Below are 52187 nucleotides of genomic sequence, written 5' to 3'. Positions count from 1 at the left end.
CAGCAGGCAGCTTGAATCAGATCCAACCCCTCAAGGGAATCCCATTTCCGATTCAAAAACCAAATGACACGCTCTAGCCGGACTTAGACGGCCATCTTGGAGCCGACCCCGCGGGCGCTGCAGATCTTGTGCGCCAGCGTTGCGATGGCCGTGTCCTGGGCGCCGGTGCCGGTCAGATCGCAGATAGTGACGGCCTCGTCATTCTGGCGGCCGGGATGGGTGCCGGTGACGACCGCGCCGAGTTCCGGCGGGGTGCCCTTGTTCCACATGCCGGCCGCAAGCGCGCTGCGCAGCTCGCCCAGCGTTTCGCACTGGGTGGCCCGGTCGCAGACGTAGAGGTCGGCGGCGGCCAGCGCGCCGGGCTCGATCTCGTTCTTCTCGCCCTGGTCGGAGCCCATGGCGGTGACGTGCAGGCCAGGATGGAGCCATTCCTCCTTGAGGATAGGCGCGCGCGCCGACGTGGTGGTGACGACGAGCTCGGAGCCGGCGACGACCTTTTCCGGGTCGGCCTCCGCGCGCGCCTCGATGCCCAGCCGGGCAGCGATGTCGGCGGCGCAATCGGCGGCCTTGGCAGTGTCGCGGCCCCAGACCAGCACCCGCTCGAAGGGCCGGACCAGATGCGCGGCTTCGATCTGCAGTCGGGCCTGAGCGCCGGTGCCGAAAACGCCGGCGGTGCGCACGCTTGCCGGCGCCAGATGTTTCGCCGCAACCGCGCCGGCTGCGGCGGTGCGGATGTCGGTCAGATAGCCATTGTCGAGGAAGAGGGCGTCTACCAGCCCGGTCTTGGCGGAAAACAGGATCATCAGCCCGTTCAGGCTCGGCAGGCCAAGCTTGGGATTGTCGAAGAAGCCGGGGCTAACCTTGATCGCGAAGCCATCGAAGCCGGGAATATAGGCGGTCTTCACGTCGACCTCGCCGTTCGCCGCCTCGATCGCCATGGAGAGGATCGGTGGCATCACCACCGTGCCGGAAGCGAGCACCTTGAAGGCGTCCTCCACCGTCGTCACCGTCTCCAGATCGAGGCTGACGGCCTGACGCAGGTCACTTTCCGTGGCGATCAGGATCTCATGGGGCATAGGGGTGTCCTTTGATCGTCATGTCGCCGAGAGGGACGTCTTGGCCCGTCACGATCCGGGTGAAGGCGTCCATGTCGACGCTGCGTCCGGAAAGGACGGTCGCGATCGGCCCGCTTGGGGCGGGAAGCTTGCCGGCCTGGAGCGCGGCGATGGCCACAACGCTCGCGCCTTCCGCAATCAGCCGATCCTCGAAATAGAGCGTCTGCATGGCCCGGTAGATCTCCTCCTCGGAGACCAGGATCGTGTCGTCCAGGTGGCGTTGGCAGAGCGCAAAGCTGAGCGCGTTCTCAAGTCCGATCCCGCCGCCGAGGGAATCGGCAAGGCTCGCCACTTCCTCCACCTCGACCGGGTGGCCGGCCTTGAGCGATTCGTGCATCGCCGCACCCCGATCCATGCTGATGCCGATCACCCGAGCGCTGGGCTTGATGGTCTTGACCGCCAGCGCGATGCCGCCGGCGAGCCCGCCGCCGGATAGCGGTACCAGCACCATGTCGAGATCAGGCCGGTCCTCCATCATCTCTAGGCCGATCGTGCCCTGGCCGGCGATCACGGAGGCGGCGTCGAAGGGGGAGATCTCGACGAGGCCTTCTTCCTCGCAAAGCCGGTGCGCCTCGAGCTGCGCCTCGTCCTGGCTGCGGCCGACGATACGCACCTCGGCGCCGAGCGCCTTGATGCCGTCGATCTTGGCCTGGGGGACCAGCGACGACATGCACACGACAGCGCGCAAACCACGGGCGCGGGCGGCATAGGCGACGCCGCGCCCGTGATTGCCGGTGGAGCAGCAGGTGACGCCGGCCGTCCCTTCCGGCAGCGAGAACACGGCGTTGGTTGCGCCGCGCAGCTTGAAGGCACCTGTCGGCTGGCCAATTTCGAGCTTTAGGAGAAAGTCTTGGCCGGCGCGGTCGGAAAGGTGCGGCGAGGGGACCAACGGCGTGCGAATGGCCGTGCCAGCGATCGCGCGGCGAGCGGCGAGGATATCGGCAAGCGACAGGCTCACTGGGCCTCCGGGCGAGCAAGGAAAACGGAGCGGTGGTGCCGCGGCGCTCGACCGTCGGCCGCGAAATCTGTGCCGCTTTGCAGCGAAAGCCAGCATCGCGGCTTGTGGGGGCGAGGTCAACGCAACGTGGGAGTGCCGCGCACGGTGCGCCGGGCCGCTGACGTCGGCGAAATGACCCGATCGGAGTTGCGCGAAATGCACTGGCGATACTCGCGCGTCCGGCCCGACTCCGATTAAGGTGCGCCAACTTCGAACGGATCATGGAGAGTACGGGTGACCACGAATCTGGCGGCGGAGGCTGATCTCCCGCTCGAGACGATAAACGAGGACTACAACGCGCGGGCGACCGTCTCCGTCGACGTGTTCGAAGAAACGATCGGGCGCTATCGGGAGGGCTCGGTCGCGGCCCGCTCGATCGCCACCGCGCTCGACGTGGTCTATGACGACGACAGTGGCCAGACGATCGACATCTTCGGCGGCGGTGAGGAACCGCGGCCCGTGTTCGTGTTCATTCACGGCGGCTACTGGCGGGCCCTTTCCAAGCATGAATCGGCATTCATGGCGCCGACACTCGCCAGGCACGGGATCGCGACCGTCGCCGTCGACTATCGGCTCGCGCCCGAGGTCGATCTGGCCGAGATCGTTCGGGAGGTTCGTGCCGCGATCGCCTACCTGCATCGGGAGGGGCGGCGCTTCGGCCTTGATCCCAAGCGCATCTATGTGGGCGGCAGCTCTGCCGGCGGCCATTTGACCGGAAGCGTGATCTCCGGCGGCTGGCATGAGGCGTTCGGCGTGCCGGAGGACGTGGTCAAGGGCGCGCTGCCGGTGAGCGGTCTCTTTCATCTCGGCCCGATCGCCAAATCGTTCGTCTCGGAATGGCTGACTCTGACGGACGCCGATGTCGCCGCGCTCAGCCCGGCCCTCAACCTCCCGAAGGCCGGCTGCCCGATCGTCGCCGCCTACGCCAGCGGCGAACCGGCGGGCTTCGGCCGCCAGTCGCAAGGCTATCACGAACTCTGGCAGCAGGCCGGTTTCGGCTCCACGCTGATGGAGATCCCGGACCGGCACCATTTCGACGTGGTCCTGGACCTTGCCGACGAGCGTTCGGAACTGGCCCAGGCATTGCTGCATCTGATGCGCTGACGTTCAGGGTTTCAGCGCCTGCACCGTGCGCCGCAGCACGGGCGTGAAGGCGGCAATGGCGGGCGAGATCGATCGCCCGCTTTGATGAATCAGGTGGATCTCGCGTCCGATCGTGGGTGAGGTGAGAGGGCGGCCGACCACCTTCTCCGGCCGGGCGGCAGCCAGCGCATAGGTCGGCAGAACCGCGACCCCCAATCCGGCCTCCACCAGCGCGAGCGCGGTGGTGACCTGGGCCACCTCGTAGCTGGGCGCAAGCTCCACGCCGGCGGCCTCGAACCCGACTTCCGCCAGAAGCCGGATGCCGCTGCCGCGGGTGAGCGTCACCAGCGTTTCGCCGGCAAGCGCGTTCCAGGAAACCGAGCGGTGTTCTGCAAAGCCACTGCCGGAGGGACAGAACAGCATCAACTCGTCGCGGGCGAGCGGCAGCCGTTCGATCTCGTCGCCGCCGGGTGGAAAGGTGCCGAGGCCGCATTCGGCCCGTCCGGTGCGCACGCTCTCCACGATTTCGTCGGTACCCACATCGATCAGGTCGACGCTGACGCCGGGATGGTCGCGCCGGAATGCGGCGATTGCCTGGGGAAGCACGACGGCGGCCAGCAGCGGCGGGGCGGCAATCCGGATCCGGCCGCGCCGGCGTTCGGCAAGCGCGTGGACGTTCTGAACGGCGTGATCGAGATCGTCGAAAATCTTCTCCGCCGAGGCGCGGAATTCCCGGCCCGCATCGGTCAGCTCGACCCGGCGTGTGGTCCGGTCGAACAGACGCACGCCGAGCTCGCCTTCCAGCTCCTTCACGGCCTGGGACAGCGCCGGCTGGGCATAGACCGACACAGCCGCCGCTCGCGAAAAGCTGCCGCTTTCCGCCACGGCGAGAAAGGCTTCGATCTGCTTGAGAGTGATACGCATGGCTGGATGATTTATTCCATTTCCAGATTAATTTATCTCATAATCTGGAGTTCTCAGATAGATTGAACGGTGCTTCCCTTGCTCATGAATTGACCAGTGTGTGCGAATGCACGAAGGGGAGGCAGGTTTGGGCGTCAGTCGCGCCGGCACGATGGAGGTTCCCTGGCTCGGCCAGAGCGTGCTGCGTCGTGAGGATTTGCGGCTGACCACCGGGCGCGGCCGCTATGTCGACGACGTCACGCCGGAAGGCTGCCTGCATCTCGCGTTTGCGCGAAGCCCGCTCGCCCATGGCCGGCTCGTCGCGATCGATGCCGAGGCCGCCAAGGCCGAAGAGGGCGTCGTTGCCGTCTTCACCGCTGCCGATCTGGGCGCGCTTGGTAAGAACGCCATCAATCCGATCGTGCCGGGGATCGCGGAGGCGCCGTTCGAGGCGCTGGCGCGCGAAAGCGTGACCGCGCTCGGCCAGCCGGTTGCCGCCGTCGTTGCGACCTCGGCGGCGACGGCCCGCGATGCGGCGTTGCTGGTGGAGATCGATGTCGAGCCGCTGGCGATGGAGGCTCCGGGCGAGGGCGCCGTCTCCACCTCTCAGGAGGTCACGTCCGGCGATGTCGCCTCCGCCTTTGAAGCGGCCGACAAGGTAGTCTCCGTGACCGTTGCGCACTCTTTGCTGGCGCCGACCCCGCTGGAGCCGCGCGCGACGCTCGCCACGGTCGCAGATGGGGAGCTCACGGTCTGGTGCTCGACCCAGACGCCCTATCGGATCCGTGAAGATCTGGCGCGCATTCTGGGGCTTCCCCCAGAGAGGATCCGGGTGATCGCGCCCGATGTGGGCGGCGCCTTCGGCGGCAAGGCCTCGATCTACCCCGAAGACGTCATGGTAGCGTTCGCCGCCCGCCATTTGAATGCGCCGGTCAAATGGGTCTCGCCGCGCAGCGACGATTTCCTGGCCGCCAGCCATGGTCGCGGCGCCACCTCGACCGCGGAAATGGCGTTCTCCGCCGATGGCCGTGCGCGCGCGTTGAAGGCGGAGCTGGTGTTTCAGCAGGGAAGCTGGATGACCTACAGCGCCGCCGTTCCACCGAACAACGCGCTCCGCATTCTGCCGGGTCCCTATGCGATCGACGCCCTCGACCTCTCGGCGCGGGCCCACATGACCCATCGTGCAGCCGTTGGGATTTATCGCGGCGCAGGCCGGCCGGAAGCCGCGATCCTGCTCGATCGGCTGATGGAGGAAGGCGCCCGTGCCCTCGACATCGATCCGGTCGAGATCCGCCGCCGCAACCTGATCTCCGCCGCCGCTCTGCCGCTCGACACCGCCACCGGCGCGCGGATCGATTCCGGCGATTTCGCTCAATTGCTGGACGCGGTGGAGGCGGAGGCCGGCTATGGCAGGCTGCGCGCGGCACAGGCGCGGCGGCGCGCGGCCGGCGAGGTCGTGGGCATTGGGCTTTGTCTCTATATCGAACCTTGCGGTCAGGGATGGGAAAGCGCCGAGGCTGCGCTCTGCTGCAATGGCCGCTTTCGCGCGACCACCGGAGCAAGTGCCCAGGGCCAGGGGCGCGAGACCACCTTCGCTCAGATCGCTGCGGATGCGTTGGGGACCAATCCGGATCTGATCGATATCCGTCACGGCGATACGTCCGAGGCGGAGCGTGGGCTTGGCGCGCTCGCCAGCCGGTCGACGGCGATCGGCGGCAGCGCCATGCGGCTCGCCTGTGACGCGTTGCGCGGCAAGATCGTGGAACGGGCTGCGGCCTTGCTGCAATGCGCGCCCGAGCGGGTCGTGTTCCGCGCGGGGCGCGTCTACGCCGATGATGAGACCGGCGCGTCGGTCACGCTTGCCGATCTCGCGGGTAACGTGCTCGGGCCCGAGGGCGCGCCGGAGGATGTCGCAATCTCCACCACCGAGATCTATCACGCGAAAGGCGAGGCTTGGGCGAGCGGATGCTGCCTTGCCATGGTCGCCGTTGATCCGGATACAGGCGTGCTCGATGTGGAAAAGCTGGTCTGGATCGACGATGCCGGGGTAGTGGTCAATCCACTGCTCGCCCAAGGTCAGATGATGGGAGGGCTTGCCCAGGGGCTGGGCGAGGCGTTGTTGGAGCGGCTCGTCTACGATGACGATGGCCAACTGCTCACCGGCTCCCTCATGGACTATGCCCTGCCGCGCGCGGGGGACATGCCCCCGGTTCAGATCGGCAAGATCGAGACCCGCTCGCCGTCCAACGCGCTTGGAGCAAAAGGGGTGGGAGAGGCCGGCTGTATCGGGATTCCAGCAGCAGTCTTCAACGCCGTGGCGGACGCCGTTTCCCCGTTCGGGGCAAACGATCTTCAAATGCCATTGACGAGCGAGAAGCTGTGGCGTGCCATCAGGCAGACGCCGCACGTCGCAACAAGTGGGAACGGACGATGAAATACGCCAAGAAGGACGCGAAGGCTCATGCCTTCGCCACCATGAAGGGGATCTGGGCGGCGGCTCTGACGCCATTCGCGGAGGATCTGTCGATCGACGAGGATGGCTTTCGCCAAAATATCGATCATTGGATCGAGGATCTGAAGATCGATGGCTTCTTCATCGCGGGCAAGCAGGGCGAGTTCTTCTCCATGTCCGTCGATGAGCGCAAGCGCACCTTCGACCTGGCCGTGGAGGCTTGCGCCGGCCGGGCCCAGACGATCATGTCGTGCTCCGACCAGAACATGGACGTGGTGATCGATCTCGCCCGGCACGCCCAGGCCTGCGGTGCCGACTACATCGTCGTACACGCGCCGATGCTGCACTTCTTCGAAAAGCAGGATGAGACACTGCTTTCCTACTACAAGACGATCGCTGACAAAGTCGATATCGGCATCGCGCTGTGGAGCCATCCGGACAGCGGCTATCTGATGAGCCCCGAGCTCTGCAACAAGCTTGCCGACATCGAGAATGTCGTGGCGATCAAATATTCCGTGCCGCGGGAGATGTATATCGAGCTGACACGTCTTGCGAGCGATCGCATCCTGGTGTCGACGGCCTCCGAGAAGGAGTGGCTCGACAATATCCTGGAGCTCGGCTGGCAGCTATATCTGTGCTCGTCTCCGCCGTATCTGATCCAGACGAAATATGATCGCCGCATGCGCGAATATACCGATCTCGCCTTCGCCGGAAAGGCGGACGAGGCACGCGCGGTGAGCGCGAGTCTGGACCCGGTGCGCCACGCGCTGAAGGCCTCGCGGCCGGCGGAGAAGCCGCACGCCCAGCAGAAATATTGGCAGGATCTCCTCGGCCAGGTCGGCGGCGCGGTGCGCCCGCCCTGCCTGCCGCTGACGGAGGACGAGAAGGCGACCATCCGCGCCGCCTTCGAAGGATGCGGCCTCAAGACCGGTCCGGCCGATACCGGATCCGCGGCCAATGCAGCGAAGAGGATGACGGGATGAAAACGGGACGGCTTTCCGCCTTCAATTTCCAGAAATGGATCGATGAACATCAACACCTCCTGAAACCGCCGGTCGGCAATCAGAAGGTGTTCGAAGACACCGACATGACGGTGATGGTCGTCGGTGGCCCGAATAAGCGCACCGACTATCACGACGACCCGGTGGAGGAGTTTTTCTACCAGCTCAAGGGCGACATGGTCCTGAAGGTGGTGGACGACGGCAATTTCTACGACGTGCCGATCCGGGAGGGAGAAGTCTTTCTGCTCCCGCCCCATGTGCGCCATTCACCCCAGCGGCCCCAGGAAGGGTCGGTCGGCCTCGTGGTCGAGCCCAAGCGGGGGGCAGGCGAACTCGACGCGTTCGAATGGTATTGCTTCGAGTGCGGCACCTTGGTGAAGCGGGTCGAAGTGTCGGTGAAAAGCCTCGTGACCGACCTGCCGCCGATTTACGATGCGTTCTATGCCGATGAGGAGGCGCGCAAGTGCCCCAATTGCGGCGCGGTGCATCCGGGCAAGGCGCCGCCGGAGGGCTGGGTCGAACTCTGACAGTGGCATCCTGGCCGCCATGCCGGTTTTGCGAATGGCGGCCAACGATCTGATAAGGTCCAATCAATAGAGGGGTAAAAGACAGATGAAGCTTAAGACCTTTTGCGCCGCAGTGGCGCTTTCGGCGGTGGCTGCCGCTCCCGCCTTCGCCCAGGATTCGGTGAAGATCGGGTTCATCACCACGCTTTCCGGCCCGGCCGGCTATCTCGGCCAGGACATCCTGGATGGCTTCAAGCTCGCCATGAAGGACGGCAGCCTCGGTGGCGTGCCGGTCGAGCTGATGGTGGAAGACGACGGGCTGAAGCCCGCCAACGGCCGTCAGACCGCCGACAGGTTGCTTTACGATGAGGACGTAAAGCTCTTCACCGGTATCGTGTTCTCCAACGTTGCCGGCGCAACCGTGCCCGACATCCTGGACGCCGACGCGATCTACATCAGCCCCAATGCCGCCCCGTCGAACTTCGCGGGCGAGGGCTGCAACGAGAACTATTTCGTGGTCGCCTGGCAGAATGACAGCCTGCACGAAAGCGCCGGCCAGAACGCCAGCAATCTCGGCTACAAGACCGCCTTCGTGCTGGCGCCGAACTACCAGGCCGGCAAGGACGCCATCACCGGCTTCAAACGCTTCTTCGACGGCGAGATCGTGGGTGAGGTGTACACCCAGCTCGGCCAGACGGACTTTGCCGCCGAGATGGCCCAGATCCGCGACGCCAACCCGGACGTTGTGTTCCAGTTCGAGCCGGGTGGCATGGGCATCGCTTTCATGCGCCAGTACCAGCAGGCCGGTCTTCTGGGCAATATCCCGATGGTCGTTGCCGAGCCGTCCATGGACGGCGTGATCCTGAATGCGCTGGGCGATGCCGCGCTCGGCATCAACGTCTCCAGCCATTGGAATTCCGACTTCGACAACGACGCCAACAAGGCGTTCGTGGAAGCCTGGAAGGAGACCTACGACCGGCCGATCACCTACTACGCCAGTCAGGGCTACGACACCGCCAACCTGATCGCCTCCGCGCTGGAAGCGACGGATGGCGACGTGGAGGATGTGTCGGCGCTGCGCGAAGCGCTTGCCAAGGCCGACTTCGCCTCCGTGCGCGGTGACTTCAAGTTCGGGCCGAACCAGCATCCGATCCAGAACTGGTACGCGCTGAAGGTCGTCGAGGGGGATGATGGCAAGCCGGCTCTGAAGACCGTGGGCACCGTGTTCGAAGATCACGGCGACGCCTACTCCGATCAGTGCCAGATGTAGTCTGCTGATCGACGCTCGCGCGGGGTCATCGGCGGCGGCTTCGGCTGCCGCCGGTCCGTGCTTGACCTTCCTCCGATAGTCGATGCTTCGCTCATGACGTTGTTTGTCGAACAGCTTCTGAACGGCCTGCAGCTTGGCGTTATGCTGTTTCTGATGGCTGCCGGGTTGACGCTGATCTTCGGCATCATGGGCGTCATCAACTTGGCCCATGGCTCCATCTACATGGTTGGCGCCTATGTGGGCTGCTACGTCTTCCTGCAGACCGGCTCGTTTTTAACCGGCTTCGCAGCGGCGATCGCGGGCGCCGCCGTCACCGGCATTCTGATCGAGTTCGTGGTGATCCGACGGCTCTACCAGCGCGATCACCTCGATCAGGTGCTGGCCACCTTCGCGCTGATCCTGCTGTTCAATCAGGGCGTCACCATGGTGTTCGGCCTGCAGCCTTTGTTCGTGGCCATGCCGTCCTTCCTGTCCGGCTCGGTGGAGCTGTTCGGTGGGCTGATCTATCCGGTCTATCGGCTCGCGATCATTGCCGTCGGCCTTCTTGTGGCCCTTGGCCTCTATCTTCTGATCAACCACACGCGGATCGGCATGCTGGTGCGCGCGGGCTCCACCAATCGCGAGATGGTGCGCGCCCTCGGTGTGCGCGTCGGGCTGCTCTACACGCTCGTGTTCGGGCTCGGCGCGCTGCTCGCCGGCTTGGCGGGGTTCATGGCCGGGCCGATCCTGGCCGTCCAGGTGGGCATGGGCGAGCAGATCCTGATCACCACCTTCGTCGTCGTCGTGATCGGCGGGGTGGGGTCGATCCGCGGCGCCTTCGTCGCAAGCCTGCTCGTTGGCGTGGTCGATACGCTGTTGCGCTCCTATCTGCCTGGCCTTCTGCGCCAGGTCATGGTCGGGCCGGAGGCGGACGCGCTCGGTGCCGGCATTTCCTCCATGGGGATCTATCTCATCATGGCGATCGTGCTTCTCATCCGGCCCAAGGGCCTGTTTCCCGCCCATGGCTGAGCCCTGCAGGCCCTGATGCGCACCTCCGTCAAGATTGCCCTTCTCATCGTTGCGGCCGCCGCCCTGATCGCGCTGCCGATCGTGGCCGACGCGATGGGGGAGAAGGCCTTCATCTCGCTCGCGACACGCGCGCTGATCTACGGGATCGCGGCGGCGAGCCTCAATCTGGCGCTCGGCTATGGCGGCATGATCTCGTTCGGCCACGCCGCCTTCTATGGGATCGGCGGCTATGTGGTGGGCATCCTGTCTTTCCACTACGCCGCCGGCGAGCCGCTTTTCGGCGTCATCCCCGGGACCAACCAGCTGCTCGTCACATTGCCGATGGCGATGTTGATCGCCGGCCTGTTCGCCGCCCTGATCGGCGCGCTGTCGCTTCGGACTACGGGCGTGCAGTTCATCATGATCACGCTCGCCTTCGCCCAGATGGTGTTCTTCCTGTTCGTCTCGCTGGAGAAATATGGCGGCGACGACGGGCTCATCATTCGGCGCACCAACGCCTTCTTCGATTTCAACCTGCGCGACCGGGAGACCATGTACTATCTCTGCCTGGCGCTTGCCGCGCTGGTGCTGGTCGCGCTCTGGCGCATCACGCGTTCGCGCTTCGGTTTCGCTCTGGTCGGCATCCGCCAGAGCGAGCGGCGGATGGCCGCGATCGGCCTTTCGACCTATCGTTACAAGTTGGTCGGCTTCATCCTATCGGGCATGGGTGCCGGACTGGCAGGCGCGCTGACGGCGAACCTGTTGCGGTTTGCCAGCCCCGACATGCTGCATTGGACCAAGTCGGGCGAGCTGATGATCATGGTGATCCTGGGCGGCGTCGGCACGCTGTTCGGCCCGTTCGTCGGCGCGGCGGTGTTCGTGATCCTGGAATCGGTGCTCGCCTCCTGGACCGCGAACTGGCAGTTCCCGCTCGGCCTGATCCTGCTGGTCGTGGTGCTTTTTACCCATGGCGGCGTGCAGGGATTTGTCGAACGGATCGTGGGGAGGCGCACGTGAGCGAGCCGATCCTTTCCGTGCGCGACCTGGTTAAGAATTTCGGCGGCCTGAAGGCGACCGATCACGTCGATCTCGATGTCTATCCCGGCGAGATCCACGCGCTGATCGGCCCGAACGGAGCCGGCAAGACCACGCTGATTTCCCAGCTTTGCGGCGAACTTTCCCACGACGCAGGAGAGATCCGGATCGACGGCCGTTCGATCGACGATCTCTCGGTCGCCGAACGCGTTCATCTCGGGCTCGCCCGTTCGTTCCAGATCACGTGTCTGCTGCCGGACTATACCGTTCTGGAGAATGTCGCGCTCGCTGTGCAGGTGCGCTCGGGGTCGTCGTTCCGCTTCTGGAAAGGCGCCCGCGGCGACCGGGCGTTGGTGGCGCCGGCGCGTTCCATCCTGGAGCAGGTCGGCTTGGCCGACCGCGCCGATCGGATCGTGGCGAACCTCTCCCATGGCGAGCGCAAGCAGCTCGAACTTGCGGTGGCGCTTGCGACCGAGCCGCGGCTCCTGCTTCTCGACGAGCCGATGGCCGGGCTTGGATCGGTGGAGAGCGGCGAAATGATTGAGACGCTCTCCGGGCTGAAAAGCCGGGTCGGGATCTTGCTGGTCGAGCACGACATGGATGCCGTGTTCGCGCTCGCCGACCGGATCTCCGTGCTGGTCTACGGGCGTGTGATTGCCTCTGGAGCGCCGGAGGAAATCCGCGCCAGCGATGCGGTGCGCGAGGCCTATCTCGGGGCCGGCGAGGAATTCGACGAAGGAGATCTCGCGTGCTGAGCGTTGCCGATCTCCAGGCCGCCTACGGTCAGACCCAGGTCCTGTTCGATGTCTCGCTCCAAATCGGGGAAGGGGAGGTGGCGACCCTGCTCGGCCGCAACGGCATGGGCAAGACCACCACGGTGCGCGCCGTCATGGGGGCATGCCGCGTGCTGGGTGGCACGCTTCGCTTCGCCGGCACGGACATCAAGGGGGCCGCGCCGGAAATGGTCGCACGGTTGGGCGTCGGTCTGGTACCGGAGGGCCGTCAGGTGTTTCCCACATTGACGGTGCGGGAGAACCTGGTGGCCACCGCCGCCAACCGGCTGAAGCGCGCCGATCCTTGGACGCTGGAGCGCGTGTTTGCGCTGTTTCCGAGGCTGCAGGAACGTGCAGGCCAGGCCGCCGGCACGCTGTCGGGCGGCGAGCAGCAGATGCTCGTGATCGGGCGCGCGCTGATGACCAACCCGAAGCTTCTGATTCTCGACGAGGCGACGGAGGGGCTTGCTCCGGTGATCCGCACGGAGATCTGGCGCTGCGTTGCCCGGCTTAAGCGCGAAGGTCAGTCGATTCTGCTGATCGATAAGAATATCGGCGTGCTCAAGCGCCTTGCCGATCGTCACCACATCCTGGAAAAGGGGCGCACCGTGTGGGCCGGCACCAGCGCGGAACTCTCGCGTGACGGCGCGGTTGTGGACCGCTATGTCGGGCTATAAGCCCGCAATTCGGCGGATCGCTGCCCGCTGTTCATGACCTCCGAATTTATGGGGCCTGACCTCAACCCCCTAAAAAACCGGATTTGCAGAGTCCGGTTTCGCCGGTATAGTTTCCATATCAAATAAGATGTTCAAAATATTCTAGATTGGAGTCTTCGGGAAGTCTCATTCCTGCAAGCTGATCGCCAATCGGAAACTTGAACTCTCATAAATCTGCCTGCGGGGAGGGCCGAGTAAGCCGGCCCGGCAGGTGGGGGCTCGAACGCAATGCTTTGACGCGTGTCCGTACTGCGAAGCGGATTTCGCTTCGCCTGGACGCGCTTGATATGGGGCAGGTCTGGATGACGGGATTTTCGAGGCGCCGGCGGGCACGCCGGCATGGAGCGGCACGTCTGTGGTCGGTGAGCGGAGCGGCGATCGCGCTGGTCGGCTTTGGGGCGGGGCAGGCGCAGGCTGCGGATCTGCCGCCGGAACCGGTGGCGATCGACTATGTGCGGGCCTGCGGTGCGGCAGGCGTCGGCTACTACGCCATTCCCGGTACCAACACCTGCCTGAGCGTCTCCGGCGAAATCGACATCGACTACATTTTCAATTGGGCGAAGGGCGAGCAGGAGCCGCGCTGGCGCGAGGCGGACAACAGCGACTTTTATGTCGAAGCCAAGCTCTATCTCTATTCCACGACGCAGACGGAGTTCGGCGCGCTCGATACCACGACGGAAATCGAGATCGTTCACGATATCAATGGCGCCGCCCAGCTCTCGTTGGAACAGGCGTTCGTGCAGTTTCGCGGCTTTTCTTTCGGTCGCGGCGAATCGTTCTACGATGCGGCGAACTATGTGACTTGGGCGGAGGTCTACGATCCGGCTCAGTCCGATCTGAAGACGACATTCGCCGCCTATACCGCCGAATTCGGCAAGGGCTTCTCCGCGACGATCTCCGCCGAAAGCAGTGCGGAGCGTCAGCTCGGCGTCGCGCTCTACCCGTACTCGGGACCGCTGGGCGCTGGGACGATCTATCCCGACGAGCTTGGCTACGGACCGCAGGGCAACGGCTATGGTGGCACCAAATGGCCCGATGCGGTCGGGCGGCTGATGACCACCGGCGACTGGGGCAGCGCTCAGGTCACCGGCGCGCTGCATCAGGTCTACGCGGCCTATGACGGGTCCGGTGTCACGCCGAAGGGTGGACTTGGCTGGGCTGTCGGTGCGGCGGCGACCGCCAATCTGCCCAACAACGTCACGCTGGTGGCGAACGGGACCTACAGCCAGGGGGCGGCTGCCTACGCCAACGGAAGCTGGTTCGGCCTGCCGAACCAGGGCACGCTCGCCTACGACGCGAGCTACGATCCGGCTTCGGGAGACCTGGCGCTCGCCACGGCGTTTTCCATGTCGTTCGGTGCGGCATTCGATGTTGCCGCCGCTCAGCTCGCGGTCCAGGCGGGCTGGTCGCGCTTTGAGGATAGCACCCTGCAGGACGTGAGCGGCGGAGCGAACAGCGCCGACTTCAACCAGTATGATCTCCAGGCCCAGATCGGGTTCGAGCCGGTCAACGGCCTGACGCTCGGCGTCGGCGCCGAATATCAGTATCTCGATCACGACGATCCGCTGATCGGGGAGGAGCAGCAGCTATCGACCTATTTCCACGTCGATCGCGTCTTTTGAGCGGTCTTACCGTCAACTGACGCGCGGGCCGCAACGCCTCAATATTGCCCGCTTTTCGGCCATCTCGTCTGCATCCCATCAAAAAAGACGGATCCGCTTAAGCCTTCGTCAACGTTACCTGTGGCTTCTTCTGCCTGGAGTCTCACACGTGTTGACGCAGGGTGGCCATCGATGTTCTCGGACCTGTCGAACGGCAGAGGAATGGAAACGGCCGGTCGAGCGGCGGCAGCGATACTGATCGCCGCGATCGCAGCCGGTTGCAGTGCCGACGTTTCGCGCTTTGCCGGTGGTCCGATCTATGCCGGATCGACGCCGAATCAGCGCCAGCTCCTGACCGGAGACGGAACGGGCGACGACCAGATCGTGACGGGTTCGCTGCCCGGCACGCCGTCGCCGACCGCCTCGGTGCAACGCTCGTCCGTCATGGCCACCGGCCAGTCGGCCGGTCCCGCCGTGACCTACAAGGGGTGGTCGTCTGCCGGCGGCACCCCGATCTACGTGCAATATGGCGACACGCCTGAGAGCATTGCGCGCAGATATGGCGTTCCTGTGGAAGCGCTTGTGGCGACCAACAACCTGTCTCCCGGCACTGCCTTGCAACCGGGACATCAGCTTGTGATCCCGACCTATTCGTCCGGGGCGCCGACGACCCAGCAGGCAAGCCTGACGCCTTCGGCCAACACGGCTGCGAGCAAGCCGGTGCCGGCGCGTTCGGCGTCCGGGACCTATACCGTGAAGCCCGGCGACACGGCCTGGTCCATCGCGACTTCCCACAACGTGAAGCCGTCGGAGCTGATGGCAGCCAACGATCTGCCGCCGAACGGGACCATCAAGATCGGGCAGACCTTGAAGATCCCGGGCGCGAGCGGTGCCGGCACGACGACCGTCGCCGGGACCCCGTCGGGGGCCCAGCCGACCACGCTCAATCAGCAGAAGGCGGAGCTGGACGCCAACAGCTCAACCACATCCGCATCCTCCAAGCCCCAGCCGACCAAGGACGTTCAGGTTGCGTCTCTGCCATCGGAAGCAGGCAAGGCAGGGGCGGCGGTGTCTCAGAGCGACGCCAGCGACCCGGCGCCGTCGGCCTCCAAGACCCCGCCGACCTCCGGCGGGGCCGACGGCTTCCGCTGGCCGGTCCGTGGACGGATCGTCGAGGGCTTCGGCAAGCAGTCCGACGGCTCCAACAATGACGGTATCAATCTCGCCGTGCCCGAAGGCACGCCGGTGAAGGCGTCGGAGAGCGGCACCGTGATCTATGCCGGCAACGAGCTTCAGGGCTACGGCAACCTTATCCTGATCCAGCACAAGGACGGTTGGGTCTCCGCCTACGCACACAACTCCGAGCTTATGGTCAAGCGCGGCGAGAGCGTGCAGCGTGGTCAGGTGATCGCCAAGGCTGGCGCCACCGGTTCGGTCTCTCAGCCCCAGCTCCACTTTGAGCTGCGCAAAGGCTCGCAACCGGTCGATCCGTTGCCGCACCTGGCTGGCGCCTAGCTCGCGCTCGCGACGCCGACTTTTCCTTTATTTTCGGCTCCAAAACGCCCGCGGCAAACCCGCGGGCGTTTTTGCGTATGGGGCGAAAGAGGGGCGCGGCTCTTTGGCCTTGGTAACTTTCGGTTGATTTTTTCCACCGGACGCGGCCAACTCAAGGGGAGGAGCGTGTCTGCGTTGCCCGGATTTGGTTCAGATTGTGGCTGAAATCTAACCGAAATGCGCAAAGATCCGAGCGAGGGGTTGACGGCAGCCCAGGGTCCGTGCGTGATTGTGTCAAAGCCGTTTCAGAGCGCGTGGGAACAGTGGCGACATCAAATCATGACGTCGCGGCCGATGAGGCCGGGGCCACGGTGAAGTTCGAGAATGTCCAGAAGAGCTACGACGGCGAAACACTCGTCGTCAAAGATCTAAATCTTGACATTGCTCGTGGCGAATTCATCACGATGCTGGGCCCGTCGGGCTCTGGCAAGACAACGTCGCTAATGATGCTTGCCGGCTTCGAGCCGGCAACGCACGGTGAAATTTACCTCGACGGAGCACCCATCAACAACGTGCCGCCGCATAAGCGGGGCATCGGTATGGTGTTCCAGAACTACGCCCTGTTTCCACACATGACTGTGGCGGAGAATCTGGCGTATCCGCTGAAAGTTCGGGGTAAGAGCCGCAGCGAGATCGACGAGCGCGTGCGACGCGCGCTTGCGATGGTGGAACTTCCGGAATTCGGTGCCCGGCGCCCGGCGCAATTGTCCGGTGGGCAGCAGCAGCGTGTCGCGGTTGCCCGTGCGCTGGTGTTCGAACCGAACCTGGTGCTGATGGACGAGCCGCTCGGCGCGCTCGACAAGCAGCTGCGCGAGCAGATGCAGTTCGAGATCAAGCACATCCACGAAAATCTCGGTGTGACCGTGGTCTACGTGACACACGATCAGACCGAGGCGCTCACCATGTCGGACCGGGTCGCCGTCTTCAACGACGGTGTGATCCAGCAGTTGTCCACCCCGGAAGACCTCTACGAGCATCCGATGAACTCGTTCGTGGCCCAGTTCATCGGTGAGAACAACAAGCTCTCGGGGAAGGTGAGCGAGATTGATGGCGACGAATGCGTCGTCCATCTGGATACGGGCGAAACGGTGCGGGCGGCGGCGATTAACGTCGACGGGGTCGGTGCGCGCACGACGCTCTCGCTGCGGCCGGAGCGTGTGGAAATCCAGCCCGGACCTGAGCTCGGAAATTCGCTCGAGGCTCGGGTTCGTGAGATGATCTTCCTGGGCGATCACATTCGGGTGCGTCTGGCTGTGGCCGGCAACGAGGAATTCATCGTCAAGGTGCCGAACAAGCACGACGAGCACGAGCTGAAAGAAGGTGAGACGACTACCGTCGGCTGGCATGCTTCCGACTGCCGTGCGCTTGACCCGATCGAGGTTGCCTGACCGCGCGGCCAAAGGTCCGCGCGGTTCGGTGAAGGGGCTTTGCAAGAGCCCAATGCAGAGAAGACGCGATCCAGCGAAAAGGAGAGCAGAAGTGAGGACCACGACGAAGAGCGTTACGCTCGCGATGGCGGCGTCCGTCGTCGCTTTGGCGGCGGCTCACGCCCAAGACGATAAGACCTTGACCATCGTTTCCTGGGGTGGCGCCTACACTCATTCCCAGGACGAGGCCTACCATAAGCCTTATGCCGAGAAGACCGGGACCAAGATCCTCCAGGAGGACAAGTCGGCCCAGGCGCTTGCCGGCATTCGCTCCCAGGTGGAAGCTGGAAACGTCACCTGGGATGTCGTCGACATGCTCCAGGCGGACGCCAAGCGGGCCTGCGACGAAGGCCTGATCATGGAGATCCCGCACGACGAATGGCTCGCGCCATCGCCGGACGGCGCGCCGCCGACGGAGGACTTCATCGAGGGCACGCTCGGGGACTGCTTCGTTCCGCAGATCCTGTACGCGACTATGTTCGCCTACGACGAGAACGCCTTCCCCGATGGCGGGCCGCAGACGATTGCCGACATCTGGGACACTGACAAGTTCCCCGGCACACGGGCCCTGCAGAACATTCCGCAGAAAAACCTGGAGTGGGCGCTGATCGCCGATGGCGTGTCGCCGGACGAGGTCTATGACGTTCTCGCTACCCGCGAAGGTCAGGACCGTGCGTTCGCCAAGCTCGACGAGCTGCGCAGCAGCGGCAATGTGATCTGGTGGTCGGAAGGCGCTCAGCCGCCGCAGATGCTCGCCGATGGCGAGGCGGCGATTGCGACCGCCTATAACGGCCGCATCTTCAACGCGCAGGTCAACGAAGATCAGCCGTTCCAGATCATGTGGGATGGCCAGATGTTCGAGGTCGATGGCTGGGTGGTCCCGGTCGACAACGACGACAACATCGACCTGATCAAGGACTATCTGTACTTCGCCACCGATACGCAGCGCCTCGCCGACCAGGCGAAGTACATCTCCTATGCCCCGGCTCGGAAGTCGTCGGTCCCGATGGTCTCGACCTTTGAGGGCACCGATATCGACATGAAGCCGCACATGCCGACGTCGCCGGAGAACTTCAAGAACGCGGTCCAGTTCAACACCGACTTCTGGGCCGACTACGGCGACTCGCTTGAAGAGCGGTTCAACGCCTGGCTCGCTCAGTAAGGCGATGTGACACGAAACCGATCCGACGCGGTCTCTACATGAGGCCGCGTCGGGTCTGATCGGCGCACGGCGGGAGCGGGCTTGGGTCCCTTGCGTGGCGTCGATGGCGGCGGATCGGCGAAGGAGCCCAAGGTGAGCGACAGCGACGCGGCAAGTGCCGGGCAGAGCGGTTCAGGCGGCGCAGGCCCCGATACCAGCGGACCGTTGACCACTGCCGACGGAACTCCGCTCAGGATTTCGCTGAGGCGCGCCGAGGCACGGGCACGACGCCGCGCCTTCTATCTCGTGCTGCCGCTGCTTGCCTTTCTGATCATCACTTTCGCCATTCCGATCGGGCAGATGATTTCTCGCTCGGTCCAAAATCCCGAGGTTGCCGAATATCTCCCGAACACGGCCGCCGCCATCCAATCGTGGGATGGCGAAGAGCTGCCGTCGGAAGAGGTGTTCGCCGCAATGGCGGACGACATGGTCGTCGGGCTGGAAAACCGCACTCTTGGTCGTGCGGCCGCCCGTATCAATCGCGAAATTCCGGGTGCGCGCTCCACCGTGCTGGGCACCGCGCGCGACCTCGACGAAATGAGCCCTCCCTATCGGGAGGCCTTCATTGAAAATGACGACGATTGGGAGAGTCTGGAGTTCTGGCGGCTGATCAAGCGCGAGACCCGGACGATTACTCCGGTCTACTATCTGCTCGCATTCGATTTCGAGTATTCGCCCAGGGGTGAGATCGTCGAGCGGCCGGAATCCTACCAGGTCTATCGGATGCTGTTCCTCAGAACGGCCTGGATGAGCCTGCTGATCACGTGCCTGTGCATCGTGCTTGGCTATCCGATTGCTCATCTTCTGGCGACGTTGCCGCTCAAGACCTCGAACTTGTTGATGATCCTGGTGCTGTTGCCGTTCTGGACATCGCTGTTGGTCAGAACGTCGGCCTGGATCGTGCTGTTACAGCAGCAGGGCGTGATCAACGACATGCTGGTCTGGACCGGCATCATCGATGACGACCATCGAATGCGCATGATCTACAACCAGATCGGTACGATCGTGGCGATGACGCACATCCTGTTGCCGTTCATGATCCTTCCGCTCTATTCCGTCATGAAGACGATTCCGCCGTCCTATATGCGCGCCGCGCGCTCGTTGGGAGCGACACAGCTTCGCGCCTTCGTGACCGTCTATATGCCGTTGACGATCCCCGGCCTGGCCGCGGGCGTGTTGCTCGTGTTCATTCTGGCGATCGGCTACTACATCACCCCGGCCCTGGTCGGCGGAGACACCGGCATCTTCATCTCCAACCTGATCGCCCAGAACATGACCGGCTCCACGGCGCAGCTCCGGCTGGCGGCGGCGCTGGCGACGATCCTTCTGGTCGCGGTTCTTGTGCTCTACTGGGCCTTCAACAAGCTCGTCGGCGTCGACCGGCTGAAGTTCGGATAGGAGGGGTCGACCGATGGCGCTTCCGACTTATGCCGGGCCGCTCGAACGTGCGTGGTACTACACGTACCGGGTGATCTGTGCGCTGATCTTTCTGTTCCTGATCTTCCCGATCCTGGTGATCGTGCCGCTCTCCTTTAATGCGGAGCCGTATTTCACCTTCACCAAGGAGATGCTGTCGTTCGATCCGGCCGGCTATTCGCTGCGCTGGTATCATGCGCTGCTCGGCAGCCAGGAGTGGCTGTTCTCGATCCGCAACTCCTTCATCATCTCGATTTCGTCGACGATTATCTCGACCACGTTGGGAACGCTCGCCGCCCTGGGTCTTAGCCGGCGCCATATGCCCTATCGCGCCCCGATCACCGCGCTTTTGATCTCGCCGATGATCGTGCCGCTGATCATCACGGCGGCGGCGTTGTTCTCGTTCTATGCCCGGATCAATCTGGCCAATACCTTCTTCTCCATCATCATGGCCCATGTGGTGCTGGGGACGCCGTTCGTGGTCATCACCGTGACGGCGGCTATGTCGAGCTTCGACGAGCAGTTGATCCGCGCGTCCCAAGGGCTTGGGGCGAACCAGGTCACCACCTTCTTCAAGATCATCATGCCGCTGCTGCTGCCCGGCGTGATCGCCGGTGCGCTGTTCGCCTTCATCACCTCGCTCGACGAAGTGGTGGTCGTGATCTTCCTGGCGGGCCCGGAACAGACGCCGATGACGGTCAGAATGTTCTCGGGCCTGCGTGAGGAAATCAGTCCCACCATCCTGGCGCTGGCGTCGATCCTCGTTGCCTTTTCCATCGTGCTCCTGACGGCGATGGAGCTCTTGCGCCGGCGCGGCGAGAAGTTGCGGGGCATCAAGGAGTAGGCATTGGGGCAGGCCGTCCCGGTCTGCCTGCAACGCATGGCTGCTTTCCGGCCGGGCCCATGGACAGGGTCCGGCCGATTGCTTTCAATCCCAGACGAACAGGGCGCATTCGTTCCGTTTCGCTTTTCCGGACGGCGGACGGGTTTCCGCTTCGCCTGGAACCGCGAGACAGGATGCCAATAAGCAAGTGCCGCGGCGTGATCGCAGGCGCAGGCCGCCGGGATCCGGCGGTATGGGATGAGAAACGGGGAGGGGCGCCATGGCGCCAAAGGGAACGCCCGCCAAAAGCGAGCTAGGGCGGGCTCGCGCATGAGCGAGGAGACCGACGCGCTCCGCCGCTGGGGCATCGTGGCCGCGCTTGCGCTTGCACCGGCGGTCAGCAACGGCTTTGCGCGCTTTGCCTATGGCCTGATCCTGCCCGCCATGCGCACCGATCTCGGCTGGAACTACACGCAGGCTGGCTGGATCAACACAGCCAATGCGCTCGGCTACCTGATCGGGGCCTTGGTGGCGCTCAACTTGATCTCGGTGTTCGGCACGCGGGCGCTGTTTGCCGGCGGCATGCTGCTCACTGCGCTGTCGCTCCTGTTTTCCGGCCTTACCGATGATTTTTGGTTCCTGACCCTTTGGCGGGTCCTGGCCGGGGTGGGCGGTGCGCCAGCCTTCGTGGCCGGCGGGGCGATGGCGGCGGCCGTGTTCCGGAACGACCCCTTGAAGAGCGCGCTGGCTCTGGCGCTTTATTTCGGGGGTGGCGGCTTCGGCATGCTGGTGTCCGGCGCCAGCGTGCCGCTCGTGCTCGACGGTCATGCCGCGCGCTGGCCGCAGATCTGGGTCGGGATGGGGATCGCAAGCCTCGTCACCATGTTGCCAGTGCTGTGGGCCACCAGGGTTGTCGCGCCCGCCGGCGCAAGCCCGACGCGGCGTCATCGTGAGCGGCTGCCCTGGCGGCTGATGCTGCCAGAGCTGGCCGGCTACTTCCTGTTCGCGGTTGGCTACATCGTCTATCTGACCTTCATCGTCGCCTGGATGCGCGAGGCGAATGCCTCCACCGTCCTGGTCGCGGCGATGTGGTCGCTGATCGGCATCGCGGTGATGGTTTCGCCGTTCGCCTGGCGCGGCATCCTTGCGCACTATGCCGGCGGCCAGCCGCTCGCACTGGCCAACACCGCGACCGGCGTGGGCACCTTGTTGCCGCTGATCGTGCCCGGATCGGTCGGTATTCTGGCCTCGGCGTTGGTGTTCGGCTGCTCCTTCTTCATGTCGCCGACGGCGGTTGCCGCGTTCGGGCGGGCCAACTTGCCGGAGCCGCAATGGGGCGCCTCGATTGCGCTGTTCACCACGGTGTTCGGCGTCGGCCAACTCGTGGGGCCCGTCGCGGCCGGCTATATCGCCGACACCACCTCCGGTATCAGCGTTGGCCTCGCCGTTGCGGCCGTCATCCTGATGGCGGGCGGTGCGCTGGCCCTGGTCCAGAAGCCGCTCTCGCGCTTGCAGGATGCGGCCCCAGGGACGTCCTGAAAATTGTTGATTGCTCGACCGGGATCGTCCGGAAGTCGTTGGACGTTGGTGCGGGTCGGGCTGCTCACGCCCAGAGCGTCGAAGATGCCGTAGCCGTCATCGTCGGCAAGAAAGACGCCCGGGTCGGCAGGAGCAGTCGAGACTGTGGGATCAGACGGCATGTCGGGACGGGCACGTCCTACAGGTTCGCTCTCGGCTTCAGCGCCAGCATCCATTGCGCTCGGCGGTCAATCGCCGCTTCGTCTTGCGACGGGGCGCTTCGCGCTTTTTCTCAGCCCATGGTGGCGATGCTTTTTCGGAACTGGCTGAGCGAAATCACGAACAGCACCGTTCCAATGCCGGCGAGCCACAGGAGCTGGGGCCAGACCACGTCGATCCCGGCGCCACGGAACAGCACCGCCTGCGCCAGAATGACGAAATGGGTGTTGGGTGCCGCCAGCATGATCGTTTGGACGATCTCCGGCATGCTCTCGCGGGGCGTCATGGCGCCGGAGAGCATTTCCATCGGCAGCAGTACGAGGATCAACAGAAGCCCGAACTGGGGCATCGAGCGGGCGATCGTGCCCAGCATGATTCCGAGCGCCGTGGAGGCGAAAATCTCAAGGGCGGCGCCGGCCAGAAAGAGCGGCACGGAGCCCTGAATGGGCACGGCCAGCAGCCCCTGGACGACAAAGACCAGCGCGAAGGCCGTAGCGACCAGAACGATCGAGCCCATCGCCCAGATCTTGCTGGTCATGATCTCCATCGGTGTCACCGGCATGACCAGGAGATGCTCGATGGTGCCGTGCTCGCGCTCGCGGATCAGGGCGGCGCCGGTCAGCACGATCGACAACAGGGTGACGTTGTTGATGATCTCCATGATAGAGCCGAACCAGGACTTGTTCAGCTCCGGATTGAACCGGGCTCGGGCGACCAGGCTGACGGGCAGATCGCCGTTGTCGCGATAGCGCTGGACGAACGTCGTCACCTCGTCGTTGACGATCTCCTGAATGTAGCCGGCCCCGGTAAAGGCCTGGGTCATGCGGGTCGCATCGACGTTGAGCTGGATCGCCGGCTGGCGTCCCGCCAGAACATCGGCCTGGAAATCCGGCGGGATGTCGATGGCGAAGGTGTCGAGGCCGGCGTCCATCCGCCGGTCCATTTCGTTCGCGTTGATGAGCTTTGGCGGCACGAAGTAGGGGGGATAGAAGGCGTCGGTAATACGCTCCGACAGTGGCGAGTGATCCTCGTCCACGATCGCGACGGCGGCGCGGCTGAGCGTATCGGGCATCGAACTGGCGGCCACGTAAATGGCGATCGAGAACGCGTAGATGATCAGGATCACCATGGCGTGGTCGCGGGCGAGCGAGCGGAGTTCCTTAATGCCGAGATTGAAGACGTTGGCGGCGTTCACAGCCTATTTCTCCTGCTTCTTCAGCAATATGGCTGTGAGAGCGAGCATCACCGGCGTGGCCAACAAGAGCGGATAGAAGGCGGCGTGCAGGTCGGAGAAAGTGAGAGACTTGGAGAAGGTTCCTCGCGCGATCGTCAGAAAATAGGTGGTCGGATAGATTTCGCCGATGATGCGGCCGAAGCCCTGCAGCGACGATACCGGATCGGTCAAGCCGGAGAAGCTGACGGCGGGAAGGATCGACAGGATCGCGGTGCCGAAGATCGCCGCGATCTGGCTGCGCGTGAAGGTCGAAATGAACAGGCCGATCGAGGTGGAGGCGAAGCAGTAGAGGACGGCGCCGAGGAGCAAGGTCAGGAAGCTGCCTTTCAGCGGAACGTCGAAGACGGTGATGGCGGCGGCCACCAGGGTGAGGAAGCTCAACAGGGACACCGCGACGTAAGGCAGTTGTTTGCCCACGAGGAATTCGAGCCGGGTGGTCGGGGTCACGTAGAAATTGACAATCGAGCCGAGTTCTTTCTCACGCACGATGCTGAGCGCGGTGAGCATCGCGGGGATCAGCATCAAGAGGACCGGGATCACCGCCGGCACCATGGCGATCAGGCTCTTGATGTTCGGATTGTAGCGATAGCGGATCTCGATCGTTGCGGGTGCCGCGACAAGATCGGCGCGCCCGGCAAGTGTCGCCTGCTCCGATAGCCAATGGGCGTGCATGCCCTGGACGTAGCCGCGGATGGTCTCCGCCCGGGTCGGCATCGCGCCGTCGAACCAGGCACCGATTTCGACAGGGCGGCCGCGGGAGAGATCGCGCGCGAAGCCGGGCGGAATTTCCACCACGACCGAGAGCTCGCCGTTGCGCATCCGGCGGTCGAGCTCGGCATAGCCGGAGACCGGCGGGTGTCCGACGAAATAGCGCGATCCGGTCAGGTTCTGCGCATAGTCTCGGCTGAGCGTGGTGTCGTCCCGGTCGAGGACGGCGACCGTCAAATCCTCCACGTCCAGGCTGATGCCGTATCCCATCACGAACATCAGGATCAGGCTGCCGACCAGGGCCATCGTCAGCCGGATCGGATCGCGGCGCAGCTCCAGCGCCTCGCGGCGCGAATAGCTAAGCATCCGCCGGAGATCCAACAAATGGTTCCAGCCGCGCGAGTGCGGATAGGGTTTGGTCGCCGTTTCGATCTCGATTTCCGGCTCTGCGTCGGCTTCCTCCACCGCGCCTTCCGCTACGGCCTCTTCCAGATAGGAGATGAAGGCGTCTTCCAGGTTGTCCGCACCTCGGTGGGCGACGATCTCTGAAGGGCGATCGCTCACCAGCACTCGGCCGGCGTGCATCAGCGAGATGCGGTCACACCGTTCCGCCTCGTTCATGAAGTGGGTGGAGATGAAGATTGTGACCTTGTCGTTGCGCGACAGGTCGGCCAAGAGTTGCCAGAAAGCGTCGCGGGCGATCGGGTCGACGCCGGAGGTCGGCTCGTCGAGAATCAACATTTCCGGCTTGTGGATCATCGCGACGGCAAGCGAAAGACGCTGGCGATGGCCGAGGGGAAGCGCGTTGGGCAAGGCGTCGGCGACGTCATCCAGATCGAAGCGGGCGCTCATCTCCGCAACCCGCTCGGCAAGCTGATCGGCCGGAACGTGGAACAGGCGGGCATGCAGCTCGAGATTCTGTCGCACCGTCAGCTCGGTATAGAGCGAGAAGGCCTGCGACATGTAGCCGACCCGCCAGCGGGTCGCGAGATCATTCGGATCCACCACCTGGCCGAAGAGCTGCGCCCAGCCGGATGTCGGCGGCAACAGCCCGGTCAGCATCTTCATCGTGGTGGTCTTTCCGCAGCCGTTGGAGCCCAGGAAGCCGAAGATTTCGCCCCGGTGAATGGCCAGGTCGACGTCGGAGACGGCCGTAAAGTCGCCGAAGCGCTTGGTGAGGCCCTTCGCCTCGATGGCGTAGCCGTCGCCGTCAGTGTGCGGCGGGATGATCACCGGCTTGTGCGCCGCCTGGATCTCCTCCGGCAGGAGGGCGATGAAGGCTTCCTCAAGGCTGGCTTTGCCGGTGCGCTCAAGCAGCGCCTTCGCCGTACCCGTAGCGAGGACGTGCCCTGCATCCATCGCGACCAGCCAGTCGAAGCTTGCCGCCTCCTCCATGTAGGCAGTGGCGATCAGCACGCTCATACCGGGTCGGCCGGTGCGCAAGTGACGGATCAGGTCCCAGAACTGGCGCCGCGATAGGGGATCCACGCCGGTGGTTGGCTCGTCGAGGATAAGAAGATCCGGATCGTGGATGAGCGCGCAGCACAGGCCGAGCTTCTGCTTCATGCCGCCGGACAGCTTGCCGGCAGGGCGATCGAGGAACGATTTCAGCCCCGTGGCGGCGGTCAGCTCGTCGATTCTGCGATTGCGCTCCGCACGATCCTGGCCGAACAGGCGAGCGAAGAATTCCAAATTCTCCTTCACCGACAGGGTCGGATAGAGATTCTTGCCGAGGCCCTGGGGCATGTAGGCGATGCGGGGCATCACCTTGTCGCGCTCGCTGGTGCGGCGAAGGTCGGCCCCAAGCGCGATGACGGAGCCGGTCTGGATCGCCCGCGCGCCGGCGACGAGAGACAGCAAGGTGGACTTGCCGACCCCGTCCGGTCCGATGAAGCCGATCATCCGACCCGGCGGAATGTCGAGGTCGACGGCATCGAGGGCGAGCGTCTTGCCGTAGCGCTGGCTGACGCCACGGATCTCGACAACGGCGGCCTCGCCAGCGGTGCCGTCCGCCGAAGGGGCCTCGTCAGCGCTCATTCCGGCAGCTTCACCTGGAGATCGTCCGGCCATTCGGCGGTGGAAAGCACTTTCACGTAGACCACCCCGGGAACGCCCGTCTTGACGAGATTCATATATTTCTCAAGCAGCTCCGGATCGATCCTGGCCTTTACCCGGAACATCAGCTTCAGCCGTTCCTCTTCGGTCTCCACCGTCTTGGGCGTGAACTGCGCCACATCGGCCACGTAGCTGATGGTGGCCGGCACCACATATTCCGGAGCGGCGTCGAACACGATACGGGCTTCGGAGCCGACCCGGAGCCGCCCGGCCTCGGTGGTGGGCAGGAAGAAGTTCATATAGACGTCGGCCAGGTCGACCATGTTCAAGACAGTGCCGCCTGCCGCGACGACCTCGCCGGGCTGGGCCACCAGATACTGCACGCGGCCGGCACGCGGAGAGCGCAACGTGGAGTCCTCGATCTCCGATTCGATGCGTTCGATCCGGGCTTGAGTCGCCTCCACCGCGGCTTCGGCGGACACGATCTGGGATTCCGCTTGGGAAATCGCCGCTTCCGAGGCAGCGACCTGGGCTTGCGCCGCACTCAAAGCGGCCCGCGCACCTTCGAAGGCGGCCTGATCGTCATCGAGGGCCTGCTGAGAAGTGGTGCCGCGATCGGTCAGTCGCTGGGTGCGGTCGAGCCGCTTCTTGGCGGCGTTGAGCTCCGCCTGGCGCTGGGCGACCAGCGCTTCGGACGCCTCCTTCTCGGAGTGGCGCTGTTTGGCAAGCTCCTTGGCGGTGTTGATGGCGATTTGGGCGCGCTTCAGCTCGGCCACCGCCTCCCGCTTCTGGGCGTTGAGGGTGTCGGTGTCCATCTGCGCGAGGACGTCGTCCTTGGCGATGGTATCGCCTTCGTCGACTTCGATGGTCTCGATGCGGCCCGCCACCTTGGAGGCGATGTCGATGGACGTGGCCTCGATCCGACCGTTACTCTTGGCGAAGCCCTCCGGCAGCTCGTCGGTCTGCACCTTGGTCCAGACATAAGCACCGATGGCGACGAGGCAGGCGACCACGACGGCGCGCAGGACCCAGGTGCGGCTCGAATGCTGCATGTCGGACGGTTGCCTCATGATCGGCGCGCAAGGGAGGTTCTGCGCCGCTTTCGCCGGGAGGAATGGCGCAAAACGAATGCCGTCTCATTGAGACCAATCAATGAGGACCAATTCAAGGCCACAAATTAAGCAGGTGCCGCTCAGGCGGCGGGGCTGAGATCCAGCTCCCAGGCGTGATAGGCGTAGACCCAATCGGCGTTGGTCTTGTCCTTCAGCCATTCGTTGGCGAGCGACGAACGCTGGATTTCCGCCGTGCGCGGCTTGCGAAGCGCTTCGTAGCCGGCAAGCGCGCCGGCGATCGACGATGGATCCGCGTTCGTGAGGCAGCGGGCCAGTACGATGGCATCCTCGATCGCCATGCAGGCGCCTTGCGCCATGAACGGCACCATCGGATGGGCGGCATCGCCGAGAATCGTGATGCGGCCGGACGACCACTGGACAAGCGGCTCGCGGACGTGGAGGGCGGAGCTCGTCACCTCCTCAAGCGCGTCCAGAAGGCCGCGGGCTTCGGGGTGGAAGTTCCTGTAGGCCGCCTTGAGGGCTTCGAGATCGCCGGGGATGGTCCAGCCTTCCTCGGTCCAGTCCGTGCGCGGCGTGGTCGCGAACACGAAGATTTCATCGCCACCGGTCAGCGGGAAGGTAACGATCTGATAGTCCGCCGATGGGCCCCACCACTTGGTGAACGCATCCAGGTTCGGCAGATTGCCGGCGCGCTCGCGGGGAAATACGCCGCGATGGGAGACGATGCCGGTGAAGTGCGGATCGTCGGCTCCGAACAGGGCGTAGCGCACCAGCGAATGGATGCCGTCGGCGCCGATTACCACGTGGAAATCGCGGGTCGAGCCGTCGGCGAAGTGGATCGTCGCGGCGTCCTCGCGTTGGGAGACCGTTTCCACCTTGGTACCAAAGCGGATGTGATCGGCGCCGAGCGCCCCCGTCAGGATCGACAACAGGTCGGCCCGGTGCAGCGTGAGCTGCGGCGCGCCGTAGCGCTCTTCGGCGGCGGAGGAGAGTGGCAGGCGGGAGGTCTCTTCGCCGCTGTCCCAGGTGCGGCTGATGCGATGGCTCGGATAGGCCGCGGTCGCGCGCATGGCCTCGCCGATGCCGAGCCCCTCCAACGCATGCACGGCGTTCGGCGTCAGGTTCACATCCGCGCCGACCCGCCCGAAACGCGAGGCCTGTTCGAATACCGCGACCTCATGGCCGGCCCGCGTCAAGGCAAGCGCAACGCACAGACCGCCGACACCGGCGCCACAGATTCCAACGCGCAATCCGCTCATATCAACCCTCCAAAAGATCATATTTGAACATTTTGTTCTATTTTGTCATGCAGTCTAGGGTTGGTCAATTGCGGGAATGACCTACGGTGGAGGTTTTGGCGGGACGAACGGGGTCCGCATGCCAGCCGAGCAGCTTGGAGACGCGCTCCGCGGTGCGGACGATTTCGTCGGCCAGCGTGCCGTCGAGCTCGGCGACGTTGTCGTCGTTGGCGGCCGCCGAGAGATTGATGGCTGCCGTCACCTCGCCGCTCATGTCGCGCACCGGTGCGGCGATCGACGCGATCCCGGCTTCGAAATCGCCGACATGAGAAATATGCGGGCGGCCTTGGTCCCTGCGCCATTGGGCGAGGAGGGCGGTCGGGCCCTCGCTTGAGGCCGGCCCCTTGGTGCGCGCCTCGTGACGATAGAGCGACAGCAACGTCTCCTCGTCGAGATTGGCGAGGAGCACCCGGCCCATGGTCGTGCTGCGGGCCGGCAGTCGGCTGCCGACCTGAACGATACCGGTGAGCCGGTGCGGGGTCGGGACCCTAAGCACGTAGAGCACCGAGGTTCCGTCCAGGACGCCCATATGGGCGGACCAGCCGGTGCGATCGCGCAACCGCTCCAGCTCGGGGTAGGCGACCTCGACCAGCTCCCGCGTCGCGATATATCCGTACCCAAGTCGCAGCACGGCGGGACCGAGGGCATAGGTTTGGCTGCGCTTGTCGTGCAGCAGGCACCCCATATGAACGAGGGTGTAGACCGTTCGGAAAGCCGCCGACCGGCTGGTGCCCAAAATCTCGGCGATCTCGCCGAGGCTGAGGTTCGCGCGCTCCGGAGTGAACGCTTTTAGCGCTTCCAGCCCGCGCACCAGTCCGGGAACCAGGTAGCGATCCTGGCCGTCGCGTGCGTTCTGATTGGTGTCTTCGGTCTCTTTGGCCATAGGATCTCTGCTTTGTATATAAAACATCGTATCGCATACAAAACGAGGACGCGCTAGAGGTGGCGCGTCATTCAGCCAGGGCGGTCGGCGATGACCGATCGAGAGAGCGCCCACGGCCAGAGGAGGAATTTGGGAATGAACGTTCACACGTCCGCTGCGACATCGGAATTGAAGGAGCGCCTGCTGGCCCATGTCGGCCGGTTCGTCGACAAGGAATTCGACTGGGAGGCGTTCCCGAGCAACATTGGCTATCCGGATCTTTCCCGCGCCCAGATGCGCTATATCGGCGCCGGCGGCTCGCCGAAGGTGGGCGACACCTCGACGCTCAAGGCCGACCATTTCACCGTCAGCCTGATCTACAAGGAGCCGGGCAAGTACGCCGCCTGCCACTCCCACGAGATCGAGGAGTCGTTCCTGATCATCCAGGGCGCGCTGATCGTCGGCTGGGAGAAGGATGGCGAGGTCGTTGAAGTCCGGCTTGGCCCGAAGGATATGATCCTGAACGCACGCGAGATCGGCCACGGCTTCCGCAATGACGGGGTCGAGCCGGTGCTGATGTCGATCTCCGTCGATGTCGGCAAGCCGCTGCCGCCGGTCTACCACTACCACCCGAAGGAGCATCCGCCGGAGCTCGCCCGTTCGTTCGGCGCGGCCCCCGGCAAGACCATGCCGTTCGACCGCAACGGCGCGCATCCGATCCAGAAGCTGATGGCGGACTATGTGGTGCGCCATAACGAGCTTGAGACCCATTGGGATCCGGCGGGCTTCACCCGCAAGATCTATGTCGGGGCCGGCGGTATCGGCAACGATACTTGCCGCAAGGAGATGCTCGGCGTTCCGTCCGGCGTTGGCGTCAAGCCGTTCGTCCGGGAGGTCGAGGACGCGTTCCTCGTCTTGGAAGGCACCCTGACGGTCGGTTGGGAAGAAAATGGGGAGGCCGTGGAGGTCGAGCTCGGCCCGCGCGATCTTTTGAAGACCCCGGCCGGCCAGCCGCACTGGTTCCGCAACAACAGCGCCGGCCACGCCACGGTCTGGTACATCGTCGGCGATGCCGAGCCGGAGACGGTCGTGTTCGAGAAGGCGTGAGCCGTCGTCCGGCGAGTTGATGTGATGTGTCGGCCGCCCCGAAAGGGCGGCCGATGTCGTTTCAGCCCGGACTGTTATGCGGTTGCGGGGGCCACCAGCTTTTTGAATTCCTCGACCGTCATGACATGCGCGGTGGAGAAGGCGAGGATGCGCAAGGTCGCCTGGTGGACGTCTTCGGCCGCCATCGCGCCGTATCCCGTATCGGGGTAGTCGAACGTGCCCGTCGCGTCGGACAGAAACGCGACCTTGTAGTTGCGGAACATGGCGTCACGGGCGGTCGCGTGGCAGCAGTTCTCCGTCGTGGTCCCTGAGATGATCACCGTCTCGATCCCCCATTCGCGCAGGATGAGATCGAGGTCGGTCGCGAAGAAACCACTGTAGCGGTGCTTCTTGATGACGTGCTCGCCCGGCTTGGGGGCGAGCTGCGGGAAAATCTCGGTGCCTTCGGTTTCGTCGATGAGGGATGCCCTCTCGGCAACTGGCGAATAGAGGTCGTCATAGAGTCCCATGTCGCACCCGTCGCGACGGTGGACATGGGCCGTGTAGAGGACGCGGATTCCCTTCTCCCGACAGAAGTCCAGGGTATCTGCAAGCTTCGGAACCATGGCGGCCGCCTGCGTGGATTGCAGCAAGGCGCCTTCGGCGACGAAGTCGTTCTGCATGTCGACCACGATCATCGCAGTCTTGGTGGGTTCGATCGTTTCGCACACATACGGCATGGTCACGCTCCCGCAATTGATGACGGATCCACGGTAGCTGACGGGAGCCATGCTGCTTGGGCGAGGCCGCCAATGTTTGGTCTGTGCTTGCCAATTCTGTTCGCCGCGGCACACAATTCCGTTTGGCGCGGCAATGGGTGCGGTCCGATGACGACGGAAACGGGCATAGTCGCGATCAGGCCCGGCGACACTTTCGAGCATTGGCATCAGGTGACATGCCGCGATTTCTCGCGGACCGGATGCTCGCGCGCGCCCAAAGGACGGTTTTCCGCCCATATTGCGATCCGCGATTTCGGGCCTCTCGCAATCAACAGTATTGCGTCGGACACCTCCGACGAGGATGACATCCACGTCGTGCGCGAGGAATCCGACATCGGCCGCGATCCGCGCGACTATTTCATGCTGTGGCTATCGCTGGGCGGGAATACCGCCTTCTCCCAGAATGGACGCGAGGTTCTCCTCGAACCCGGCGATCTGGTGCTTCACGATCAGGCCCAAACCTTTGCCATCAGATTCCGCGGCCGATCCCAATCCCTGATGGTCTCCATTCCCAGGAGCCTCTTGTCGGATCGGCTTCCAGACGCTGCCGCGCGGACAGCCGTTCGCCTGCCGCAGTCGACGCGGCTCGGTTCGCTGGCCGGGTCGATCATGCGTCAGATTGCCGAGCCAGGCGATCCGATCGACAGCGAGGTGAGCTCCCGGATCTCCGCGTCCATCCTTGATGTCTTCGGCACGGCGATCCAGTCGGTTACCTCCAGCGGCGTGTCGGCCCGGCGCGACGAGCAGCGGCTAGAGGCCGTAAAACGCTACATGGCGGCGCGCGCAGACGACCCCGGTCTGTCGCTGGCCTCCATTTCGGCTGCCAACAACATGAGTGAGCGCACGCTTTGCCGACTGTTCGCGGAGGACGGAACGACGGTGATGCGATGGCTTTGGGACCAGCGACTGCAACACGCTCACCGGATGCTTGCGGCTGGACGATGCCGAAGCGTGACGGAAGCCGCGTTTGCGGCGGGCTTCAGCGATCTCTCGCACTTCAGCAAGGCGTTTCGGGCGAAATACGGATGCACCCCCAAAAGCCATAGGGACCGGTGCTCCTGACACGCGTCCGACCGGGAAACCGGTTTCCACTTGGCCTGGAAATGCTTCAGCGCCCCGAATAGCCGAGCCGTTCGGAAATCTCTTGGGCGGTGGATTTCAGCGCCGCACCGATGGCCTCGATCTCCGGGCCTTCGCCGCGAAACGCCCGGTCCGGTCCGGAGACGTTGATGGCTGCGATCGCCTCGCCGCGATGATCGAACACGGCGCATGCGCACGAGCCGATACCCTGCTCGAAATTCTCCGAGCTCCAGGCGATGCCGGTGGCGCGATCCGTGGCGATTTGCGCCTTGAGCTCGTCGTAGTTGGTCGCCGTCTTTTCCGAAAAGCCCTTTAGCGGTTCGCCTTGATAGAGCGCCTTGAGCTCGTCTTCGCTCATGTGGGCCAGCAGAATACGTCCCATGGTGGTGGCGTGGGCCGGCAGCCGGGTGCCCTCGCGCACGTTGGAGACGAGCTGAGCGTTCGGGGATTCCCGTACCAGATAGATCACGTCGTGGCCGTCGAGCACGCCGAGGTGCGCCGACAGGCCGGTGCGTTCGGCAAGCGCGGCGAGCTGCGGCCGGCCGACGCGGATCACGTCGCGGCCGTTGAGAGAATCCGTCGCCAGGCCGATCAGGCCGAGGCCGAGCCGATAGCCGGCGCCGGGCTCGCGCTCCTCGATCATACGTTCGTCGTTCAAGGTGTGCAGAAGGCGGATCAACGTGGTCCGGTTGATCCCGAGATCCTTCGCCGCCTTGGAGATGTTCGCGCAGGTGTTGCCGGCGCCGATATATTTCAGGACCGAAATGGCGCGGCGGACCGGTGGCACTTCATAGGCCGGCTTTTTCTGGACAGTCATCTCAAGCATCGGTGTCTTCAACCAGCCGTGTTTCCGCCTCGGCGATGCACGCATCGGCCCAATCGATCGCGAGATCCTCGGGGAGGTCGGAGCCGGAGGCATCGTGGGTGATCCGCTCGCCGATCTTGCGCGCGCCATGCGCTATCAAAAGCTCTTCCATCCGCTTGGAGCCGTGGTTGAACGTCTCGTCATATTCGGAATCGCCCATGCCGAAGATCGCGAAATGGATGTCGGAGAGATCCGGTTTCGCTTTAGCCACGGCCTTTGCGAAAGGCTGGGCGGACGCCGGCAGGTTGCCGTCGTCATAGGTGGAGCAGACTACGATGTAGAACCGTCCGGGGTCGAATGTGGTCGGGTCGAAATCGCAGAGGTTGGAGAGTTCCACCTCGTGATCGCCTTCGAGATGGGACTGCAGGTCCTCCGCCAGCATTTCGGCGTTTCCCGTCTCGGTGCCGTAGAGAAGAGTGATGTTCATCAGCGTGTCTCCGGTCTCTCGCGGGCGACGGCGAGCATGTCTTCTACCGAGGTGAATTTGCGCCGACAGCGGTCCGCGGGCAGATCGCGCGTTTCAGCGGCGTCGATGCGCAGCCAACCCGCGTAGTCGGTGATGTGTGCAAAGCGCGTGCGCAAAGCGTCCGCTCCGGGTTTGTCGCCGGCTGTGGGGGCGGCGGCGAGATCGGCGGCAATGCGCTTGGCGAGCGCCTGAGCGTCGGCCCGGTTGTCCGGGATTGTGCCGCGCGGGCCGCGCTTGAACCAGCCGGCGAGATAGAGCCCAGGCGCGGCCACGCCGGCTTCGGCGTCCAGGGCGTCGATGAGCAGCCTCTCCCTGTCCATGCTCGCGTCGTCGGCAAAGCCGATGGCGGTGACCACGCTGTCGCAGGCAAGCTCCAAGGTATCCGCTCCGTCGGGACGCTGAAGCCGGATCGCCCGGGCCGCTTGCTCGCCCTCGATCCGTGTCGGCACCCAGCCGAACCGGAACGTAATCGTCCGGGACGCGTCGGCGTTTCCGACCCCCTGCAGCCCGCGCAGGACGGCAAGGCGCTTGTCTTCGTCTTCGGTCTCCGGCGGCAGATCTTCGATCCGAAACCGCACACTGGCTAGCTTGCCGAGCTCACGAACCATGACGGGATCGAATTTCGCCTCGGCCGGGGCTGAGCGTCCGATGATGTCGATCGAGGTGATCGGTCGGTCCGACAGCCGCGCGACATGGGTCTCCGCCAGATCGGAGCCTGCGAATTCCGGCGCCTCCTTGGCCAGAAGGCGCAAAATGTCGATCGCCACATTGCCGTTGCCGACAATGACCACTTTCGGGCCGAGAGCGGGCACGAGCCCGGCTTCGTCTGGATGGTCGTTCCAATGGCGGGTGAGGGGGCCGGAGCGGTAGACCCCGGAGAGATCTTCGCCGGGAATGCCGAGCCGCCGGTCGGCGGAAAGGCCGGTCGCAAGCACGACCACGTCGTAGAGGCTCCGCAACTCCTCCAAGGAGAGGTCGGCGCCGGTGGATGGGTCGCCAATCCTGAGATTTCCGATGAAACCGACGCCTTCGCGCTCGAACAGCCGGGCGAACTGGCGGATCACGGCCTTGGTGCCCTGATGATCGGGGGCGACCCCGTAGCGGACGAGGCCGTAGGGCACCGGCAGCCGGTCGATCAGATCGATCGTGGCATCGTCGCACGCCTTGCCCAGCGCCTGGGCGAGATAGCAGCCCGACGGGCCGGATCCGACGATGGCGATCTTATGCGGCACGACCGTCTCCTCAGTTGAACCAGAAGCCGTTGTTCACCGGCAGCGTCTGGCCGGTGAGCGTGAGCGCGTCGACACTCAGGAGGAAGGAGATCGTGCCGACGACCTCCTCCGGCGCCTGGGCGCCGGGCACCGCGCGGCCACTCTCATAGAGCTTGTGGCGCGCTTGCGGAACATAGTCGGTGGACGCCGTCGTCAGAATGCCGGGCGCCACCGCCGTGACGCCGACCCTGTCGGGGCCGAGTTCTCGCGCGAGCGAGCGCGTCATGGCCATCACGGCGCCTTTGCTGGCGGTGTAGGCGATCAGATTCGGCGCTCCCCAAAGGGCGGTATCGGAAGCCAGGTTGACCACCCGTCCGGTGCCGGAGGCGATCAGCAAGGGAGCGAGCGCGCGGGTGATCAACCAGGTGCCTCGGACGTTCACCCTCATCACCGCGTCGAACGTGTCGATCTCCACATCGCGAAAGCCGATTCCGCCGATACCGGTCGCGATGGCGCCGTTGTTGACGAGCCCGTGCAACTCGTCGCGGGCGCCGGCCAGCGTATCTGCGAAGCGCTCGATGGAGGCCGGATCGCCCAGGTCGATCTTGTGCATCTCGCACGAATAGCCGGCCGCGGCGACGACGTCCGCGGTTTCCGCACAGCGCAGCTCGTCCAGATCGGCCAGGATCAGCGTCGCGCCCTTGCGCGCGCAATCGAGCGCGATTTCCTGGCCGAGTCCGCCGCCGGCTCCCGTCACCACCACCGTGCGCCCTTCCAGGATCATGATTGCTGTGCTCCCAATGGCTTATCGTTGATATTCATCGTTCGCGTGGCCCCTGTCACGGCCATCGGGCCCACGGCAATGGGGCTTCGGAGAGGCCGTGATAAACCGATTTCTGGCGCTGGTAGGCACGCAGGCCCTGGCGGCCCTTTTCCCGGCCCATGCCGCTCGCACCATCGCCGCCGAACGGGGTGGAGATGGAGAACTGTTTGTAGGTGTTGATCCAGACCGTACCGGCCTCGATCGCCCGGGCAAGCCGCCAGGCCTTGGCGAAGTCCTTGCTCCAGATCCCGCAGGCAAGCCCATAGTCGTTGTCGTTGGACTGGGCGACCACGTCGGCCTCGTCCTCGAACGGCAGCACCACCAGGACCGGGCCGAAAATCTCTTCCCGGCAGGTTCGGCTCTGGTTGTCGAGACCGGCGATAATCGTGGGCTTCATATAGGCCCCGGCGTCGAAGGCGTGTCCACTCGGCCGCGTGCCACCGGTCAGGATCGTGCCGCCTTCTTCGCGCGCAAGCGCGATGTAGGCCTCCACAGACTCCCGATGCTCGAATCCGATCAGCGGCGCGACCTGGGTCGCGGGATCGAACGGCGAGCCGACCACCAGCTTTTCCGTCGCCTCCACCAGACGGGTGACGAAGTCGTCGTAGATCGCACGTTCCACGAACAGGCGCGAACCGGCGATGCAGGACTGGCCGGAGGAGGAGAAAATGCCGAACAGGATTCCAGCGATCGCCTGGTCCATGTCGCAGTCGGAGAACACGATGGTCGGCGACTTGCCGCCCAGCTCCAGCGACACCGGCATCAGCTTCTGGCCGGCCTGGGCGCCGATGCGCCGGCCGGTGGCAGTGCCACCGGTGAACGAAACGCGGCCGATCGCGGGATGCTCGACCAGGAGATTGCCGATTTCGCGCCCCGCGCCGGGCAGGACCGAGAACAGGCCCTTCGGCAGGCCGGCCTCTTCCACGATCCGGGCCAGCTCCAGCGAGACCAGCGGCGACCAGCTCGACGGCTTCAGGAGCACGGCGTTGCCGGCGGCAAGTGCTGGCGCGACTTTCTGGGCATCGGACGCGATCGGCGAATTCCACGGCGTGATCGCCGCCACCAGGCCGATCGGCTCGTGGACCGAAAGCGTCAGACAATCGCCACGCTGGGTCGTCAGCTCCTCGTCGGCGGTCTCCAGAACGGCGGCGAAATAGCGAAAGGTGCCGGCGGCGGAGGCGGCAAGGGCCGTCGTCTCACCGCGGGTTTTGCCGGTGTCGCGGGTCTGGATGAAGGAGATGCGGTCGATGTTCGCCTCGATGCCGTCGGCAATTTGGGCGAGATGACGGGCGCGCTGATGGGGCAGGAGGGCGCGCCACGCGGGATCGGCCTGCGCAGCCTTTGCGCGCGCAATTGCGCGCAAACCATCGGCCTCGGACGCACCGGCGAGCCGACGGTTCTCCGAGCCGTCGTGGGAGAAGGTCGAAACGATCTCCGCGCCGGATCCCGTCTCCCATTCGCCGCCGACGAACAGGCGGCCGTCGGGAAGCTCGTAGCTGGTCTCCGTCATCTTCCCCCTCAAATCGCGATCGGCACGATGCGGTTCAGGACCTCGCGCGCGACGGAGTAGACCGTCGACACGGAGGTCTTCGGATTGTCCGGGGAAGCCTTGCCTTCCAGCCGGATGCTGAAATTCACGGACGCGGAGCGGACCTCGTATTCGTGGACATTGGCCCCGATGGTGGGATCCGCCACCAGTCGGACCCGGGTGGCGTCGAAACCCGGACCGGCGAGCGCCAGCGTGGCGGCGACGTTGGCGTTTTTGGGAAAGTCGGAGGCGGCGCGCCTTGCCGTGCCCTCGAAGAAGACGATCGGTTCGGCGACCTGATCGAGATCCAGAGCGTTTTCGGCCGGGGTGCCGCGCCAGGCGGCGGGCGGCTTGCGGCCGGTGTAGACGACCGTCTCGATGCCGGCAAGCTTGGCCGCCGCCAGGGCGTCAACGCCGCCGATCGCGCCGGGCACAAGCACCGCGCGGGTCTGGCCGCTGGCCGCGGCATCCTCGACCGCGTCGGCCACCTCAGGGTCGGCGAACGCGCCGATCGACACGATCACCGTCTCGCATCCGGCCCTCAGCACCGCAGGCACCGTGTCGCGCACGACCGAATGGGTCGCGCACTCCACCGCAAGGCAGGGCCGCTCGGTCAGAAGGCCTTCCAAGGTGTCGTAAAAGGTCACCTCGTCGGCCAGCACCGACGCCTTTCCGGCCAGGCTCTCCCGTGCCCGATCGATGGCCCCGGGACGGGCGAGCACCGAGACCGCCTCGAACCGGGCGCGACCGTCGCGGCCGAGCACGTCGACGAGTGTCGCCGCGATGTTGCCGTGACCGAGGATGGCGAGACGTCGCATGCCGTCAGCTCGCCTTTCCGGCCGCACCCGCCGGCGGGCCGGCGAAGGCATCCGCGAACGGTCCGATTGCGACCATGTCGACTTCCAGCACGATCGGTCCCTCCACCTTGAGGGCGGCATCGAAGGCGTCGGCGAAGGCGTCGATCCGGTCGATTTTCATGTGCGGCATGTCGACGGCTTCGCACAGTTTGGCGAAGTTCGGCGTCTTCAGAGCCGAATAGTGGCGCCGGCCTTCATATTGGGCGTCCTGGATGTTCTGGATCACGCCGTAGGCGGCATCGTTCATCAGGACGTAGACCAGGTTGGCATTCTCTTCGACCGCAGTAATCAGCTCGGCGATCCCGAGCATCGCGCCGCCGTCACCGACCAGCGTCACTGCCTTGGCGCGCGGCGAGGCAAGGGCCGCGCCGATGCCCATGGCAACACCCTGGCCGATGCCGCCGCCGGCCGCATGCACCCCAAGATTGGGGGCGGCGACGGTGACGTAACGGTTGCCGAAGGTGGAGTTGGAGATGGTGATGTCCCGGACCCAGGGATGACGGCCGGCCCGCACACGGGCAAGCAGATGGTCGGCGACCACCTGATAAGGCCCGAGCCGGGCGCGAAGGCCACCTTCCGACCGCGCCCGCGCCGCCGCGATGTCGTGAGGGAAGGAGGGATCGGTGTCGAGTTTCTTCGGCAGCCGCATCAGGAGCCGGCGAAGCGTGTCGGCGGCATCGCCGTGCAGGAACTGCTCGACCGGATAGTTGCGACCGCAGCGCGACGCATCGGCATCGATCTGCACCAGCGGATGGGGCAGGGGCAGCTTGTTGTCCCGGGTCTCGTTGCCGCGCAGCCGCGAGCCGACCACGATCATAAGATCCGCGCTTGCGTAGATCTCTTCGGCTTCCTTCGTCATGTTGAAGGCGCCGAGATTGGCGGCGTTGTCTTCCGCGACCACGCCCCGGCCCATGGTGCTGGTCACCGCACCGAAGCCGCGTGCGACGAGCTCGCTAGCCTCTGCGGAAGCACCGCGCGCGCCGCCACCGAGCCAGAGCATTGGTCGGCGCGCCGCCTTGACCCGTTCGGCAAGCTCCTCCAGCGCCGCGTCGTCGGCAGCGGGGCGCACGATTGCCGGCGGATGCAGGCGGACGTTGGCCAAGGGCCGCATGCGTTGGACGTCGACCGGCACTTCGAGGCTCACCGGGCCGGTGGGGGCGCTCAATGCTGCGGAGGCCGCCGCGCTCAACGTTCCGGCGACAGAGTTGGCGTCCCAGATCCGGAAATAGGCCTTGGACATGCCCTTCAGCATTTCCGGCTGCTTCGGCACGTCGTGGATCGCGGCGCGATCGCGGTCGGCGAAGCCGAGGTCGACCTGAGAGGTGATGTGCAGGATCGGTGTTCCCGCCGTCAGCGCTTCCACCTGGCCGCCGGCGGCGTTGCCGGCCGCGGTTCCGGTCGAGCTCAGCACTACGCCGATCTCGCCGGAGACTCGGGCATAGGCGTCGGCCATATTCATGGCGCCGGCCTCGCCACGGGCGGGTACGAAGCGGATCAGTCCCTGGGCGGCGATGCCATCCAGGATCGGCATGTTGTGGATCGAAATCACGCCGAAAACGGTGGTGATTCCAAGTTCGGCGAGATGACGCGCGATCTGTTCGCCGACGGTATCAAGGGTCGGCACGGGATCGGGCGCGTCAAACGAAACGTGAGAGGCCGCCAGAGATCTCAAGATGGGCTCCTGTGATGTAGGAGGCTGCCGGTGAGGCGAGGAAGACCAGCGCGCGCGCGGCCTCCTCGGGCTCGCCGAGGCGGCCGAGAGGGATGTTCTTCTTTGATGCGAGGTCGGCATACCAAGCCTCGCGGCTTTGGTTTTGATCGGCGCGGGCGGCGAACCGGCGCTGCCATTGGCCGGAATCCACCAGCCCGACCAGGATCGAGTTGACCCGAACCTCGGGCGCGAACTCGACCGAAAGCGACTTCAACAGGTTCTGTACGCCGGCGCGGGCCGACGACGTGCAGACCATGTGCGGCTCCGGCTGGTAGGCGAGCAGCGAGTTGACCGCCATGATCGCGCCCTGGCCGCTGTCCTTCAGAGCTTCGCTGAAGGCGCGGATCGGCACGATCTGACTGAAATATTTCAGCTCGAGCTCTTCCCGCCAGGCATCGTCCGTGGTTTCGGCGAAGGTCGAAACCCGGCCTTGGCCGGCATTGTTGACGAGGGCGTCGACGCCGCCGAAGCGATCGAGAACATGGCCGGCGAAGCCGTCGAAAGCGGTTGCGTCGAGGACCGACACCGCTTCCGCTATTACATGCTCGGCGCCGAACTCGGCCGCGAGCGCATCGCGGGCCGCCGTCAGCCGCTCCGCGCCCCGGGCGCAGATGGCCACATTCGCCCCCTCCGCCAGGAACTTGCGTGCGGCCGCAAGCCCGATACCGGAGCTGCCGCCGGTGATGACGGCGGTCTTGCCGTGAAGTCCGAGATCCATGGCGTCAGGCCTGCTTCAGGCCGGGGAAGCCCGGATCGGGGCGCCCCATCATCACGGCGCGCTGGGCCGGGGTTGGCGGGCCGGCCGTCATCCAGCGGTCCATCGAGTCGGGATCGGTACGCGACCAGACTTTCGCCTCATGGGTCGTCTCGTCGATCTGCTGCAACTCGGATGTGAACTCGATCACGAAGCCGGAGGGCGAAACGAAGTAGGCGAACGGGTTGTTGCCGGGTCCGTGCCGGCCGGGGCCCCAGCTCGGCACCTGACCCTTTTGCTTCATGCGGCCGATGCCGCGCATGAAGGAATCGAGATCCGGCATTTCGAATGCCACGTGATTGACGCTGGCGTAAGGCGCGCGCACCAGGGCGATCGAATGGTGGTCGGAGCTGCAGCGCAGGAACACCATCTGGTCGGCGGAATAGTCCGAGACCCGAAAGCCGAGGACTTTGCAGTACCAGTCCTGGGTCGCTTCCATGTCCGGCGTGTTGAGCACCACATGAGAGATCTTGCGCGGCAGCGCGAAGGTATCCTCGGAGGGCTTCATCCGAAGCTCGGTGGTAAAGCGCAGCCGGCGGAAATCCGGATCCAGGATCTCGAAGCCGTAGCCGCCGATCGGATCGTCGAACAGGGAAGGGGCACCCAGCACAGTCGCCCCGCGCTCGACCGACTGATGGTAGAAGGCATCCATCGCCGCCCGGTCGGGCATGCCGAAATGCACGTATTCGATGCCGAAGCTGTCGCTGTCCTTCAGGCCGTAGAGGAACGGCTCCGGGCCGGTACCGGCCATGTAGGCGACGCCGTCGCCTCGGGTGGCGAGCGACAGCCCCCAGGAGTCGACATAGAAGTCGACCGTGGCGGTCATCATGGGTGCGTGCATCATGATGCCGCGTAAGTGTCCGGCGCGCAAAGCTTCCGTCATTGCGTCCTCCTCTTCGTCATCCGCGCATTCCCGGCGTCGGTCGGGTGTCTCCTGCCGTCCGGTTCTCAGCGACGATGTGCTCGGCGAGAACGGTTGCGACGGCGGCCGGCTGCTCCAGGTAGAGGGCGTGGCCGGCGTTGGGAATTTGGTGGTAGCTGGGCTCGGGTCCGCCGGCGCTACGGCGCGCGGCGATCGCTTCCAGGGTCTGGGCTTGCGGGGTCACCACGTCGCCTTCGCCCCAAAGGAAGGTGGTGGGCGCGGTGACCTGGGCGAGGCTTGCCGTTAGCCGACCGGCGGCGAGCATATGCACCGCCTGACCGTAGCCGGGCATGGTCACGGCGGCCATCGCGCGCTCGACAGCGGCGACGGCGTCGGGATGCGCCTCCGGCTGAAACACCAGGCGCGGTGCGCGGGTGCGAGCGAACTCGGGGGCGCCAAGCGCCACCAGCGCATCGATGCGGCCCTGCACCTTTTCCGGAAGAGGGCTGCCCACGGGCACTGCGTAGCCGGCCGCGCAGGCCGCAAGCGCCAGGGTCGCGACCCGATCCGCGCGCTTGGCCGCGAAGCGGGCCGCCATCAGCGTCCCCAGCGAATGGCCGACGAGATGCACGCGGTCGAAGCCGAGGGCGTCGAGGAGCGCGGCCAGCGCGTCGGCATAGGCCTCTTCCGTCGGCCAGTCCACCTCAAGCGGTGCGGAGGCGCCATAGCCGGGGGCGTTCCAGAACACGAGATCGAGCGCGGCGGGAAGATGCGGCACCAGCGGCGCGAATGAGGCCGCCTGCGAGCCGATGCCATGCAGGAAAACCACCGGCGTGCCGGCCCCGGAGCGGCGCAGGTACGCCACGCCGGCCGCACTCGCTTCGACAAGCGCGCTCTCGGTCTCGCTATGCGGGGCGTCGACTGCGGTCACGGTTCGGAGCTCCTGATTAGTGAATTGTTCGTTTTTGAACATTATGTTCAAAATTATTTTTAGGCTTGCCATCCGGCCCTGTCAACGGGATCGACGGGGTCGGAAGGCGAGGGTTGGTGCAAAGCCGGCCCGGTCGTGCGGGCTCGCGATGCCCGCGCAGCCGCGAGCATCGCGAGCCGGCGTGAGCGCTTAAATTTCTAAATCGCAAATCCGGACGGAGAACCGGTTCCCACTTTTCCTGGATTTGCTGAGCCAGCGCGCGACGGCGCGCCGGCCCTTTTTGGGCCGCGCCCGCGCAGCCGCGAGCATCGCGAGCTGGCGTGAGCGCTTAAATTTCTAAATCGCAAATCCGGACGGAAAACCGGTTCCCACTTTTCCTGGATTTGCTGAGCCAGCGCGCGACGGCGCGCCGGCCCTTTTTGGGCCGCGCCCGCGCAGCCGCGAGCATCGCGAGCTGGCGTGAGCGCTTAAATTTCTAAATCGCAAATCCGGACGGAAAACCGGTTCCCACTTTTCCTGGATTTGCTGAGCCAGCGCGCGACGGCGCGCCGGCCCTTTTTGGGCCGCGCCCGCGCAGCCGCGAGCATCGCGAGCTGGCGTGAGCGCTTAAATTTCTAAATCGCAAATCCGGACGGAAAACCGGTTCCCACTTTTCCTGGATTTGCTTTAGTGCTCCCGCTCCAGATAGTGCAGGACGCGCTTCTCGATCGCCGCCACGGCGAAATAGAGCACGATGCCGATCACGGTCAGGAGGCCGATGGCATTGAACACCATCGCCGTGTTGGCCTGGCCCTCACCATAGGTGATCAGGAAGCCGAGGCCGGTGTTGCCGCCGACGAGTTCGCCCACCGTCACACCGATCACCGCCAGCGTCGCGCCGATCCGAAGGCCGGCGAACAGAGACGGCATGGAGGAGGGGAACTCGATCTTCCAGAAGATCTTGATCCGCGACATGTTGTAGACGCGGGCCAGGTTGATCAGGTCGCGGTCGACCGTCTTCATCGACTGCAGCACGTTGACCAGGATCGGGAAGAACACGATCAGCACGGTCACCAACAGCTTCGGCAGCAGGTTGTAGCCGAACCACATGATGAACAGCGGGGCAAACGCCACCTTGGGCGCGATCTGCAGCGCCAGGATGTAGGGCGACAGAACCCGCTCCCAGAGCTTGGACAGGCCGAGCAGGTAGCCGAATGCCGCGCCCAGCGCACTGCCGAGCAGGAAGCCGATGATCGACGTCGTCAGCGTCGACATGAAGTGCTTCCCAAGCTCCTCGTAGCGCGCCATGCGGAAGAATTCCGCAACGCACTCGGAAAAGGTCGGGATGATATATTTCGGCACGTCCAGCAGCGGCGGCAGGAACTCCCAGGCCGCGATGACCACGATGCCGACCGCGATCATGATCCCGAGTTCTGGCCCGGCAGACGTCCAGCGGGGAATGGCGAGCCGCATCAGCCGCAGCATCTCGGACCTTCCGTTTCCTGAAGCGCCCCCGAATCCGGGGGCGCCATCGCTGTCGAGGGTGGCGCGGTCGCTCACTTGACGAACTCATTGGTGAAGAGGTCGTCGAGAGGCGGCGCGTTGGAGATGATTCCGGCCTCGAGGTAGAAGTCCTCGACCGCCTTTACCCGCTCCGGATCGAATTTGCCGAGATCGGCCATGTCGGTGCCGGAGTAGACCAGGTCGGTGTAGCGTTTCATGACTTCCGTCAGGAACGCTTCCTTGCCGTGGAACTGGGGCACATTTTCCGCCAGAAGCTTGGCGGAGCCCTCCGGATCTTCCATCACGTCGCGCAGGCCGTGCAGCGTGGCCTGGACGAAGCCGCCGACGATCTCCGGCTTGTTCTCGATCGTGTCGTCGGAGGACAGGATCGCCTGGGCCATCGCCGGGAACATGTCGTTAATCGGCAGGACGGTGAGGTCGACGCCGGCTCCCTCGATGGAGGCGGCCCAATCCGGCGTGCCGGAGATGGCGTCCAGGTCGCCGGAGATCATGAGCTGGACCATGCCGGCGGGGCCGACGGCCTGGATGTCGACGTCGTTCTTGGAGAGGCCGGCGGCCTCCAGCGCGGCGAGCAGGTTGTAGTAGGTGGTGTCCTGGAACGCCATGACGCCGACCTTCTTGCCCTTCAGGCTGGCGACGTCGGAGGCGCCCGTGTCGTCGCGAATGATGATCTGGGTCAGCGCCTTGCCGCCGAGCAGGGCGACGCCCTTCACCGGCAGACCGTTGGCGCGCACGATGATCGGCGTGTCGCCGATGCCGCCGCCGAGATCGGCATTGCCGACGGCAACCTGCTTGGCGACGTCCGCGCCGCCTTTGCCGATGCGGAAATCGATGTCGAGGCCGGCATCCTCATAGTAGCCTTTCGCCTTCGCCACCTGGAACGGCGTGAACGCCGGCAGGAAGTCCGGGGCCGGGAACAGGTAGGTCACCTTTTCCGCGGCAACCGCGCCGGTGGCCATCATCGCCGAGACGGCGGCGACGGCCGCAACCCTGCGGGCGAACCCGCCGAAGCACTGAAACGTCATCCTCGTTCTCCTTCCTCTGGGCCGCTTTGGGTTATGCGGCTTGGTCTTCCAGGTGCAGCGCGTCGAACAGGCGCTTCACGTAAGTCTGCGCGCCAGGCTCCATGGAGCGGGCGACGGGATCGTTGCGATGGGGCAGGTCGATCGCGAATTCGTCGATCACGGTACCGGGTCGGCCCGACAGCACCACCACGCGGTCGGACATGATCACCGCCTCCTGTAAATCGTGGGTGATCAGCAAGCAGGTGACGCCGGTTTCCGCGATGGTCTGCGAGAAGCTCTTCTGCAGAATGACCTTGGTCTGGGCATCGAGCGCGGAGAACGGTTCGTCCAGAAGGACGATCTCCGGATCGATCGCGAGCGTGCGGGCCAGCGCCGCACGCTGGCGCATGCCGCCGGAAAGCTGGTGGGGATAGTGGAAGGCGAACTCCGACAGCCGCACCCGGGCGAGTTCGGCCAGCGCACGTTCCCGGCGCTGCTTACGCGTCATTCGCTTTTCTTCCAGACCGAACTCGACGTTGCCGACGATGTTGCGCCAGGGCAGCAGCAGATCCTTCTGCAGCATGAAGCCCACGTCGGAGCGGGTCGAGCGCACCGGTTCGCCGCTGATCAGCACTTCGCCCTGGCTCGGCCCGTAAAGGCCGGAGACCATGTTGAGGATCGTGCTCTTGCCGCAGCCCGACGGTCCGACGACGGCGACGAGCTCGCCAGGGGCCACGTTGAACGACATGCCGGTCACCGCGGTCACTTCGCGACCGGTCTTCCGGTCCGGGAAGACTTTGGTGATGTCTCTAAGCTCGAGGCTGGAGGTCATGGCGGTCCGTCGGGTTAAGGGGTGAACGGGGGCGTTGCCTGTGCGGTCAGCTCCAGACGTAGCCGTAGGAATGGATCTGGGTCAGGAGGCCGGCGGGGCCCGATGGACGGGTCTGACCGTCGGCCACCGAGGTGCCGCGCACCCAAGTGCGTCCATGCACCTCCATGCCGGCCGCGTTGCAGCGACTTAGGAAACGGGCGCCGTTGCACCAGAAGCCGCCCATGACCTCCGAGCCTTCCAGCGAGGCCGGCCCGGCCACGCTGGTGGCATCCATGGAGAGGTTCGAAAGAACCTGCAGACGATCCAGGAACAGTGCTTTTTCGCAGGTCGCGCGGTCGAGCACGAAAGTGCCCCGCATTTCCGCGCGCGAAAAACTCACGTCCCGCCCAAATTGCGCGTCGTCGAAGCGCGCATCGGACAAGAAGGTTGCGCCCGAGAAGTCGGCTCCGGCGAGAAATCGGCAGCCGCGGAACCAGGCGAGCCCGAGAAAGCGCGTGCCGACCGCCGTGACCGGAGCGTGAAAGACGGTTCCGGAGAAGTCGACGCTGGTGATGTCGAGGCCGGACAGGTCGAGCGCCTCCTCGACGCTTTGGCCTGTCATGTCCTCCGCGCGTCCGGGAACGAACGGTCCGGTCAGGACGTCGCGGAGGCGATCGTCTTCGGCGAGCGGCATGGTGATCGTCACCGGCACGCCGTCAGGCGGACTGCTGTTCGAGCTGCGCGGCTTCGGCCTTCAGATGCTCCTTCGCCTTGCGGACCATCATCTGGCGCAGGCGGGAGACGCCGATGTCGTGCTGATAGAGCATCTCGCGCTTGCGGGCGTCGGCCGGGATGGATTCCAGCATCACGCGGTCCTGCTCCAGGACGTGCCAGTGCCGATCTTCCAGGAAGGCGCGATAGAGAAACCGCCAGGATTCCGCGGCCAGGCCCTGCACCTTCCGGCAGCGCCAGAAGAAGGAGTAGTGGGTGTTTTCGTCGATGGCGACGGCGAAGCCGATGATGCGGAAGGGGCCGCCGGGGCCGGCGCCGTCCGGGTAGGGGATATCCAGGCGGAAGTAGACCATGCCGGGATCGACGACCACATCCGTCCAGTCGAAGTTCACGCCGCGCTGATTAACCCGCTCGATCGTGAAGCCGGTGTCGGTGCGTTCCAGCCGCATCGTGTCCTGCTTCGAGCCGTAGGCGAGGGTGAAGGAATCGGCGTGCAGATAGGAGGCGTGCATCGGGTCGGCGGCATTATCGAGGCTCACCCGGTAGCTGCAGTCCCAGTGCGTCATGCACGCGAACGCCTGCCATTCGTCGCTGACGAACTCCTCAGGCGGCCGGAACTCCGGCGCCTCCGGCTGGTCGGCGCTCGGCAGATAGACGAACACCGCACCGGCGCACTCGGTGGCCTCGAAGCTCTTCAAGGGACGCCGTCCCTCCAAAGCGCACTCCGGCATCGCCGGCACCCGAACGATGGTGCCTTCCCCGTTCACCGTCACGCCATGATAGCGGCAGGCGACGTTGCCGTTCTGAACCTCGCCGAGCGAGAGCTTGGCGCCGCGATGGGGGCAGAAATCCTCCACACAGCGCACTTTTCCGTCCGCATCTCGCCACAGGACGAGGTTCTCTCCGGCAATCTTGGTGCCGAACGGCGCACCCGCCTTCACTTGGACGGACTTGCAGATCGGCGCCCAGACACCGCGCAGACCCTGGTTCAGATAGCTTTCGACGGCATCGCGCCCGGTTTGATTGGCAGTCATGGCAGATGGTCCCCGAATCGTCAGCGCTTAGATTAGGCGCCGATCCCGTTTTCCTCGTAGGCGGCGTCGTGGGAGGCGTTGATCGCCTTCAGCTCGGCCTCGAACACATCCAGCGTCCAAGCGCCGGTGTCACCGGACGGCCGACGCGTGCCTTTCTTGTTCAGCTCGTCCACGACCACGGCGAAGTCGTGAATGCCGCGCTCGTAGATGCTCTCCAAATCCGCGGCGAGCGTGGCCTCAGCTTCGGTCAGCGGGCGGCCGCGCGACTGGTTCTTAAGGGCGGGATCCTGCATCGGAAGTCTCCGGAAAATGTTCATTATTGAACGATACGTTCGTTATTTGCTATAGTGGCTCAAGATTGGTATCCAAGCAACATCTTTTCTAAGGACGCCGGATCGGCGAATGCGGGTGCCCATGACAGATCACATCATGCTCACGGTCTTTCTGAGACACGATCAGTCCCAAAACCTTGAGGAGATTCAGGAACATCTCTCCGATCAAGAGTGGTGGACGGGCTTCCCGCCCGAGGGTGCGGAAATATTGTCGTGGAATGTGGTGATGGGCATCGGGCAGGTGGTTACCCTCAAGATGCCGCCGGAAATCCTGCCGAAGGTGAACGTCGAGCTGGAGCGCCGGGCCTGGGGCGTGTTCTCCACCGAGTTCTTCCCGACCTACGATTTTCTTCCCGTGCGCGAGCGGCTGACGCGGGAATGGAAAGAAAAGACGGGGCGGGACTGATTCATGGCGTCCGAGATCAGAGCCGTCTCCGCACCGGATGTGCCGTCACCGCCGCCGGGCGTGTTTTCCAATGCCGTGGTGGTCGACAACATCGTCTACGTTTCGGGCATGCATGCCGGCGGGCCGGACGGCATCGTGGGCGGGAACTCGATGCTGGAGCAGACCCGCGAGGCGCTTCGTCGCACTGTCGCACTGATCGAAGCCGCCGGAGGTGCCCGGGAGCGGATCGTCAAGCTGACGATCTATGTCACCGACATGACCCAGCGCGCGGAGGTCAGCGCCGCCCGCAAAGAGGTCTTCATCGCGGAGCCGCTGCCGGCATCGACCTTTCTGGAGGTCTCGGGCTTTATCCAGGAAGGGTTGCTGGTCGAGGTTGACGCGATCGCGCACCTCTAAAGATTCGCGCAGCCGGTCCTCAAAGGGCGTGGGTCGGCTGTGCGAGTGTCTCAGCGGCATCTGTCGTCTGGAGCTCACGGCGAGCATGCCGGATGATGTGCCAGCCGCCCGTCACGCCCAGCGTCGCCATGATTGCGGCGACGATCAAGTCGGGCCAGGCGGTTCCGGTGCCGAACACCCCGGCAGCGGCGGCCAGGACGGCCAGGTTTCCGATTACGTCATTGCGCGAGCAGATCCAGACCGACCGCATGTTTGCGTCGCCGGTGCGAAAGCGGAACAGGAGCAGGGCGACGCCTGCGTTGGCCAGAAGCGCCAGGACACCGACGATCCCCATTGTCTCTGCTTGCGGCAGAGTGCCCGCCACGGCGTGCCAGGCTGTAGTTGCTAAAACGAGTAGGCCGAGTCCTGCGAGTGAGCCGCCCTTTACGAGCGCCGCGCGGGCCCGCCATTGCAGCGCGAGCCCGGCTACGCCGAGGCTGATCGCGTAGTTGGCGGTGTCCCCGAGGAAATCGATTGCGTCCGCTTGAAGCGAGGCCGATCCGGCCGCGACGCCGGCGATGATCTCCGCCAGGAACATCGCGCCGTTGATCGCAAGGGCGATCCAGAGAACCCGGCGCCAGCCGGCGGCTGGCCGCTCGCCGTTTTCTGATCCGCAATCTGTATCGTGGCAACAACCGGCCATTGCCTCACCTGTTCGAACGTAAGCCGGTCACCCATATGGACCCTGTAGTCACTACAGGGTCAAGCCATGGCACATATCTCTATCGGCGACCTCGCCCAGCGGACCGGTACCAAGGTCGAGACGATCCGCTACTATGAGCGGATCGGCCTGCTTCAGGCGCCGGCACGGACGGCGGGCAATTACCGCAGCTATGACGAAGCCCATCTCGGGCGCTTGAGCTTTGTCCGCCGGGCACGGGATCTCGGCTTTTCGCTCGATCAGATCCGCGAACTGTTGAGCTTGTCCGATGAGCGCGACCGCTCCTGCGAGGCCGTCGACGTGATTGCGCGTCAGAACCTAGCGGCGATCGAGCGCAAGATCAGAAATCTCACCGCGCTTCGCGACGAGTTGACGGATCTGCTCGATCAGTGCCGCCGGGGAACCGTTGCCGACTGCCGTATTCTCGATGCGCTGGCGCCTTGATCGTCAGGCCGGCTGGCCGTTGGAGGCGGTGAGTCCCCCGTCGACGGGGATGTTGGCGCCGGTTACGAAGCTCGCATCGTCGCTGGCGAGGAAGGCGATCACGGTGGCCACTTCTTCCGGTTCGCAGGGACGGCGGAGCGCGATCCGCTCGCGAAACTTCGCCATTTCTTCCTCGTCCTGCATCATGTCTTCCGTCAGGCGCGTACGCGTCGCGGTCGGACAGACCGCGTTGACGCGAATGCCGCGCTCGCCCAGGTCGAGAGCGAGCGCGCGGGTCAGGTTGACCACGCCACCCTTGGCGGCATTGTAGGGCAGCATGCCCCAGTCGCCGCCGACGCCTGAGACCGATGCCGTGTTGACGATCGAGCCCTTGGTCTTTTCCAACTCGGGGATCGCGGCGCGGCAGCCATAGAAGACACCGTCGAGATCCGTCGCCACGACAGACGTCCACTGCTGATCGCTGAACGCCTCTGGCGGGCCTGTTTCCACCACGCCGGCATTGTTCACGATCACGTCGAGCTGTCCGAACCGGTCGCGCGTCTCCGATATCATCGCGTCGCCGGACCCGGGCTTGGAGACGTCCACTTCCATCGCCAATGTCCGTTCCTTCGGCAGTTCGGAGGCGACCTCGGCGGCCGTCTGGGACCGGCTGACGAGAACCACGTTCGCGCCTTCGCTGGAAAATCGGCGGGCGGTGGCCGCACCGATTCCCGATCCGGCTCCGGTGACGATCACGACCTTGTCCTTGAAGCGTTGCATCGGTGGCTCCTGTTTGCTCCGAACGAGCCCCCCGCGCGGACAGAACGCACCGCCCGCACAATCGATCCAAGCCTGCGTCGTCGGATCGCGGTTGCGGTGGGTCAGCTCTTGCGGAACACCACCGTTAGATTGTTCGCGGGCATCTCTTCCACGCGCTCCAGCTCGAAGCCCGCCTTGTTCGCTTCTGCCTCCACGTCTTCCAGACGCCGCAGGCCCCAGGACGGATTGCGCGCCTTCAGATCGGCATCGAAGGCGAGATTGGAGGGCGCTGTCTCGTGGCCATCGCGCAGATAGGGTCCGTAGAGAACCAACACCCCGCCTGGGCGCAGGATCCGGGCGGCCCCTTGCATCAAGGCCGGGGTCGCCGCCCAGGGCGCGATGTGGATCATGTTGGCGGACAGGACGGCGTCTACGCGGATCTCCGGCCAGGGTCCTGCGATGACGTCGAGGGCGATTGGCGCGCGGACATTGGTCGCGCTGACCTGGGTTGCCCAGGCATGGATCGAGGTGTGTTGGCCGACGTCCGGTTCACTTGGCTGGAACGAGAGCGCTGGCAGGTTCTCGGCGAAATGCGCAATGTGCTGGCCGGTGCCGCTGGCAATCTCCAGCACTTCGCCAGAGGGCGGCAGCACCTTGCGCAGGACGGCAAGGATCGCCTCCTTGTTGCGGTCGGCAGCGGGTGCGTGGTTACGCAGATCGTCGGACATTCGGCCTCCGCTCGATGGGTCGGTCAGGACGAGGCTGATCGATTGATGGTCTCTTGCGTGGCTTTCTTCGGAAACCGCGTCGCGGTCAAGGCGTAGCCTAGGAGGGCGATGGTGGAGCCGTTGTGAAGGGCCGCGGCCGCGACCGGCGACAGCCGCCCAAGCGAGGCGAGCGCGAACAGGGCGGTGTTGATCCCGATCGCGAGATTGAAATTTACTCGGATCACCCGCATCGCCTGGGCTGCCGCTTCGCGCACATCGGCGACGGCGGCCAGCCGATCCTCCATCAGCAGCACGTCGGCGGTCGCGCGGGCGATGTCGGCGCCCTGGGGCATGGAGATGCCCACGTTCGCGGTCACCAGCGCCGGAGCATCGTTGACGCCGTCGCCCACGAAGACGACGCCGCGGCCACGGGCCTTGAGATCCGCCACGATTTCCGCCTTCTGCTTCGGCTCCAGCTCCGCGATCACGCGGTCCATGCCGAGCGCGTGGCCGAGCGCATCCGCACGCGCTTCGCGGTCGCCGGACAACAAGACCAGGTCACCCGCGCCGGCCGTCCTCAGCCGCTGCATCGTCTCGATC

At 64.8% G+C, this 52187-nt stretch carries 50 protein-coding genes (1 of these 50 only partly in view); 21 read left to right on the top strand and 29 right to left on the bottom strand.

What is annotated here, in order from left to right; genetic code table 11:
* Window positions 1-83 precede the first annotated feature (83 nt).
* Window positions 84-1076: a cyclodeaminase gene (locus HNS03_RS12750; protein WP_367195793.1), complete on the bottom strand. Its 993-nt coding sequence runs from the start codon at window positions 1074-1076 to the stop codon at window positions 84-86.
* Window positions 1066-2073 carry a hydroxyectoine utilization dehydratase EutB gene (eutB, locus tag HNS03_RS12745; protein WP_367195791.1) on the bottom strand — a complete coding sequence of 336 codons (1008 nt, stop codon included), beginning with the start codon at window positions 2071-2073 and terminating at the stop codon, window positions 1066-1068. The genes HNS03_RS12750 and eutB overlap by 11 nt, the downstream gene beginning before the upstream one ends.
* A 273-nt stretch (window positions 2074-2346) precedes the next feature.
* On the opposite strand from eutB, the gene HNS03_RS12740 reads away from it, so the two are divergent.
* A complete protein-coding gene (locus tag HNS03_RS12740) occupies window positions 2347-3216 on the top strand; it encodes an alpha/beta hydrolase (RefSeq protein WP_367195790.1) in 870 nt (289 codons plus the stop codon).
* Between the two features lie 3 nt (window positions 3217-3219).
* Here the strand turns inward: HNS03_RS12740 and HNS03_RS12735 are convergent, their stop codons facing one another.
* A complete protein-coding gene (locus HNS03_RS12735; protein WP_367195788.1) occupies window positions 3220-4119 on the bottom strand; it encodes a LysR family transcriptional regulator in 900 nt (299 codons plus the stop codon).
* Window positions 4120-4246: 127 nt separating this feature from the next.
* Here HNS03_RS12735 and HNS03_RS12730 point away from each other — a divergent pair, with 127 nt between their 5' ends.
* From HNS03_RS12730 to HNS03_RS12660, 15 genes are all read left to right on the top strand, one after another.
* Window positions 4247-6532, top strand: coding sequence for a xanthine dehydrogenase family protein molybdopterin-binding subunit (locus HNS03_RS12730; protein WP_367195786.1), 2286 nt, complete (start codon window positions 4247-4249; stop codon window positions 6530-6532).
* Window positions 6529-7533, top strand: coding sequence for a dihydrodipicolinate synthase family protein (locus tag HNS03_RS12725; RefSeq protein WP_367195784.1), 1005 nt, complete (start codon window positions 6529-6531; stop codon window positions 7531-7533). The genes HNS03_RS12730 and HNS03_RS12725 overlap by 4 nt, the downstream gene beginning before the upstream one ends.
* Window positions 7530-8078, top strand: a complete 549-nt coding sequence (locus HNS03_RS12720) for a 3-hydroxyanthranilate 3,4-dioxygenase (protein ID WP_367195782.1) — start codon at window positions 7530-7532, stop codon at window positions 8076-8078. The genes HNS03_RS12725 and HNS03_RS12720 overlap by 4 nt, the downstream gene beginning before the upstream one ends.
* Window positions 8079-8163: 85 nt before the next feature.
* Window positions 8164-9327 (top strand): ABC transporter substrate-binding protein, encoded by a 1164-nt coding sequence (locus tag HNS03_RS12715; protein WP_367195781.1) that lies wholly within the window; start codon window positions 8164-8166, stop codon window positions 9325-9327.
* Between the two features lie 93 nt (window positions 9328-9420).
* A complete protein-coding gene (locus tag HNS03_RS12710; RefSeq protein ID WP_367195779.1) occupies window positions 9421-10335 on the top strand; it encodes a branched-chain amino acid ABC transporter permease in 915 nt (304 codons plus the stop codon).
* A gap of 15 nt (window positions 10336-10350) precedes the next feature.
* Window positions 10351-11331 carry a branched-chain amino acid ABC transporter permease gene (locus HNS03_RS12705; RefSeq protein WP_367195777.1) on the top strand — a complete coding sequence of 327 codons (981 nt, stop codon included), beginning with the start codon at window positions 10351-10353 and terminating at the stop codon, window positions 11329-11331.
* Complete coding sequence (locus tag HNS03_RS12700; protein WP_367195775.1) at window positions 11328-12104, top strand: ABC transporter ATP-binding protein; 777 nt, start codon at window positions 11328-11330, stop codon at window positions 12102-12104. Before HNS03_RS12705 ends, HNS03_RS12700 begins: the two co-directional genes overlap by 4 nt.
* Entirely contained in the window at window positions 12098-12799 is a 702-nt protein-coding gene (locus HNS03_RS12695) for an ABC transporter ATP-binding protein (protein ID WP_367195774.1), read from the top strand. The genes HNS03_RS12700 and HNS03_RS12695 overlap by 7 nt, the downstream gene beginning before the upstream one ends.
* Window positions 12800-13140: 341 nt before the next feature.
* Window positions 13141-14460 (top strand): porin, encoded by a 1320-nt coding sequence (locus tag HNS03_RS12690; RefSeq protein ID WP_367195772.1) that lies wholly within the window; start codon window positions 13141-13143, stop codon window positions 14458-14460.
* A 201-nt stretch (window positions 14461-14661) separates the two neighbouring features.
* Window positions 14662-15954, top strand: a complete 1293-nt coding sequence (locus tag HNS03_RS12685) for a peptidoglycan DD-metalloendopeptidase family protein (protein ID WP_367195770.1) — start codon at window positions 14662-14664, stop codon at window positions 15952-15954.
* Between the two features lie 302 nt (window positions 15955-16256).
* Window positions 16257-17381 (top strand): ABC transporter ATP-binding protein, encoded by a 1125-nt coding sequence (locus tag HNS03_RS12680; RefSeq protein WP_367195798.1) that lies wholly within the window; start codon window positions 16257-16259, stop codon window positions 17379-17381.
* Between the two features lie 91 nt (window positions 17382-17472).
* On the top strand, window positions 17473-18582 hold the full coding sequence (locus HNS03_RS12675) for an extracellular solute-binding protein (RefSeq protein ID WP_367195768.1): 1110 nt from the start codon (window positions 17473-17475) through the stop codon (window positions 18580-18582).
* A gap of 132 nt (window positions 18583-18714) precedes the next feature.
* Window positions 18715-20019, top strand: coding sequence for an ABC transporter permease (locus HNS03_RS12670; protein ID WP_367195767.1), 1305 nt, complete (start codon window positions 18715-18717; stop codon window positions 20017-20019).
* A gap of 13 nt (window positions 20020-20032) precedes the next feature.
* Window positions 20033-20881 (top strand): ABC transporter permease, encoded by an 849-nt coding sequence (locus HNS03_RS12665; protein WP_367195766.1) that lies wholly within the window; start codon window positions 20033-20035, stop codon window positions 20879-20881.
* A 309-nt stretch (window positions 20882-21190) separates the two neighbouring features.
* Window positions 21191-22399, top strand: a complete 1209-nt coding sequence (locus HNS03_RS12660) for a YbfB/YjiJ family MFS transporter (protein WP_367195764.1) — start codon at window positions 21191-21193, stop codon at window positions 22397-22399.
* A 271-nt stretch (window positions 22400-22670) separates the two neighbouring features.
* Here HNS03_RS12660 and HNS03_RS12655 read toward each other — a convergent pair whose 3' ends face one another.
* The 5 genes from HNS03_RS12655 to HNS03_RS12635 form a co-directional block, all read right to left on the bottom strand.
* The gene (locus HNS03_RS12655; protein ID WP_367195763.1) at window positions 22671-23792 is read right to left on the bottom strand and encodes an ABC transporter permease; all 1122 of its coding nucleotides are present in this window, start codon (window positions 23790-23792) and stop codon (window positions 22671-22673) included.
* A 3-nt stretch (window positions 23793-23795) separates the two neighbouring features.
* The gene (gene rbbA, locus HNS03_RS12650; RefSeq protein ID WP_367195761.1) at window positions 23796-26576 is read right to left on the bottom strand and encodes a ribosome-associated ATPase/putative transporter RbbA; all 2781 of its coding nucleotides are present in this window, start codon (window positions 26574-26576) and stop codon (window positions 23796-23798) included.
* Window positions 26573-27646: an HlyD family secretion protein gene (locus HNS03_RS12645; protein WP_367195797.1), complete on the bottom strand. Its 1074-nt coding sequence runs from the start codon at window positions 27644-27646 to the stop codon at window positions 26573-26575. Before HNS03_RS12645 ends, rbbA begins: the two co-directional genes overlap by 4 nt.
* A gap of 140 nt (window positions 27647-27786) precedes the next feature.
* Complete coding sequence (locus tag HNS03_RS12640; RefSeq protein ID WP_367195760.1) at window positions 27787-28926, bottom strand: FAD-dependent monooxygenase; 1140 nt, start codon at window positions 28924-28926, stop codon at window positions 27787-27789.
* Between the two features lie 64 nt (window positions 28927-28990).
* Window positions 28991-29848, bottom strand: coding sequence for an IclR family transcriptional regulator (locus tag HNS03_RS12635; RefSeq protein WP_367195758.1), 858 nt, complete (start codon window positions 29846-29848; stop codon window positions 28991-28993).
* Window positions 29849-29983: 135 nt separating this feature from the next.
* Between HNS03_RS12635 and HNS03_RS12630 the strand changes: the two genes are divergently transcribed.
* Entirely contained in the window at window positions 29984-30934 is a 951-nt protein-coding gene (locus tag HNS03_RS12630) for a cupin domain-containing protein (RefSeq protein ID WP_367195756.1), read from the top strand.
* Window positions 30935-31008: 74 nt separating this feature from the next.
* Here the strand turns inward: HNS03_RS12630 and HNS03_RS12625 are convergent, their stop codons facing one another.
* Window positions 31009-31653 carry a cysteine hydrolase family protein gene (locus tag HNS03_RS12625; protein WP_367195754.1) on the bottom strand — a complete coding sequence of 215 codons (645 nt, stop codon included), beginning with the start codon at window positions 31651-31653 and terminating at the stop codon, window positions 31009-31011.
* 147 nt (window positions 31654-31800) lie between these two features.
* Here HNS03_RS12625 and HNS03_RS12620 point away from each other — a divergent pair, with 147 nt between their 5' ends.
* Window positions 31801-32754 carry a helix-turn-helix domain-containing protein gene (locus tag HNS03_RS12620; protein WP_367195753.1) on the top strand — a complete coding sequence of 318 codons (954 nt, stop codon included), beginning with the start codon at window positions 31801-31803 and terminating at the stop codon, window positions 32752-32754.
* 46 nt (window positions 32755-32800) lie between these two features.
* Here the strand turns inward: HNS03_RS12620 and HNS03_RS12615 are convergent, their stop codons facing one another.
* The 16 genes from HNS03_RS12615 to HNS03_RS12540 form a co-directional block, all read right to left on the bottom strand.
* Window positions 32801-33589: an IclR family transcriptional regulator gene (locus tag HNS03_RS12615; RefSeq protein WP_367195751.1), complete on the bottom strand. Its 789-nt coding sequence runs from the start codon at window positions 33587-33589 to the stop codon at window positions 32801-32803.
* A gap of 1 nt (window position 33590) precedes the next feature.
* Window positions 33591-34064 carry a flavodoxin domain-containing protein gene (locus tag HNS03_RS12610; protein ID WP_367195749.1) on the bottom strand — a complete coding sequence of 158 codons (474 nt, stop codon included), beginning with the start codon at window positions 34062-34064 and terminating at the stop codon, window positions 33591-33593.
* The gene (locus tag HNS03_RS12605) at window positions 34064-35335 is read right to left on the bottom strand and encodes an FAD-dependent oxidoreductase (protein WP_367195747.1); all 1272 of its coding nucleotides are present in this window, start codon (window positions 35333-35335) and stop codon (window positions 34064-34066) included. Before HNS03_RS12605 ends, HNS03_RS12610 begins: the two co-directional genes overlap by 1 nt.
* Before the next feature lie 10 nt (window positions 35336-35345).
* The gene (locus HNS03_RS12600) at window positions 35346-36098 is read right to left on the bottom strand and encodes an SDR family oxidoreductase (protein WP_367195745.1); all 753 of its coding nucleotides are present in this window, start codon (window positions 36096-36098) and stop codon (window positions 35346-35348) included.
* A 55-nt stretch (window positions 36099-36153) separates the two neighbouring features.
* The gene (locus HNS03_RS12595; protein WP_367195743.1) at window positions 36154-37647 is read right to left on the bottom strand and encodes an aldehyde dehydrogenase; all 1494 of its coding nucleotides are present in this window, start codon (window positions 37645-37647) and stop codon (window positions 36154-36156) included.
* Between the two features lie 8 nt (window positions 37648-37655).
* Window positions 37656-38483, bottom strand: a complete 828-nt coding sequence (locus HNS03_RS12590) for an aspartate dehydrogenase (RefSeq protein ID WP_367195742.1) — start codon at window positions 38481-38483, stop codon at window positions 37656-37658.
* 4 nt (window positions 38484-38487) lie between these two features.
* Window positions 38488-40194: a thiamine pyrophosphate-binding protein gene (locus HNS03_RS12585; RefSeq protein WP_367195740.1), complete on the bottom strand. Its 1707-nt coding sequence runs from the start codon at window positions 40192-40194 to the stop codon at window positions 38488-38490.
* Window positions 40160-40951 carry an SDR family oxidoreductase gene (locus tag HNS03_RS12580; protein WP_367195739.1) on the bottom strand — a complete coding sequence of 264 codons (792 nt, stop codon included), beginning with the start codon at window positions 40949-40951 and terminating at the stop codon, window positions 40160-40162. Before HNS03_RS12580 ends, HNS03_RS12585 begins: the two co-directional genes overlap by 35 nt.
* A gap of 4 nt (window positions 40952-40955) precedes the next feature.
* Window positions 40956-41870 (bottom strand): VOC family protein, encoded by a 915-nt coding sequence (locus HNS03_RS12575; RefSeq protein ID WP_367195737.1) that lies wholly within the window; start codon window positions 41868-41870, stop codon window positions 40956-40958.
* Window positions 41871-41886: 16 nt separating this feature from the next.
* On the bottom strand, window positions 41887-42780 hold the full coding sequence (locus HNS03_RS12570; protein WP_367195736.1) for an alpha/beta fold hydrolase: 894 nt from the start codon (window positions 42778-42780) through the stop codon (window positions 41887-41889).
* A 666-nt stretch (window positions 42781-43446) separates the two neighbouring features.
* On the bottom strand, window positions 43447-44244 hold the full coding sequence (locus tag HNS03_RS12565) for an ABC transporter permease (protein WP_367195734.1): 798 nt from the start codon (window positions 44242-44244) through the stop codon (window positions 43447-43449).
* Window positions 44245-44315: 71 nt separating this feature from the next.
* The gene (locus HNS03_RS12560; protein WP_367195732.1) at window positions 44316-45308 is read right to left on the bottom strand and encodes an ABC transporter substrate-binding protein; all 993 of its coding nucleotides are present in this window, start codon (window positions 45306-45308) and stop codon (window positions 44316-44318) included.
* A 31-nt stretch (window positions 45309-45339) separates the two neighbouring features.
* Window positions 45340-46119: an ABC transporter ATP-binding protein gene (locus HNS03_RS12555; protein ID WP_367195730.1), complete on the bottom strand. Its 780-nt coding sequence runs from the start codon at window positions 46117-46119 to the stop codon at window positions 45340-45342.
* A 46-nt stretch (window positions 46120-46165) separates the two neighbouring features.
* On the bottom strand, window positions 46166-46804 hold the full coding sequence (locus tag HNS03_RS12550; protein ID WP_367195729.1) for a pentapeptide repeat-containing protein: 639 nt from the start codon (window positions 46802-46804) through the stop codon (window positions 46166-46168).
* 10 nt (window positions 46805-46814) lie between these two features.
* Complete coding sequence (locus HNS03_RS12545; protein WP_367195727.1) at window positions 46815-47864, bottom strand: Rieske 2Fe-2S domain-containing protein; 1050 nt, start codon at window positions 47862-47864, stop codon at window positions 46815-46817.
* A 32-nt stretch (window positions 47865-47896) separates the two neighbouring features.
* Complete coding sequence (locus tag HNS03_RS12540) at window positions 47897-48157, bottom strand: recombinase-like helix-turn-helix domain-containing protein (RefSeq protein WP_367195726.1); 261 nt, start codon at window positions 48155-48157, stop codon at window positions 47897-47899.
* Between the two features lie 121 nt (window positions 48158-48278).
* Between HNS03_RS12540 and HNS03_RS12535 the strand changes: the two genes are divergently transcribed.
* Window positions 48279-48602 (top strand): hypothetical protein, encoded by a 324-nt coding sequence (locus tag HNS03_RS12535; RefSeq protein ID WP_367195724.1) that lies wholly within the window; start codon window positions 48279-48281, stop codon window positions 48600-48602.
* 3 nt (window positions 48603-48605) lie between these two features.
* A complete protein-coding gene (locus HNS03_RS12530; protein WP_367195722.1) occupies window positions 48606-48998 on the top strand; it encodes a RidA family protein in 393 nt (130 codons plus the stop codon).
* A 19-nt stretch (window positions 48999-49017) separates the two neighbouring features.
* Here HNS03_RS12530 and HNS03_RS12525 read toward each other — a convergent pair whose 3' ends face one another.
* Window positions 49018-49680: a cation transporter gene (locus tag HNS03_RS12525; RefSeq protein ID WP_367195721.1), complete on the bottom strand. Its 663-nt coding sequence runs from the start codon at window positions 49678-49680 to the stop codon at window positions 49018-49020.
* A 66-nt stretch (window positions 49681-49746) separates the two neighbouring features.
* On the opposite strand from HNS03_RS12525, the gene HNS03_RS12520 reads away from it, so the two are divergent.
* On the top strand, window positions 49747-50142 hold the full coding sequence (locus HNS03_RS12520; protein ID WP_367195719.1) for a helix-turn-helix domain-containing protein: 396 nt from the start codon (window positions 49747-49749) through the stop codon (window positions 50140-50142).
* A gap of 3 nt (window positions 50143-50145) precedes the next feature.
* On the opposite strand, the gene HNS03_RS12515 is transcribed toward HNS03_RS12520, so the two are convergent.
* From HNS03_RS12515 to HNS03_RS12505, 3 genes are all read right to left on the bottom strand, one after another.
* The gene (locus HNS03_RS12515) at window positions 50146-50901 is read right to left on the bottom strand and encodes an SDR family NAD(P)-dependent oxidoreductase (protein ID WP_367195717.1); all 756 of its coding nucleotides are present in this window, start codon (window positions 50899-50901) and stop codon (window positions 50146-50148) included.
* A 101-nt stretch (window positions 50902-51002) separates the two neighbouring features.
* Window positions 51003-51608, bottom strand: a complete 606-nt coding sequence (locus HNS03_RS12510) for a DUF938 domain-containing protein (protein ID WP_367195716.1) — start codon at window positions 51606-51608, stop codon at window positions 51003-51005.
* A 23-nt stretch (window positions 51609-51631) separates the two neighbouring features.
* Window positions 51632-52187 carry the 3' end of a heavy metal translocating P-type ATPase gene (locus HNS03_RS12505; protein WP_367195715.1) on the bottom strand. It continues 1484 nt past the right edge of the window, so the window shows 556 of its 2040 coding nt (coding positions 1485-2040); its start codon lies beyond the right edge, outside the window; its stop codon occupies window positions 51632-51634.

This window comes from Amorphus sp. 3PC139-8, assembly GCF_040750475.1.
Classification (GTDB): domain Bacteria; phylum Pseudomonadota; class Alphaproteobacteria; order Rhizobiales; family Amorphaceae; genus Amorphus.
The sequence above is the reverse complement of the archived record's forward strand: the minus strand, read 5'-3'. Positions and strand labels throughout refer to the sequence as shown.

What these genes read in the sequence shown, in the direction of transcription:
- HNS03_RS12750 (WP_367195793.1), bottom strand. Translation starts at nt 1,076, where the DNA reads ATGCCCCATGAGATCCTGATCGCCACGGAAAGTGACCTGCGTCAGGCC.
- HNS03_RS12735 (WP_367195788.1), bottom strand. Translation starts at nt 4,119, where the DNA reads ATGCGTATCACTCTCAAGCAGATCGAAGCCTTTCTCGCCGTGGCGGAA.
- HNS03_RS12725 (WP_367195784.1), top strand. Translation starts at nt 6,529, where the DNA reads ATGAAATACGCCAAGAAGGACGCGAAGGCTCATGCCTTCGCCACCATG.
- HNS03_RS12720 (WP_367195782.1), top strand. Translation starts at nt 7,530, where the DNA reads ATGAAAACGGGACGGCTTTCCGCCTTCAATTTCCAGAAATGGATCGAT.
- HNS03_RS12715 (WP_367195781.1), top strand. Translation starts at nt 8,164, where the DNA reads ATGAAGCTTAAGACCTTTTGCGCCGCAGTGGCGCTTTCGGCGGTGGCT.
- HNS03_RS12710 (WP_367195779.1), top strand. Translation starts at nt 9,421, where the DNA reads ATGACGTTGTTTGTCGAACAGCTTCTGAACGGCCTGCAGCTTGGCGTT.
- HNS03_RS12705 (WP_367195777.1), top strand. Translation starts at nt 10,351, where the DNA reads ATGCGCACCTCCGTCAAGATTGCCCTTCTCATCGTTGCGGCCGCCGCC.
- HNS03_RS12690 (WP_367195772.1), top strand. Translation starts at nt 13,141, where the DNA reads ATGACGGGATTTTCGAGGCGCCGGCGGGCACGCCGGCATGGAGCGGCA.
- HNS03_RS12685 (WP_367195770.1), top strand. Translation starts at nt 14,662, where the DNA reads ATGGAAACGGCCGGTCGAGCGGCGGCAGCGATACTGATCGCCGCGATC.
- HNS03_RS12665 (WP_367195766.1), top strand. Translation starts at nt 20,033, where the DNA reads ATGGCGCTTCCGACTTATGCCGGGCCGCTCGAACGTGCGTGGTACTAC.
- HNS03_RS12660 (WP_367195764.1), top strand. Translation starts at nt 21,191, where the DNA reads ATGAGCGAGGAGACCGACGCGCTCCGCCGCTGGGGCATCGTGGCCGCG.
- rbbA (WP_367195761.1), bottom strand. Translation starts at nt 26,576, where the DNA reads ATGAGCGCTGACGAGGCCCCTTCGGCGGACGGCACCGCTGGCGAGGCC.
- HNS03_RS12645 (WP_367195797.1), bottom strand. Translation starts at nt 27,646, where the DNA reads ATGCAGCATTCGAGCCGCACCTGGGTCCTGCGCGCCGTCGTGGTCGCC.
- HNS03_RS12640 (WP_367195760.1), bottom strand. Translation starts at nt 28,926, where the DNA reads ATGAGCGGATTGCGCGTTGGAATCTGTGGCGCCGGTGTCGGCGGTCTG.
- HNS03_RS12635 (WP_367195758.1), bottom strand. Translation starts at nt 29,848, where the DNA reads ATGGCCAAAGAGACCGAAGACACCAATCAGAACGCACGCGACGGCCAG.
- HNS03_RS12630 (WP_367195756.1), top strand. Translation starts at nt 29,984, where the DNA reads ATGAACGTTCACACGTCCGCTGCGACATCGGAATTGAAGGAGCGCCTG.
- HNS03_RS12625 (WP_367195754.1), bottom strand. Translation starts at nt 31,653, where the DNA reads ATGCCGTATGTGTGCGAAACGATCGAACCCACCAAGACTGCGATGATC.
- HNS03_RS12620 (WP_367195753.1), top strand. Translation starts at nt 31,801, where the DNA reads ATGACGACGGAAACGGGCATAGTCGCGATCAGGCCCGGCGACACTTTC.
- HNS03_RS12615 (WP_367195751.1), bottom strand. Translation starts at nt 33,589, where the DNA reads ATGACTGTCCAGAAAAAGCCGGCCTATGAAGTGCCACCGGTCCGCCGC.
- HNS03_RS12610 (WP_367195749.1), bottom strand. Translation starts at nt 34,064, where the DNA reads ATGAACATCACTCTTCTCTACGGCACCGAGACGGGAAACGCCGAAATG.
- HNS03_RS12600 (WP_367195745.1), bottom strand. Translation starts at nt 36,098, where the DNA reads ATGATCCTGGAAGGGCGCACGGTGGTGGTGACGGGAGCCGGCGGCGGA.
- HNS03_RS12595 (WP_367195743.1), bottom strand. Translation starts at nt 37,647, where the DNA reads ATGACGGAGACCAGCTACGAGCTTCCCGACGGCCGCCTGTTCGTCGGC.
- HNS03_RS12590 (WP_367195742.1), bottom strand. Translation starts at nt 38,483, where the DNA reads ATGCGACGTCTCGCCATCCTCGGTCACGGCAACATCGCGGCGACACTC.
- HNS03_RS12580 (WP_367195739.1), bottom strand. Translation starts at nt 40,951, where the DNA reads ATGGATCTCGGACTTCACGGCAAGACCGCCGTCATCACCGGCGGCAGC.
- HNS03_RS12575 (WP_367195737.1), bottom strand. Translation starts at nt 41,870, where the DNA reads ATGACGGAAGCTTTGCGCGCCGGACACTTACGCGGCATCATGATGCAC.
- HNS03_RS12565 (WP_367195734.1), bottom strand. Translation starts at nt 44,244, where the DNA reads ATGCTGCGGCTGATGCGGCTCGCCATTCCCCGCTGGACGTCTGCCGGG.
- HNS03_RS12560 (WP_367195732.1), bottom strand. Translation starts at nt 45,308, where the DNA reads ATGACGTTTCAGTGCTTCGGCGGGTTCGCCCGCAGGGTTGCGGCCGTC.
- HNS03_RS12555 (WP_367195730.1), bottom strand. Translation starts at nt 46,119, where the DNA reads ATGACCTCCAGCCTCGAGCTTAGAGACATCACCAAAGTCTTCCCGGAC.
- HNS03_RS12545 (WP_367195727.1), bottom strand. Translation starts at nt 47,864, where the DNA reads ATGACTGCCAATCAAACCGGGCGCGATGCCGTCGAAAGCTATCTGAAC.
- HNS03_RS12540 (WP_367195726.1), bottom strand. Translation starts at nt 48,157, where the DNA reads ATGCAGGATCCCGCCCTTAAGAACCAGTCGCGCGGCCGCCCGCTGACC.
- HNS03_RS12535 (WP_367195724.1), top strand. Translation starts at nt 48,279, where the DNA reads ATGACAGATCACATCATGCTCACGGTCTTTCTGAGACACGATCAGTCC.
- HNS03_RS12530 (WP_367195722.1), top strand. Translation starts at nt 48,606, where the DNA reads ATGGCGTCCGAGATCAGAGCCGTCTCCGCACCGGATGTGCCGTCACCG.
- HNS03_RS12525 (WP_367195721.1), bottom strand. Translation starts at nt 49,680, where the DNA reads ATGGCCGGTTGTTGCCACGATACAGATTGCGGATCAGAAAACGGCGAG.
- HNS03_RS12520 (WP_367195719.1), top strand. Translation starts at nt 49,747, where the DNA reads ATGGCACATATCTCTATCGGCGACCTCGCCCAGCGGACCGGTACCAAG.
- HNS03_RS12515 (WP_367195717.1), bottom strand. Translation starts at nt 50,901, where the DNA reads ATGCAACGCTTCAAGGACAAGGTCGTGATCGTCACCGGAGCCGGATCG.
- HNS03_RS12510 (WP_367195716.1), bottom strand. Translation starts at nt 51,608, where the DNA reads ATGTCCGACGATCTGCGTAACCACGCACCCGCTGCCGACCGCAACAAG.